At 64.7% G+C, this 53,914-nt stretch carries 56 protein-coding genes, 1 tRNA gene and 1 other RNA gene (1 of these 58 only partly in view); 25 read left to right on the top strand and 33 right to left on the bottom strand.

Annotation, left to right across the window (positions count from 1 at the left end; genetic code table 11):
• Positions 1-186: 186 nt before the first annotated feature.
• Both GPJ75_RS11495 and GPJ75_RS11490 read left to right on the top strand, forming a co-directional pair.
• Entirely contained in the window at positions 187-1,044 is an 858-nt protein-coding gene (locus GPJ75_RS11495; RefSeq protein WP_163268204.1) for a TrmH family RNA methyltransferase, read from the top strand.
• 54 nt (positions 1,045-1,098) lie between these two features.
• Positions 1,099-1,174 (top strand) — tRNA-Thr (locus GPJ75_RS11490).
• A 129-nt stretch (positions 1,175-1,303) separates the two neighbouring features.
• On the opposite strand, the gene GPJ75_RS11485 is transcribed toward GPJ75_RS11490, so the two are convergent.
• Both GPJ75_RS11485 and GPJ75_RS11480 read right to left on the bottom strand, forming a co-directional pair.
• The gene (locus tag GPJ75_RS11485) at positions 1,304-1,459 is read right to left on the bottom strand and encodes a hypothetical protein (protein WP_163268202.1); all 156 of its coding nucleotides are present in this window, start codon (positions 1,457-1,459) and stop codon (positions 1,304-1,306) included.
• A 184-nt stretch (positions 1,460-1,643) separates the two neighbouring features.
• Positions 1,644-1,880 (bottom strand): hypothetical protein, encoded by a 237-nt coding sequence (locus GPJ75_RS11480; protein WP_163268200.1) that lies wholly within the window; start codon positions 1,878-1,880, stop codon positions 1,644-1,646.
• Between the two features lie 123 nt (positions 1,881-2,003).
• On the opposite strand from GPJ75_RS11480, the gene GPJ75_RS11475 reads away from it, so the two are divergent.
• Complete coding sequence (locus tag GPJ75_RS11475; protein WP_163268198.1) at positions 2,004-2,255, top strand: GlsB/YeaQ/YmgE family stress response membrane protein; 252 nt, start codon at positions 2,004-2,006, stop codon at positions 2,253-2,255.
• A gap of 27 nt (positions 2,256-2,282) precedes the next feature.
• On the top strand, positions 2,283-2,777 hold the full coding sequence (locus tag GPJ75_RS11470; protein WP_163268196.1) for a YidB family protein: 495 nt from the start codon (positions 2,283-2,285) through the stop codon (positions 2,775-2,777).
• 109 nt (positions 2,778-2,886) lie between these two features.
• Here the strand turns inward: GPJ75_RS11470 and GPJ75_RS11465 are convergent, their stop codons facing one another.
• A complete protein-coding gene (locus GPJ75_RS11465; RefSeq protein WP_163268194.1) occupies positions 2,887-3,495 on the bottom strand; it encodes a L,D-transpeptidase in 609 nt (202 codons plus the stop codon).
• A gap of 367 nt (positions 3,496-3,862) precedes the next feature.
• On the opposite strand from GPJ75_RS11465, the gene GPJ75_RS11460 reads away from it, so the two are divergent.
• Both GPJ75_RS11460 and GPJ75_RS11455 read left to right on the top strand, forming a co-directional pair.
• Positions 3,863-4,636 carry an NAD kinase gene (locus tag GPJ75_RS11460; protein WP_163268192.1) on the top strand — a complete coding sequence of 258 codons (774 nt, stop codon included), beginning with the start codon at positions 3,863-3,865 and terminating at the stop codon, positions 4,634-4,636.
• Positions 4,637-4,866: 230 nt separating this feature from the next.
• Positions 4,867-6,324 carry a DEAD/DEAH box helicase gene (locus tag GPJ75_RS11455; RefSeq protein WP_425483142.1) on the top strand — a complete coding sequence of 486 codons (1,458 nt, stop codon included), beginning with the start codon at positions 4,867-4,869 and terminating at the stop codon, positions 6,322-6,324.
• A 22-nt stretch (positions 6,325-6,346) separates the two neighbouring features.
• Here the strand turns inward: GPJ75_RS11455 and GPJ75_RS11450 are convergent, their stop codons facing one another.
• The gene (locus GPJ75_RS11450; RefSeq protein WP_163268187.1) at positions 6,347-6,670 is read right to left on the bottom strand and encodes a TfoX/Sxy family protein; all 324 of its coding nucleotides are present in this window, start codon (positions 6,668-6,670) and stop codon (positions 6,347-6,349) included.
• A 112-nt stretch (positions 6,671-6,782) separates the two neighbouring features.
• Between GPJ75_RS11450 and GPJ75_RS11445 the strand changes: the two genes are divergently transcribed.
• On the top strand, positions 6,783-7,280 hold the full coding sequence (locus GPJ75_RS11445) for a GFA family protein (RefSeq protein WP_163268185.1): 498 nt from the start codon (positions 6,783-6,785) through the stop codon (positions 7,278-7,280).
• A 2-nt stretch (positions 7,281-7,282) separates the two neighbouring features.
• Here the strand turns inward: GPJ75_RS11445 and sufA are convergent, their stop codons facing one another.
• The 7 genes from sufA to GPJ75_RS11410 all read right to left on the bottom strand — a co-directional run bounded on the left by sufA (position 7,283) and on the right by GPJ75_RS11410 (position 14,363).
• A complete protein-coding gene (gene sufA / locus GPJ75_RS11440) occupies positions 7,283-7,669 on the bottom strand; it encodes a Fe-S cluster assembly scaffold SufA (RefSeq protein ID WP_163268183.1) in 387 nt (128 codons plus the stop codon).
• Positions 7,670-7,767: 98 nt separating this feature from the next.
• Positions 7,768-8,163 (bottom strand): SUF system Fe-S cluster assembly protein, encoded by a 396-nt coding sequence (locus GPJ75_RS11435; RefSeq protein WP_163268181.1) that lies wholly within the window; start codon positions 8,161-8,163, stop codon positions 7,768-7,770.
• 5 nt (positions 8,164-8,168) lie between these two features.
• Positions 8,169-9,410, bottom strand: a complete 1,242-nt coding sequence (locus GPJ75_RS11430) for a cysteine desulfurase (protein ID WP_163268179.1) — start codon at positions 9,408-9,410, stop codon at positions 8,169-8,171.
• A gap of 33 nt (positions 9,411-9,443) precedes the next feature.
• Positions 9,444-10,709 carry a Fe-S cluster assembly protein SufD gene (sufD, locus tag GPJ75_RS11425; RefSeq protein WP_163268177.1) on the bottom strand — a complete coding sequence of 422 codons (1,266 nt, stop codon included), beginning with the start codon at positions 10,707-10,709 and terminating at the stop codon, positions 9,444-9,446.
• Positions 10,710-10,718: 9 nt separating this feature from the next.
• Positions 10,719-11,474 carry a Fe-S cluster assembly ATPase SufC gene (gene sufC, locus GPJ75_RS11420; protein WP_163268175.1) on the bottom strand — a complete coding sequence of 252 codons (756 nt, stop codon included), beginning with the start codon at positions 11,472-11,474 and terminating at the stop codon, positions 10,719-10,721.
• A 30-nt stretch (positions 11,475-11,504) separates the two neighbouring features.
• Positions 11,505-13,037, bottom strand: a complete 1,533-nt coding sequence (gene sufB, locus GPJ75_RS11415) for a Fe-S cluster assembly protein SufB (RefSeq protein WP_163268174.1) — start codon at positions 13,035-13,037, stop codon at positions 11,505-11,507.
• A 165-nt stretch (positions 13,038-13,202) separates the two neighbouring features.
• Positions 13,203-14,363: a cysteine desulfurase family protein gene (locus GPJ75_RS11410; RefSeq protein WP_163268291.1), complete on the bottom strand. Its 1,161-nt coding sequence runs from the start codon at positions 14,361-14,363 to the stop codon at positions 13,203-13,205.
• 221 nt (positions 14,364-14,584) lie between these two features.
• Between GPJ75_RS11410 and GPJ75_RS11405 the strand changes: the two genes are divergently transcribed.
• Complete coding sequence (locus tag GPJ75_RS11405) at positions 14,585-15,259, top strand: alpha/beta hydrolase (RefSeq protein ID WP_163268172.1); 675 nt, start codon at positions 14,585-14,587, stop codon at positions 15,257-15,259.
• A 224-nt stretch (positions 15,260-15,483) separates the two neighbouring features.
• Positions 15,484-16,737, top strand: a complete 1,254-nt coding sequence (gene tyrS / locus GPJ75_RS11400) for a tyrosine--tRNA ligase (RefSeq protein ID WP_163268170.1) — start codon at positions 15,484-15,486, stop codon at positions 16,735-16,737.
• Between the two features lie 87 nt (positions 16,738-16,824).
• Here the strand turns inward: tyrS and GPJ75_RS11395 are convergent, their stop codons facing one another.
• Complete coding sequence (locus GPJ75_RS11395; RefSeq protein WP_163268168.1) at positions 16,825-17,616, bottom strand: GGDEF domain-containing protein; 792 nt, start codon at positions 17,614-17,616, stop codon at positions 16,825-16,827.
• 122 nt (positions 17,617-17,738) lie between these two features.
• Positions 17,739-18,650, bottom strand: a complete 912-nt coding sequence (gene miaA / locus GPJ75_RS11390; protein WP_163268166.1) for a tRNA (adenosine(37)-N6)-dimethylallyltransferase MiaA — start codon at positions 18,648-18,650, stop codon at positions 17,739-17,741.
• Here miaA and serB point away from each other — a divergent pair.
• Positions 18,649-19,536 (top strand): phosphoserine phosphatase SerB, encoded by an 888-nt coding sequence (gene serB, locus GPJ75_RS11385; protein WP_163268164.1) that lies wholly within the window; start codon positions 18,649-18,651, stop codon positions 19,534-19,536. The genes miaA and serB overlap by 2 nt on opposite strands.
• Positions 19,533-20,090, top strand: a complete 558-nt coding sequence (locus tag GPJ75_RS11380; RefSeq protein WP_163268162.1) for a GNAT family N-acetyltransferase — start codon at positions 19,533-19,535, stop codon at positions 20,088-20,090. Before serB ends, GPJ75_RS11380 begins: the two co-directional genes overlap by 4 nt.
• A gap of 25 nt (positions 20,091-20,115) precedes the next feature.
• Here GPJ75_RS11380 and GPJ75_RS11375 read toward each other — a convergent pair whose 3' ends face one another.
• The 8 genes from GPJ75_RS11375 to GPJ75_RS11340 all read right to left on the bottom strand — a co-directional run bounded on the left by GPJ75_RS11375 (position 20,116) and on the right by GPJ75_RS11340 (position 26,396).
• On the bottom strand, positions 20,116-21,633 hold the full coding sequence (locus GPJ75_RS11375) for a DegQ family serine endoprotease (protein WP_163268160.1): 1,518 nt from the start codon (positions 21,631-21,633) through the stop codon (positions 20,116-20,118).
• A gap of 131 nt (positions 21,634-21,764) precedes the next feature.
• Complete coding sequence (locus tag GPJ75_RS11370) at positions 21,765-21,950, bottom strand: DUF2065 domain-containing protein (protein ID WP_163268158.1); 186 nt, start codon at positions 21,948-21,950, stop codon at positions 21,765-21,767.
• A gap of 57 nt (positions 21,951-22,007) precedes the next feature.
• Positions 22,008-22,985 carry a protease modulator HflC gene (gene hflC, locus GPJ75_RS11365; RefSeq protein WP_163268156.1) on the bottom strand — a complete coding sequence of 326 codons (978 nt, stop codon included), beginning with the start codon at positions 22,983-22,985 and terminating at the stop codon, positions 22,008-22,010.
• Positions 22,985-24,112, bottom strand: coding sequence for an FtsH protease activity modulator HflK (hflK, locus tag GPJ75_RS11360; RefSeq protein ID WP_163268154.1), 1,128 nt, complete (start codon positions 24,110-24,112; stop codon positions 22,985-22,987). Before hflK ends, hflC begins: the two co-directional genes overlap by 1 nt.
• Positions 24,113-24,300: 188 nt before the next feature.
• Complete coding sequence (locus GPJ75_RS11355; RefSeq protein WP_163268152.1) at positions 24,301-24,801, bottom strand: dihydrofolate reductase; 501 nt, start codon at positions 24,799-24,801, stop codon at positions 24,301-24,303.
• Between the two features lie 35 nt (positions 24,802-24,836).
• Positions 24,837-25,172 carry a DUF6572 domain-containing protein gene (locus tag GPJ75_RS11350; protein ID WP_163268150.1) on the bottom strand — a complete coding sequence of 112 codons (336 nt, stop codon included), beginning with the start codon at positions 25,170-25,172 and terminating at the stop codon, positions 24,837-24,839.
• Positions 25,173-25,189: 17 nt separating this feature from the next.
• Complete coding sequence (locus GPJ75_RS11345; RefSeq protein ID WP_163268148.1) at positions 25,190-25,984, bottom strand: thymidylate synthase; 795 nt, start codon at positions 25,982-25,984, stop codon at positions 25,190-25,192.
• A gap of 100 nt (positions 25,985-26,084) precedes the next feature.
• Positions 26,085-26,396 (bottom strand): DUF2853 family protein, encoded by a 312-nt coding sequence (locus GPJ75_RS11340; RefSeq protein ID WP_163268146.1) that lies wholly within the window; start codon positions 26,394-26,396, stop codon positions 26,085-26,087.
• A gap of 121 nt (positions 26,397-26,517) precedes the next feature.
• On the opposite strand from GPJ75_RS11340, the gene ssrA reads away from it, so the two are divergent.
• Positions 26,518-26,886, top strand: a transfer-messenger RNA (tmRNA) gene (gene ssrA, locus GPJ75_RS11335).
• A 107-nt stretch (positions 26,887-26,993) separates the two neighbouring features.
• Entirely contained in the window at positions 26,994-27,557 is a 564-nt protein-coding gene (locus GPJ75_RS11330) for an AAA family ATPase (RefSeq protein WP_163268144.1), read from the top strand.
• Positions 27,558-27,590: 33 nt separating this feature from the next.
• On the opposite strand, the gene GPJ75_RS11325 is transcribed toward GPJ75_RS11330, so the two are convergent.
• Positions 27,591-28,796, bottom strand: a complete 1,206-nt coding sequence (locus GPJ75_RS11325; protein ID WP_163268142.1) for a multidrug effflux MFS transporter — start codon at positions 28,794-28,796, stop codon at positions 27,591-27,593.
• A 163-nt stretch (positions 28,797-28,959) separates the two neighbouring features.
• Between GPJ75_RS11325 and GPJ75_RS11320 the strand changes: the two genes are divergently transcribed.
• The 3 genes from GPJ75_RS11320 (at position 28,960) to GPJ75_RS11310 (ending at position 30,539) form a co-directional block, all read left to right on the top strand.
• Complete coding sequence (locus GPJ75_RS11320) at positions 28,960-29,646, top strand: TetR/AcrR family transcriptional regulator (protein WP_163268140.1); 687 nt, start codon at positions 28,960-28,962, stop codon at positions 29,644-29,646.
• 113 nt (positions 29,647-29,759) lie between these two features.
• Positions 29,760-30,308 carry an SspB family protein gene (locus GPJ75_RS11315; RefSeq protein WP_163268138.1) on the top strand — a complete coding sequence of 183 codons (549 nt, stop codon included), beginning with the start codon at positions 29,760-29,762 and terminating at the stop codon, positions 30,306-30,308.
• 3 nt (positions 30,309-30,311) lie between these two features.
• Positions 30,312-30,539, top strand: coding sequence for a ribbon-helix-helix domain-containing protein (locus tag GPJ75_RS11310; RefSeq protein WP_163268136.1), 228 nt, complete (start codon positions 30,312-30,314; stop codon positions 30,537-30,539).
• Between the two features lie 15 nt (positions 30,540-30,554).
• On the opposite strand, the gene GPJ75_RS11305 is transcribed toward GPJ75_RS11310, so the two are convergent.
• Together GPJ75_RS11305 and GPJ75_RS11300 are read right to left on the bottom strand one after the other, a co-directional pair.
• On the bottom strand, positions 30,555-34,427 hold the full coding sequence (locus GPJ75_RS11305; RefSeq protein ID WP_163268289.1) for an AsmA family protein: 3,873 nt from the start codon (positions 34,425-34,427) through the stop codon (positions 30,555-30,557).
• A gap of 154 nt (positions 34,428-34,581) precedes the next feature.
• Positions 34,582-36,003 (bottom strand): FAD-binding oxidoreductase, encoded by a 1,422-nt coding sequence (locus GPJ75_RS11300; protein ID WP_163268134.1) that lies wholly within the window; start codon positions 36,001-36,003, stop codon positions 34,582-34,584.
• Positions 36,004-36,131: 128 nt separating this feature from the next.
• On the opposite strand from GPJ75_RS11300, the gene GPJ75_RS11295 reads away from it, so the two are divergent.
• The 3 genes from GPJ75_RS11295 (at position 36,132) to GPJ75_RS11285 (ending at position 38,651) form a co-directional block, all read left to right on the top strand.
• On the top strand, positions 36,132-36,608 hold the full coding sequence (locus tag GPJ75_RS11295; RefSeq protein WP_281354771.1) for a thioesterase family protein: 477 nt from the start codon (positions 36,132-36,134) through the stop codon (positions 36,606-36,608).
• Between the two features lie 7 nt (positions 36,609-36,615).
• A complete protein-coding gene (locus tag GPJ75_RS11290) occupies positions 36,616-38,250 on the top strand; it encodes a chloride channel protein (protein WP_163268132.1) in 1,635 nt (544 codons plus the stop codon).
• A gap of 203 nt (positions 38,251-38,453) precedes the next feature.
• Positions 38,454-38,651 carry a hypothetical protein gene (locus GPJ75_RS11285; protein ID WP_159592014.1) on the top strand — a complete coding sequence of 66 codons (198 nt, stop codon included), beginning with the start codon at positions 38,454-38,456 and terminating at the stop codon, positions 38,649-38,651.
• A 17-nt stretch (positions 38,652-38,668) separates the two neighbouring features.
• Here the strand turns inward: GPJ75_RS11285 and GPJ75_RS11280 are convergent, their stop codons facing one another.
• Complete coding sequence (locus tag GPJ75_RS11280; RefSeq protein ID WP_163268130.1) at positions 38,669-39,544, bottom strand: dienelactone hydrolase family protein; 876 nt, start codon at positions 39,542-39,544, stop codon at positions 38,669-38,671.
• A gap of 231 nt (positions 39,545-39,775) precedes the next feature.
• Between GPJ75_RS11280 and GPJ75_RS11275 the strand changes: the two genes are divergently transcribed.
• Positions 39,776-42,397 carry an ATP-dependent helicase gene (locus GPJ75_RS11275; RefSeq protein WP_163268129.1) on the top strand — a complete coding sequence of 874 codons (2,622 nt, stop codon included), beginning with the start codon at positions 39,776-39,778 and terminating at the stop codon, positions 42,395-42,397.
• A 54-nt stretch (positions 42,398-42,451) separates the two neighbouring features.
• On the opposite strand, the gene GPJ75_RS11270 is transcribed toward GPJ75_RS11275, so the two are convergent.
• Positions 42,452-42,904, bottom strand: coding sequence for a hypothetical protein (locus tag GPJ75_RS11270; protein WP_163268127.1), 453 nt, complete (start codon positions 42,902-42,904; stop codon positions 42,452-42,454).
• Positions 42,905-43,350: 446 nt separating this feature from the next.
• Here GPJ75_RS11270 and GPJ75_RS11265 point away from each other — a divergent pair, with 446 nt between their 5' ends.
• The 3 genes from GPJ75_RS11265 (at position 43,351) to GPJ75_RS11255 (ending at position 45,153) form a co-directional block, all read left to right on the top strand.
• The gene (locus tag GPJ75_RS11265) at positions 43,351-43,509 is read left to right on the top strand and encodes a hypothetical protein (protein WP_163268125.1); all 159 of its coding nucleotides are present in this window, start codon (positions 43,351-43,353) and stop codon (positions 43,507-43,509) included.
• Positions 43,510-43,530: 21 nt separating this feature from the next.
• Positions 43,531-44,109 (top strand): SCO family protein, encoded by a 579-nt coding sequence (locus GPJ75_RS11260; RefSeq protein ID WP_163268123.1) that lies wholly within the window; start codon positions 43,531-43,533, stop codon positions 44,107-44,109.
• Positions 44,110-44,280: 171 nt separating this feature from the next.
• The gene (locus GPJ75_RS11255; protein WP_163268121.1) at positions 44,281-45,153 is read left to right on the top strand and encodes a 50S ribosomal protein L11 methyltransferase; all 873 of its coding nucleotides are present in this window, start codon (positions 44,281-44,283) and stop codon (positions 45,151-45,153) included.
• A gap of 161 nt (positions 45,154-45,314) precedes the next feature.
• On the opposite strand, the gene GPJ75_RS11250 is transcribed toward GPJ75_RS11255, so the two are convergent.
• Entirely contained in the window at positions 45,315-45,497 is a 183-nt protein-coding gene (locus tag GPJ75_RS11250) for a hypothetical protein (protein ID WP_163268119.1), read from the bottom strand.
• A 282-nt stretch (positions 45,498-45,779) separates the two neighbouring features.
• On the opposite strand from GPJ75_RS11250, the gene GPJ75_RS11245 reads away from it, so the two are divergent.
• The gene (locus GPJ75_RS11245; protein ID WP_163268118.1) at positions 45,780-47,606 is read left to right on the top strand and encodes an aminopeptidase P family protein; all 1,827 of its coding nucleotides are present in this window, start codon (positions 45,780-45,782) and stop codon (positions 47,604-47,606) included.
• Positions 47,607-47,614: 8 nt separating this feature from the next.
• Here the strand turns inward: GPJ75_RS11245 and GPJ75_RS11240 are convergent, their stop codons facing one another.
• The 4 genes from GPJ75_RS11240 to ligA form a co-directional block, all read right to left on the bottom strand.
• The gene (locus GPJ75_RS11240; RefSeq protein WP_163268116.1) at positions 47,615-47,914 is read right to left on the bottom strand and encodes an AzlD family protein; all 300 of its coding nucleotides are present in this window, start codon (positions 47,912-47,914) and stop codon (positions 47,615-47,617) included.
• Positions 47,911-48,639 (bottom strand): AzlC family ABC transporter permease, encoded by a 729-nt coding sequence (locus GPJ75_RS11235; RefSeq protein WP_163268114.1) that lies wholly within the window; start codon positions 48,637-48,639, stop codon positions 47,911-47,913. Before GPJ75_RS11235 ends, GPJ75_RS11240 begins: the two co-directional genes overlap by 4 nt.
• A gap of 160 nt (positions 48,640-48,799) precedes the next feature.
• On the bottom strand, positions 48,800-49,225 hold the full coding sequence (locus GPJ75_RS11230) for a BA14K family protein (RefSeq protein WP_163268112.1): 426 nt from the start codon (positions 49,223-49,225) through the stop codon (positions 48,800-48,802).
• Between the two features lie 51 nt (positions 49,226-49,276).
• Complete coding sequence (ligA, locus tag GPJ75_RS11225; RefSeq protein ID WP_163268110.1) at positions 49,277-51,385, bottom strand: NAD-dependent DNA ligase LigA; 2,109 nt, start codon at positions 51,383-51,385, stop codon at positions 49,277-49,279.
• Here ligA and GPJ75_RS11220 point away from each other — a divergent pair.
• Positions 51,372-51,611 carry a hypothetical protein gene (locus GPJ75_RS11220; RefSeq protein WP_163268108.1) on the top strand — a complete coding sequence of 80 codons (240 nt, stop codon included), beginning with the start codon at positions 51,372-51,374 and terminating at the stop codon, positions 51,609-51,611. The genes ligA and GPJ75_RS11220 overlap by 14 nt on opposite strands.
• Before the next feature lie 92 nt (positions 51,612-51,703).
• On the opposite strand, the gene GPJ75_RS11215 is transcribed toward GPJ75_RS11220, so the two are convergent.
• Both GPJ75_RS11215 and recN read right to left on the bottom strand, forming a co-directional pair.
• Entirely contained in the window at positions 51,704-52,519 is an 816-nt protein-coding gene (locus GPJ75_RS11215; protein WP_163268106.1) for a hypothetical protein, read from the bottom strand.
• A gap of 260 nt (positions 52,520-52,779) precedes the next feature.
• Positions 52,780-53,914, bottom strand: the 3' portion of a protein-coding gene (gene recN / locus GPJ75_RS11210; RefSeq protein WP_163268104.1) for a DNA repair protein RecN. Its footprint extends 539 nt past the window's final position; the window shows 1,135 of its 1,674 coding nt (coding positions 540-1,674); its start codon lies off the right edge, out of view; its stop codon occupies positions 52,780-52,782.

The raw sequence follows: 53,914 nt of genomic DNA, 5'->3' as shown, positions 1-53,914 counted from the left end.
CCGGAATCGTACAGCGAGTTATTTGGGAAAGCCGGCGCAACCATTCAATGGCGTGCCCGTTTTCCGCGACGCCTTATGGCGATGACGTCGAGCACTGTCAACAGCGTGATAGGCTTTCGACGGGAAATTCGCGCGCCTCCTCTTTCTCCGATAGGCGTACGCCCGCGGCTCGGCTATAGGAGCCCGATGAGCGACGACAAGCCCGGAACACCCAAGGACAGTCACTATGCCCGCCTGCGCCGGGCTCACCGCCAGCGTGCGGGTGCGCCCCAAGTGCAGCGCACGCGCGGTGCGCTGCCTGCCGCAGCCGTCCCCGAGGGCCTCGTGCGCCTTTACGGGTTGCATACGGTACGCGCCGCCCTCGACAACCCCGCCCGCACGGTCCATCGCATGCTGGTGACGCGCAACGCCGCGCAGCGACTGGGGCTTGGCGATCTTTCCGCCCTGCCCTTTCCCGTGGAACAGGTGGAGCCGAAGGCGATCGACGCGCTGACAGGCACCGAGGCCGTGCACCAGGGCGTCCTGATCGAGGCGGAGGCGCGCGCGCCCAAGCCGCTCTCCACGCTTGGAGACGCGTCGCTCGTCCTCGTGCTCGACCAAGTGACCGACCCGCACAATGTCGGCGCCATCATGCGCTCGGCAGTCGCCTTCGGTGTCGACGCGCTGGTGACCACCGCCCGCCACAGCCCGGCCGAATCGGGCGTGCTCGCCAAGGCGGCCTCCGGTGCCCTGGAGCATATCGATCACATCACGGTGCGCAATCTGGCCACCGCGATCGAGGATCTGCACGCGGCGGGGTTTTACACCATTGGCCTCGACTCGGACGGGCCGCGAGCGCTGGAAGAGACGGTAAAAGGTGGCAAACTCGCCCTCGTGCTGGGGGCGGAAGGCAAGGGATTGCGGCAAAAGACACGCGAGACCGTCAACGCGCTCGCCCGCCTCGACATGCCCGGCCCCATCCGCTCGCTCAACGTATCGAATGCCGCCGCTGTCTCGCTCTACGTCGCCCGGCGGCGGCCGGACAGGCAGGAGATCCGCGCATAGCTGATAACGAGAATCGTTTTACTCCATCGTCGATTGTGCTATGCGCACGTCCATGCCCTTGTAGCTCAGTTGGTAGAGCACCTGATTTGTAATCAGGGGGTCGCGGGTTCGAGTCCTGCCGGGGGCACCAATTCCCCTTTCACTGATTGGCCGGTGTCAATCCCCTTTTCTCGCCCTAGACCTCAGCCGATACCCCATTCCATCCTTGAGTGCGTGGCTATCGAGGCCCATGGACCGGCCCACCTTCGTGCTGTTCGGTTCAGCGGCCGGCCAAGCTGGGGCTTGTCGAAGACCGGGTTGCGTTCGAAAGCGGGTCGAAACTCTGTCTGTCGAAAGCTATGCAGCCGCCATACTTGACGACTTCCCGGGCAATGACCTGTTCCAGTTCGTCATCCGACAGGTTGATGTCCGGCATGGCGATCCTCGTGCGGCGGATCATGTCGGCAATTGAAACTAGCCGATCGCTCTGCCGATGCTCCAAATAGCTCTTAAGGGCGGCACGCAGTCTCCGAGGGGCGCCCCGTGACGTTCCCTGTTCCATCCTGCTACCTCCTTCCGAAGAGATGGCAGCATGAACCAGCTTGCGGTGGCGAATCAAATCACTTTCTGAGCACCAATGCCGCTTGCAATTGAACTTGGTCGAAAGCGCCGCCCGAAACGCAAAGCCCCTGCAGGCCGAAGCCAGCGGGGCTCCCTGAGCTCACCTCCGAGCAGGGCCGCCACCAGGTGAGCGCCTGTAGTCTTGAGCCGTGCTGCCCGCACCAGCGCTTGTCGCGGTAGAGGTGGCGATAGGACCCGGCGTCCGGAAAGCGGCGCTGCTTGTCGGTAAGCGCCATGTGTGATTTCCTGATACGGGGTTTGAGCGGTTCTCAACGGGAGAGGAGCGTCGGGCCAGCCCGATGCAACCCATGGCAGCTTCTGCGTTCTGCCGCTGACTACGCAAGTGAGGGACCTCAAAAATGGGTATAATCTGGACCATCATCATTGGCTTCGTCGCCGGTGTCGTGGCGAAGTTCATCGTGCCGGGCGAAAATGAGCCGAAAGGCTTCGTCCTGACGACAATCTTGGGCATCGCGGGGGCATTCGTCGCCTCCTACCTCGGGCAGGCATTGGGGTGGTACAGCGCCAACCAGGGTGCTGGGCTTATCGGCGCCATTGTTGGTGCCGTGATCGTCTTGTTCGTTTGGGGCGCCGTCTCCCGGCGCGCCTAGGACACACCAAACAGAAAGGAACCAACAATGGCTTCGTCTCGTAACACCATGCCGTCGCTCGCTGCACTTTTGGGGCTGCTCGCGGTCGCTGGTTACCAGAACCGCGACAAGCTGGGACAGCTCTTTCAGGGAGCCAAGACAGACGCCCAAAACAGCGGCGGCATTCTCGGCGAAATTGGCAATATGTTCGGTGGCGCTGAGGGAGGCTCGCTCAGCAAGGGCCTGGGAGAACTCGTCGATACATTCAAGAACGGCGGACACCACGAAGCTGCTGATTCCTGGGTAAGTCCCAACGCGCCGTCTCAAGGCATTTCTCCCGAGCAGGTTGAATCCGTAATCGGGACGGATACCCTTCAAGAATTGGCAGCAAAGACCGGCCTCGACTACAACGATCTGCTGAAGCGCCTTTCGTCTTCGATCCCGGAAACGGTGGACAAGATGACGCCGAATGGCCAGTTGCCGCAGAACGATGATCAAATCCATCAGCTGCTAGGCGGTTCCACCGGCCCTGCTTCCGCATAGCCAGGATAGAGCCGCGGAGGCGGCCTGGCGCCTCCCGCTTCCGCGCCTCACGTTCCAGGGTGGGTCCACTGCCACTGAAGCCCCAACATGGCTACCTCACATGCGGGAATCAGGCTTGGATGACCACCACCCGAGCGCCGACTGAAACACGCTTGTAGAGGTCGATCACGTCATGATTGACCATTCGGATACAGCCGCTCGAAACAGCTCCGCCAATGGTTTCAGGTTGGTTTGTGCCGTGGATCCGAAACATTGTGTCGCGCCCGTTCCGGTATAGGTACAACGCTCGGGCACCCAAGGGGTTTCTTGGACCGCCAGGAACACCTCCGGCGAACCTTCGGTAGCGCGCGTCCCGCCGCATCATGTTTCCAGTGGGAGTCCAACTCGGCCATTCGGCCTTCCGCCCCACAATGGCATTTCCGCGGAGCACCAACCCTTCGCGTCCGACGCCGATGCCATATCTGATGGCGCGACCGCCGCCCAAGACGAAATACAGCCGTCGCTCCGGAGTGTTCACCACAACGGTGCCCGCCGGATGGTCTCCTTCGAAGGCCACTTCCCGGCGCCGAAGGTCAGGGTCGATCTGCGAAAGCGGTATTGCGCTTACCGGGAAAGGTTCATCCTCCAGAGCGGTGTAGCTTGCAAAGTCTGTATTCGTCGCACAGCCGGCCGCGTACAGCGGAAGCGCGATAGTAAAGACCCGACGCGAGATTGGCATAGTGCCCCCAAAGACTGACGGTTTCAGGAAGACCTATGCTGGTATGGTTAATGAATTGTGTCGAGGTGCCATCACGCCATCGCGCTAGGCTATCCACTCCTAAGCAGCAACACAGGCAGTCTCTTTCGCCTGACCATTGGGATGGTGACAAACGCAGCTCATCGCTCGATCAGTACGCGCCGCTGTTCGAGAACGTCCGCGCCCAGGGTGGGCATGCTCTGCCGGGGCGGGGCCATCCTCGTTTCGCAGCACTGATGTGGCGGCCTCTCCACCCGCGACAGACATCGCTCAGAGCAGCTTTGCAGATGCGCAAAGCGCATGCTACCCGTTGTCTCCCCTCGGCCAGCAACGGAACCACGCGCCGCACATGACCCAGCCGCAGCTTGCCATCGCCTTTGTTTCGGCGAATACGGACGATGCTCGGGAAGCCGCCACCAGGCTTTCCGTGCTTTACGGCCAGGAACGGCCGGAGAATGCCGATATCATCGTCGCGCTCGGCGGCGACGGCTTCATGCTGCACACCCTGCGCGAGACAATGGGCTCAGGCAAGAAGATCTATGGCATGAACCGGGGCACAATCGGCTTCCTCATGAACGAGTATCGCGAGGAGGGCCTGCGCGAGCGCATCATGGAAGCCGTCGCCGAGACCGTGCGCCCGCTGGAGATGACGGTCACCGACATGGACGGCAAGGTATCGAAGGCGCTCGCCATCAACGAGGTATCGCTGCTGCGCCAATCCTACCAGGCGGCCAAGATCCGCATCGCCATCGACGGCAAGGTACGGCTCGACGAATTGATCTGCGACGGCGTCATGGTGGCCACGCCCGCCGGCTCCACTGCCTATAATCTGTCCGCGCACGGGCCGATCCTGCCGCTTGACGCGCCGCTTCTGGCGCTTACCCCGGTGAGCCCCTTCCGGCCGCGGCGATGGCGCGGGGCGCTCCTGCCCAACCAGGCGACCGTCGACCTGACGGTGCTGGAGCCGGAAAAGCGGCCGGTCAACGCGGTCGCCGACCACACAGAGATAAAATCGGTGGTGAAGGTGCGCGTACATGAATCCCACGACATGACCGCCACCATCCTCTTCGACGCCAGCCATTCGTGGAACGAGCGCATCCTGGCGGAACAGTTCCGCTACTAGAAGCGCAGCGCGTCCAGATGAACGCGCAACGCACGCGCTAAATCTTGGTATCCACGCATCCTGCTTTCCGAAAATCGGTTCCGATTCTCGGGCCGATGCCGTAGCGGGCAACGCACGCTGTTGACATTATGCGCACCACGCCTTAGGCCCCTCTTGAGGTCGTGGGCATGTGCCCGGCCGGAGCGCGAGGCATCCGCCGCAACGCATAGAGCAGCAAAGACAATCGATACGTGTCAATAGACCAAGAAACCGCACAGGACGCTGTGACGTTCGCAGACCTCGGCCTGTCGCCGAAGGTTCTTTCCGCCGTCAACGACGCCGGCTATACGGAACCGACGCCCATCCAGGCCGGCGCCATCCCGCATGCGCTCGAAGGCAAGGATGTGCTGGGCATCGCCCAGACCGGCACCGGAAAGACCGCTTCCTTCGTGCTACCCATGCTCACCAGGCTGGAGCGGGGGCGAGCGCGGGCGCGCATGCCGCGCACCCTTATCCTGGAGCCGACGCGTGAACTCGCCGCCCAGGTGGAAGAAAACTTCATTAAGTACGGCAAAAATCACCGGCTCAACATCGCACTTCTGATCGGCGGCGTCTCCTTCGACGACCAGGAGCGCAAGCTGGAGCGCGGGGCGGATGTGCTGATCGCCACGCCGGGCCGTTTGCTCGACCACCATGAGCGCGGCAAGCTGCTTTTGACCGGCGTGGAAATCCTCGTCATCGACGAGGCGGACCGCATGCTGGACATGGGCTTCATCCCGGATATCGAGCGCATCTGCAAGCTCATCCCCTTCACACGGCAGACGCTGTTCTTCTCCGCCACCATGCCGCCGGAGATCACAAAGCTCACGCAGCAGTTCCTACAGGCACCGGTGCGCGTCGAGGTATCCCGGCCGGCGACGGCGGCCGTCAACATCACCCAGCGCCTGGTCAAGGCCGGCTCCAAGCCGTGGGCAAAGCGCGAGCGCCTGCGGGAACTCATCCGCACCGAAGGCGACGAGGTGAAGAACGCCATCATCTTCTGCAACCGCAAGACCGAAGTGGCAACGCTCTTCCGCTCGTTGGCGCGCCATGAGTTCGATGCCGGCGCGCTGCATGGCGATATGGACCAGCGCGCGCGCATGATGATGCTGGAGAATTTCCGCAAGGGGAAACTCAAGCTGCTCGTTGCGTCGGACGTGGCCGCGCGCGGGCTCGACATTCCCGACGTCAGCCATGTCTTCAATTTCGACGTGCCGACGCACGCTGAAGATTATGTGCACCGCATCGGCCGCACGGGCCGCGCGGGCCGCTCCGGCAAGGCCTTCACAATCGTCACTCGCGCCGACCAGAAATATGTGGCGGGCATCGAGAAGCTGATTGGCCAGGAGATCGAGTGGTTCGACGGTAACCTTTCCACTCTGACGGCGGAAGACGAGGCCGAGGAGCGGCCTCGGCGGAGCCGTTCAGGCCGCGACGAACGAACGCGTGGCGGTCGCAGACCCGCGGCGGAAAGGGCCACGCCCAAGCCCGCAGGTGAAGCTGCACCGGCGGCTCAGGACGACCGGCGTCGGCGCAAGGACGCGATCAAATCCTCCAACGAGGCCGAGCAGAGAAGGCCCGTCCGGCAGCGCGAACGGGAAGAAGCGAACGCCCCGATAGGCTTCGGCGACGACGTTCCGGACTTCATGAAAGTCCACGGGAAGGTCTGAGGAGACCTTCTCCCTGTCCGCACTATTTTTTCGAGCGCAGCCCCGCCTCATAGGCGCGCCGCGCCCACACGGCGATCTCATCGCGATCATCGACGGCGCGGTCGGGTATGGACCAGTAAGGCATGGCCGTCGGCTTGCGGCCGGGATGACCCGCATAGACCCATTGCCGGCTACCCGCGGCCGCAAACTCGGGGGCGCTCACCGCATCCGCCTTCAGCAGAACTTCGCCATCCACCTCGAGGGCGACGATCAGCCCCTCGTAATAGATGCCCTTGCCGCCAAACATACGCTTGATCGTAACCGGCCCGAGGCCAGCGAAGAGGTCGCGGATATCTTGGTCGTTCATCCCATGAAGATGCCAGTATCCGCCTCACCTGTCAGGTGGCTTTGCAACATCTGCTGACAGAGCGCGTTTTCGTCTTTAAGTTTCTGCCGTTCGCTCCTTGAGGAACTCTGCCATGCCCATGATGCTCAAAGGCTCGTGCCGCTGCGGCGCCGTCAGGTTTCAAGTCGAAAGCCACACGCCCGTCCCCTATCAGCGCTGCTACTGCAGCATCTGCCGCAAGCAGCAGGGCGGTGGCGGATACGCGATCAATCTCGGCGCGCAATCGTCGACGCTTGCCGTGGAGGGCGAAGAGCATCTTGGTCTCTACCGCGCCGAGATCGAGGACGACGAACATCCGCGCTGCGAGATCTCCACCGGCGAACGCCGCTTCTGCCGCGAGTGCGGCTCGGCCCTCTGGCTCTACGATCCTACCTGGCCGGATCTCATCCACCCCTTCGCCTCAGCGGTCGATACTGAACTTCCGAAGCCGCCAAGCAGCGTGCACCTCATGTTGAAATACAAGGCGGGCTGGGTCGAGCCGGATATACGCGAGGGCGACGCAACGTTTACGCTCTACCCGAGAGAGTCAATTGCCGAGTGGCACCGGCGCAATGGTGTGTGGGTGAAATAGGCTCACGCCGCGCCCGCGGCGCGCGCCTCGGCCAGGGCCTTCAGATCGGCGGGCTTGAGTTCGACGGATTCACCGCAGCCGCAGGCGGAACTCTGGTTGGGGTTCTTGAAGGTGAAGCCTGTCCTGAGCCGCGTCACCTCGAAATCCATCTCCGTACCGAGAAGGAAAAGAGCAGCTTCCGGCGCCACATAGACATGGGCGCCGTCATGCTCGACATGATCGTCCTTCGGGTCGGGCTCGCTCACCAGATCGACCGTATATTCCATGCCCGCGCAGCCGCCCTTCTTGATGCCTACGCGGACACCATGTGCGCCGTCGCGCGTCTCGACGATCTCGCGCACGCGGGAAGCGGCAGCGTTCGTTACGGTGATGACTTGAAAGCGGCCCATAAATTTCTCCATTCACGGCGAGGTCAAGACTCGCGGAAAGGCTTCCCTATAAAGATGGTCAAGAAAGGCGGGCGTTGCAAGCACCGCCTGTCCGACCCTCAGTACCAGCCGATGGCGACCTGCGCCTCTTCCGACATGCGGTCGGGCGTCCAGGGCGGGTCGAAGACCATGCTAACCTCGACATCGCCGACGCCCTCGACGGCACTGACGGCGTTCTCCACCCAACCAGGCATCTCACCGGCCACGGGGCAGCCGGGCGCCGTCAGCGTCATGTCGATCTTGACCGAGCGGTCGTCCTCGATATCGATCTTGTAGATCAGGCCGAGCTCGTAGATATCGGCCGGGATTTCCGGATCGTAGACTGTCTTCAGCGCACCGATGATGTCGTCGGTCATGCGCGCAAGCTCGTCCTGCGGAATGGCGGAGGCTGTAAAAAGCTTGCCTTCGGCCGCCCCGGCATCGTTCGTCTCTGGCTTCTGGCTCGTATCCGTCATCGTCTTCATCCGAAGAATTTGCGCGCCTCATCGAGCGCATCGGCGAGCGCATCCACTTCGGCCCGCGTATTATACATGGCGAAGGAAGCGCGGCATGTCGAGGTCACGCCAAAACGCTTGAGCAACGGCTGCGCGCAATGGGTGCCGGCGCGCACGGCCACGCCCGCGCGGTCGATCACCATCGAAACGTCGTGGGCATGGATACCGGCAAGCTCGAAGGACAGGATCGAGCCCTTACCGGGTGTTGTGCCGAAAATGCGCAGGGAATTGATCTGGCCCAGCCGCTCATGGGCGTATTTCGAAATATCCGCCTCATGCGCGGCAATGTTCTCGCGGCCGATGCCTTCCACATATTCTAGCGCCGCTCCAAGGCCGATCGCCTGCACGATAGGCGGCGTGCCGGCTTCGAAGCGGTGCGGCGGTTCATTGTAGGTGACGTCGTCCACCGTCACCTCCTCGATCATCTCGCCGCCACCCTGGAAGGGCCGCATCTCCTCGAGCCGCTCACGCTTCCCGTAAAGAACACCGATGCCCGAGGGGCCGTAGAGCTTGTGCCCGGTGCAGACATAGAAGTCGCAGCCGAGCGCCTGCACGTCGACCGGCATATGCACGGCGCCCTGGCTGCCATCGACCAGCACCGGGATACCGCGCGCATGGGCGATGCGCACGATGTCGGCAATGGGCGTCACCGTGCCTAGAACGTTCGACATATGCGTGATGGCGACAAGCCTGGTGCGCTCGGTCAGGCACTTCTCGAAGTCTTCGATGTGGAAGGCGCCGTCGTCGTCCACCGGCACCCAGGCAAGCTTCGCGCCCTGCCGCTCGCGCAGGAAATGCCAGGGCACGATGTTGGAGTGGTGCTCCATGATCGATAGCACGATCTCGTCACCCTCGCCGATCCGTGGCATCGCATAGCCATGGGCGACAGTGTTGATGGCCTCGGTCGCCGACTTGGTGAAGACGATCTCTTCGGCGCTTGGCGCGTTCAGGAATCGGCGCACCGTCTCCCGCGCGTTTTCATAGGCTTCGGTCGCGGCATTCGACAGGAAGTGCAGGCCGCGGTGCACGTTCGCATACTCCTGGGAATAGGCGTACGTGACCGCATCGATGACGGCCTGCGGCTTCTGCGCGGAAGCCGCGTTGTCGAGATAAGTCAGCGGCTTTCCGTAGACCTCGCGCGCAAGGATCGGGAAATCGCGGCGGATCGCCTCGACGTCAAAGGTGCCGTTTTCGACTTTCTGGTCCATATCCACCTTGCGCCTTCCAGCGCGTTTGGGCCTCTATCCGTGCTCGGCGAACCAGGCGTCGAGCTTTGCTTCCAGCGCCTCGATCACCAGTTCATTCTCCAGTTCCTCGATCACCTCGGCCACGAAAGCCTTGACGAGAAGGCCGCGCGCCGTCTTCTCGTCGATGCCACGCGCCATCAGATAGAACAGGTGATCGGCCTCGATCTCCGTCACCGTCGCGCCGTGGCCGCAAGCCACGTCGTCGGCGAAGATTTCCAGCTCCGGCTTGGACGAGAAGCCGCCCTCGTCCGACAGGAGAAGGGTGTTGCAGGCCATCTTGGCGTCGGTCTTCTGCGCCTGGCGCGCCACGCGGATCTGTCCCTGGAAAGCTCCCTCTGCCTTGTCCGTCACGACATTGCGGATGGTCTCCGTCGACACGGTCGCGGGTCCCACATGGTCGAGCACCATGGTGACGTCGCAATGGGTCTCGCCGGAGAGCAGGTTGACGCCCCGCAGGCGGAATTCGGAGCCCTCGCCCTCCGCCACCAGCCGCAGTTCCTGGCGCACCAGCTTGCCGCCGGCGTTCATCACGAACAGGGTGAGCTTGGCATCCTTGCCGATCCTCACGTTGATCTGGCCGAGGTGGCTCGCCCCTTCCGGCTGTTCCTGAATGATGAGGTAGAGGATTTCCGCCCCGTCGCCCACATCCAGATGACTGACAGAGGAAACCAGCGCATCGCCCTCGCCCGTCTGCCGTTCGACGATGGTCGCCTTGGCACCCTCGCCCGCACGCACAGCAAAGCGTGTATGCACCTGCCCGCCGGCCTGCACATTCTGCAGTTCGATGGGACGTTCGAGGACGGCGCCGGCGGGGATATCGATGGCGAAACCGTCGGCAGCGAAGGCCGAATTAATGGCCGAAACCGTATCATCCGCGTCCACAGGCGCTAGCAGCGAGGCAAGGCTGCCGTCGGTCAGCTTGCCCGCCATGCTGGCGACCGAGACGCCCTCCGGCACCTCTGCCTCGCCGACCACCCCGTTCAGCACCGGAAGCACCGCCGAGCCCGCCAGGAGCGGCTCTCGAGGCACCGCATGCGCGGTAAGGTCGAACGCCGGCACGGAGGAAAGGAGCCGACGCAGGTCCGTGTAGTGCCAGGCCTCGACCTTGCGGTTAGGCAGACCGCGCTTCAAAAGCTCCACCGCGGCACTGCGCCTTTCCGCGACCTCGGTGTCGCCCGGCAGGTATTCGGAGCGGTCCGCGAAAGCCTGAAGAAGAGCATCCTCGGCGGCGGTGCGCCTGATTTGCGTCTGAATGTTCATCGCCGCCCCCTATGCCGCCTCGCCGACGAGCCCGGCATAGCCGTTCTTCTCCAGCTCCTGTGCCAGTTCCTTCTCGCCCGACCTCACGACGCGGCCCTTGTAGAGCACGTGCACCGAATCCGGCACGATGTAGTCGAGCAGGCGCTGGTAGTGGGTAATCACCACGATCGCCCTGTCCGGCGATCTGAGCGCGTTAACGCCGTCGGCGACGATCTTCAGCGCATCGATGTCGAGGCCCGAATCGGTCTCGTCGAGCACGCAAAGCGCCGGCTCCAGGAGCTTCATCTGCAGGATTTCCGCGCGCTTCTTCTCTCCACCGGAAAAGCCGACATTGAGCGGCCGCTTGAGCATGCCCATGTCCATGTCAAGCGCCTCGGCCGCCCCGCGCACGCGCTTCATCAGCTCCGGGATCTTCAGTTCCTCCTGCCCGCGCGCCTTGCGCTGCGCGTTCATGGCCACCTTGAGAAATTCCATGGTGGCCACACCCGGTATCTCCATCGGATACTGGAAAGCGAGGAAGAGACCGGCGGCGGCGCGCTCGGCCGGGTCCATCTCGAGGATCGATTCCCCGTTGAAAAGAATGTCGCCCTCGGTCACCTCATAGTCTTCGCGGCCGGCGAGCACATAGGAAAGCGTCGACTTGCCGGAGCCGTTCGGCCCCATGATGGCGGCAACCTCGCCGGCCTTCACGGTGAGGTCCACGCCGCGCAGGATTTCCGTGCCGTCCTCGGCGATGCGGGCGTGCAGGTTCTTGATTTCAAGCATATTTGTTCTTCCCAAACTTCTCATGCCGGCTCAGCCGACCGAACCTTCAAGCGAAATTCCGATCAGCTTCTGCGCCTCGACGGCGAACTCCATCGGCAGTTCCTGGATGACGTCCTTGACGAAGCCGTTGACGATCAGCGCGATCGCCTCTTCCTCCGGGATGCCGCGCTGCATCACGTAGAACAGCTGGTCCTCGGAGATCTTCGATGTCGTCGCCTCGTGCTCGAACTGCGCGGTAGCGTTCTTCGCCTCGATGTAGGGCACCGTGTGCGCGCCGCAGTCGTTGCCGATCAGGAGCGAATCGCACTGGGTGAAGTTGCGCGCGTTCGCGGCTTTCCGGTGCGCGGAGACCTGACCGCGATAGGTGTTGTTCGACTTGCCGGCCGAAATACCCTTCGAGATGATGCGGCTCGACGTGTTCTTGCCGAGGTGGATCATCTTGGTGCCGGAATCGATCTGCTGGTGCCCGTTGGAGACCGCAATCGAATAGAACTCGCCGCGGGAATTGTCGCCGCGCAGCAGGCAGGACGGATACTTCCAGGTGATCGCCGAGCCGGTCTCGACCTGCGTCCAGGAGATCTTGGAGTTCTTGCCGCGGCAGTCGCCCCGCTTGGTGACGAAGTTGTAGATGCCGCCCTTGCCGTCCTGGTCGCCCGGAAACCAGTTCTGAACCGTCGAGTACTTGATCTCGGCATCATCGAGCGCGATCAGCTCGACCACGGCCGCGTGAAGCTGGTTCTCGTCACGCTGCGGCGCCGTGCAGCCTTCCAGATAGGACACATACGCGCCCTCCTCGGCGATGATCAGCGTGCGCTCGAACTGGCCGGTGTTCTTCTCGTTGATGCGGAAATAGGTGGACAGCTCCATCGGGCAGCGAACGCCCTTCGGCACATAGACGAAGGAGCCGTCGGTGAAGACCGCCGAATTGAGCGTGGCGTAGAAATTATCCGTCGGCGGCACGACTGAGCCCAGATACTTGCGCACCAGTTCGGGATGCTCGCGGATGGCCTCCGAGATCGAGCAGAAGATGACGCCGGCCTTGGCCAGCTCCTTCTTGAAGGTGGTCACCACCGAGACGGAATCGAACACCGCGTCGACGGCCACCCGGCCGGACTGATAGACGTTGTCGCCCGGCTCATCGGTCTCGCCGTCCACAGGGCTCGGCTCGCCCTGCTTGCGCACACCGGCCAGAATCTCCTGCTCCTTCAGCGGAATGCCGAGCTTCTCGTAGGTGCGCAGGAGCTCCGGATCGACCTCGTCGAGCGAGCTCGGCCCGGCCTGGCTCTTCGGCGCGGAATAATAATGGATGTCCTGGAAATCGATCTTGGGGTAGCTCACGCGCGCCCAGCTCGGCTCCTGCATGGTGAGCCAGCGCTCATAGGCGTGCAGGCGCCACTCGGTCATCCACTCCGGCTCGCCCTTCTTGGCCGAGATAAAGCGGATAATGTCCTCGTTGAGTCCCTTGGGCGCCTTGTCGCTCTCGATGAGCGTCTCGAACCCGTACTTATACTGGTCCACATCGATCATGCGGACCTGATCGATCGTCTCCTGCACAGCAGGCATCAGCGTTCTCCATCCTCGCCGGAGTCAAGGTCCGGCAGTTTTCCAACTCTGGCCGGCTTTGCGCTCTATTTAGTGTGCGCGTGCACCGGATTCATCGTTCAGTCGCAAAAATATGTGTCTTTTACTCCATTTTTCTCGCACTGGCGAAACCGCCGAATGGCAGCCTCATGCGGCAGCGCTCGTCGTTCTTCGTCTTAGGATTATTTTCTCCAACGCAGCACCAAAAGCGACGATTTCCTCTTCAACCGTTCCGGGGCTTATCGAGACGCGCAGCGCGCCCGCCTCACTGCCGAAACCCATTGCCTGAAGCACGTGGCTTGGCCCCACCTTGCCGGACGAACAGGCCGAGCCGGCCGACAGCGCTATTCCCGCCAGATCGAAGGCGATCTGCGCCGTTTCCGCCTTCATGCCGGGTATCGAGAAGAACAGTGTATTGGGGAGGCGCGGGGCCTTCTCGGCGTAGATCACCGCATCGGGCGCGAGATCGCGGACGATCGCCTCCAGCCGGTCCCGCTTGGCACGCACGGCGTCCATATGTGCAAGGCCGGCCGCTGCTTCCCGCGACGCCGCACCGAAGCCGGCGATGGCAGCCACGTTCTCGGTTCCGGCGCGATGACCCTTCTCCTGGCCCCCACCTCTCACCAGTGCCGTCGGCATCATCAGGTCGCTCGTGCCGACCAGAGCGCCAGCACCCTTGGGGCCGCCGATCTTGTGAGAGGAGAGAATGAAGAAATCCGCATATCCCGCCGAGATATCGAGCGGAATGCGCCCCGCGGCCTGCACGGCATCGAAGATCGCCACTCCGCCGGCCTTCTTCGCCAAACGGCCGATCGTCTCCATCGGCTGAACGACGCCTGTCTCGTTATTGGCCGCATGCACGGCGACGAGTGGCAGCCCTTGCGTTTTGTCATGCCCTTCAAGCGCGCGCTCCAGCGCAATTAGATCGATGAGGCCGTCGGAATCGACGCCGATCCTCTCCACCGCCTCCACCGGAAAGCGCCCGCCGGCAAGCAGGCACGGATGGTCGGCCGCACAGACGTAGAGACGGCTGAAGCGAAGCGGCGCCTGGCCGATGGTCCACTCGGGCGACAAGAGCATGGCGGCGGCTTCGGTGGCGCCGGAGGTGAAGACCACGTGGTCGGCCTGCCCGCCGACAAGGGCGGCGACATCACGCCGCGCGGCCTCAACGATCTGCCGCGATGCGCGCCCCTCGGCATGGACCGAGGACGGATTCGCCGCCTCCAGCGCGTCCAGCATCGCCTGCCGCGCCGCCGGCAAAAGGGGCGCCGTGGCGTTGTGGTCGAGGTAGATGCGCTTTGCCGCCATATCCATCCATGATGCCATTTGCCACAATTGCGGCAGAGATGGCGTTATTTCCTTGAATTCGCAAGGCCAGCCGTCCTATCTACCCGGCTTGCCAAGGGCGGCAGCGCCGCCCAGTTTTGAACAGTTCTAAACTAGCTTCTATGGAGGCGTAGGCGCCGCGTCAAGACCTGCCCGCGATTCGATTTTACCGAACCGGGAGGCTGCGCCAAGGTGGAGTGAAAATGCCCGAGGTTATCTTTACCGGCCCAGCCGGCCGTCTCGAAGGCCGATACCAGCCATCGAAGGAGAAAAACGCGCCGATCGCGCTGATCCTGCACCCGCATCCGCAGTTCGGCGGCACGATGAACAACAAGATCGTCTACGATCTGTTCTACATGTTCCAGAGCCGGGGCTTCACCGCTCTGCGCTTCAATTTCCGCGGCATCGGCCGCAGCCAGGGCGCCTTCGACCATGGCACGGGCGAGCTTTCCGATGCCGCAGCCGCGCTGGACTGGGTGCAATCGCTGCATCCCGATTCCAAGAGCTGCTGGGTGGTCGGCTACTCCTTCGGCGCCTGGATCGGCATGCAACTCCTGATGCGCCGGCCGGAGATCGAGGGTTTCATCTCGATCTCTCCCCAGCCCAACATCTACGACTTCGCCTTTCTTGCCCCCTGCCCCTCATCCGGCCTCATCATCCACGGCGGCGCTGACCGCGTCGCCCCGCCGGCGGACGTGCAGACGCTGGTCGACAAGCTGCAGTCGCAAAAGGGCATCACCATCACGCAGAAGACGCTCCCCGAGGCCAACCACTTCTATACGAACGTGGCCGACGTGCTGATCGAGGAATGCGCCGACTATCTCGACCGGCGCCTGAAGGGCGAGCTTGCCGAGCCGAGGCCGAAGCGCATTCGCTGACCGCGCTCTTCTGGACCAGTTCATCGTTTCATGGAATCGGTGAACTGGTCTAACTCCTTGTTTTATCGCAGATCCGGACGGAAAGCCGGTTTCCATTTTTCCTGGAATTGCTCTAAGCGAGCACGCTTTCACCCCGGCCCGCCGCTTGTGCGGGCCGCGAAAGTGGTGCTAAACGCCGCTTTCACTCTCCAGCCCCTGTTCCCCATCGACGGGATTTTGAGACAATGCCCGAGTTCAAGTCCGACTTCCTGCGCGTGCTCGACGAGCGCGGCCTCATCCACCAGGTCTCCGACCCGCAAGGGCTCGACGAGGCGGCGGCGAAGGGCACGATCACGGGCTATGTCGGCTACGACGCGACGGCGACGAGCCTGCACATCGGCAATCTCATCTCCGCCACCATGCTCTACTGGCTGCAGGAGACGGGGCATCGCCCGATCGCGCTGATGGGCGGCGGCACGTCCATGATCGGAGATCCCTCCTTCCGCGACGAGCAGCGCCGGCTCTTGCCGCCCGAGACGATCGCCGAGAACATCAACGGCATCAAGCGCATCTTCGACCGCATCCTGCGCTTCGGCGATGGGCCGACCGACGCCGTCATGGTCAACAACGCCGACTGGCTGCTCGGCCTCAACTATGTCGAGTTCCTGCGCGACGTCGGCCGCCATTTCTCGGTCAACCGGATGCTCACTTTCGATTCGGTGAGGCTGCGGCTGGAGCGCGAGCAGTCGCTCTCCTTCCTCGAATTCAACTACATGATCCTGCAGGCCTACGACTACGTCGAGCTGAACAGGCGCTACGGCTGCATCCTGCAGATGGGCGGCTCCGACCAGTGGGGCAACATCGTCAACGGCATCGATCTCGGCCACCGCATGGGCACGCCGCAACTCTACGCCGTCACCACGCCGCTTCTGACCACCTCGTCGGGCGCCAAGATGGGCAAGACCGCCGGCGGCGCAGTCTGGCTCAACGAAGAGGTCTTCTCGCCTTACGACTTCTGGCAATACTGGCGCAACGTGGAGGACGCCGACGTCGAGCGCTTCCTGAAGATCTTCACGCGCCTGCCGCTCGACGAGATCGCCCGGCTCGGCGCTCTCGGCGGTTCCGAGCTCAACGAGGCCAAGAAAGTGCTGGCCACGGAAGCAACGGCCATCGTGCACGGCCGCGCGGCGGCAGAACAAGCCGCCGAGACCGCGCGCAAGACCTTCGAGGAAGGCGCCCTCGCCGAAAGCCTGCCCACAGCGGCGGTCGACCGCGCCGAACTGGACAAGGGCATCGGCCTTCTTTCGCTCTTCGTGACCGCTGGCCTGGCAGGCTCGAACGGCGAGGCGCGGCGCCATGTGCAGGGTGGCGCGGTACGCGTCAACGACGAGCCGGTCGCCGACGACCGCCGCGTTGTCTCAACGGACGACCTGACGGCTGAGGGCGTCGTGAAGCTCTCGCTGGGCAGAAAGAAGCACGTTCTCGTCCGCCCGCGGTAAAGAGCGCCCCTCGGAGTCCGTCCGCCTGGTCGCAATTCCGGGCGGAAAACCGGTTCCCACTTTTCCTGGAATTACTCTTAAGTGCCGCTACGCGCACACGCGGTTCCGCCCCAACCGCTTGGCCTGGTACAGCATCTTGTCGGCGCGGCGATAGAACTCGTCGACCGTCTCCTTGCCGTCCCAGACGGCCAGCCCCACGCTGGTGGTGATCTTGAGGCGCATTGTGCCAGCATCCACGGTCAGCGCTGAAATCGCTTTGCGGATGCGCTCGGCAAGCTTCACCAGCGCGTCCTGGTTCATGTTCGGCGCCACGATGGCGAACTCCTCGCCGCCCAACCGCGCCACCACGTCGTGATAGCGGGTCAGATCCTTGAGGCAGCCGGACACGCGGCGCAGCACCTCGTCGCCGACATCGTGGCCGTGCGTATCGTTCACCTGCTTGAAGTGGTCGAGATCGAGCACCATCAGCCCCACCGGCTTCTCTATACGGCCGAACTCCTGCAGGTACTCGCGCAGTGCATCGTCGAAGAAGCGGCGGTTCTGGGTCCCGGTCAGGCTATCGGTGAGCGCCGCATGTTGCAGGGACTCCGAGCGCGCGCTGAGCGATTCCGTCATCGCCCGGAGCTTGCCCTCCTCGCGCACCTGCGTGCGGATAAGCGGATAGATGAAGAACAGGCCGAAGATGATGGCCGTTGTCAAAAGCACGCCGGTGGTGAACAGAAGCCGCGCGAAATCGCTGAGATCGGTCGCTCCGCCGACGGTCGCCAGCTTGAGTGCATTGGTGCGCATGATGTCATAGGCGAAAAACAACAGCACACCGGCACTGAAGACCAAGGCGATGAAGACGAAAAATGCCGACTCCGCTTTGTGAAAACGCATACCCGACCCGCTCGCGCACTTTTACCACTTCTCTCATGTGGCACCTTACGGGAGGTTAACCGGCAGGTACGGATTCGCAGGAAATATCAAAATTCGCAGGTGGTGCGGCGAAGACGCGGATATCACACCGCCACACGTTGCCAGTCCGGCCCGAGTTGATGGCGGAACCACGTCATTTGCCGCTTGGCGTATTGCCGCGTCGCCGCCTTGGCCCGCGTAACGGCCTCCTCAAGGGGCATCTGGCCACTAAGCGCGGCGCCAAGCTCGCGCACACCGATCGCCTTCATCGCCGGCATGGAGCCAGGAAGATCGAGACTCAACAGCGCCCTCACCTCCTCCAGCACGCCGGCCTCCATCATCCGGTCGAAACGCTCGTCGATGCGGCTGGTGAGCGTTTCGCGATCCGGCTCCAGCACCAGCTTGCGCGCCGTGGCGTTGTCCACCAGCGGCGGGGAACGCTCCGCTTGCCACGCACCGAGCGGCTTGCCCGAAGCCTCCAGTACCTCCAGCGCCCGCACGATGCGCTGCCCGTCTGAAGGGCGGATGCGTGCCGCCGCTTGCTCGTCTGATCGGCCAAGCACTTCATGCAACGCCGCCGCTCCCTCTTCCGCTAGGCGCTGCCGCCAGCGCCGGCGGACGACGGATGGAATGTCTGGCATGGGCGAAAGCCCTTCCGTCAGGGCACGGAAATAAAGCCCCGTACCGCCGACGAAGATCGCCGGCCGCCCATCAAGCTCTTCACTGTCGCACAAGGCTTCCACGTCGCGCAGCCACTGTCCGGTGGAATACGGCGTGCCTGGGTGCACATGGCCGTAGAGGCGATGCGGCGTGACGGCAAGGTCTTCGGCACTCGGCCGCGCCGTCAGCAGCGACAGGACGGAATAGACCTGCATGGAATCGGCGTTGACGATCACCCGGCCCGAACGTCTTGCGATATCGAGCGCTTGCGCCGACTTGCCGCTCGCCGTGGGGCCGGCTATCAGGGTCGCACCTTTCAGCACGATTTTCCGGCCGGCCGCAGCGGACCCTCCCATGACCCTTGTCGCAACGCTTATCTCCAATCCCAAGGCTCGCTCGCTGAGCCCGTCCACGGCGAATAGGATAACCCGAGCCCTCCGCGCAAGCCGCTTCGACTGGCTCGACACGGACGTCGCCTGCGATATAGCCCTGCCCGAGGGTCTCGATGCGCATGCAGCCGAGCGCATCGCGCGCGCCGCGCTCGAGAGCCTGCCCGTGGACGTGGCCGTACAGCCTTCCGAGGGAAGAAAAAAGAAGATGCTGATCGCCGACATGGACTCCACCATGATCGACCAAGAATGCATCGACGAACTGGCCGATGAGATCGGCATCAAGGAAGACGTCGCCACCATCACCAGCCGCGCCATGAACGGCGAGATTGCCTTCGAGCCGGCTCTGCGTGAGCGCGTGGCGCTGCTCAAGGGCCTCGAAATGGCGGTCATCGAGCGCGTGATAGAGGCTCGCATCACGCTCGCCGCCGGCGGGCGTGAGCTTTTGGCGACCATGAACGCGGCCGGCGCTTACACGGCGCTGGTCTCCGGCGGCTTCGACATCTTCACCGGCCGCATCGCGTCCATGCTTGGTTTCCGCGAGCACCGCGCTAACCGGCTGATCGAGGAGGACGGCAGGCTCGCCGGCCTCGTCGCCGAGCCCATTCTCGGCCGCCAGGCGAAGGCCGACGCGCTTATTGAAATCGCCGCCAGGTTGAAGCTGCACTTGAGCGAGACGATAGCCGTCGGCGACGGCGCCAACGATCTCGACATGCTGCGCCTTGCCGGCGCCGGCGTGGCGCTGCACGCCAAACCTTCCGTGGCGGCCGAGGCCGGCATCCGCATCGACCATGGCGACCTTACCGCCCTCCTCTATCTGCAAGGATACCGCCGCGAGGAGTTCTCTCAGTGACGCCGATCATCGCGACGAGCCGTCTCATCATCCGCAACTGGGCTGATAGCGACCGCGCGCTCTTCCACCGGATCAACGCGGACGACCGGGTGATGGAATTCTTCCCCTTCCGGCGCGATCGCACAGCCTCCGACGCCTTTCTCGACTGGCTGCGCGAGGATATCGCGGAGCGTGGCTTTGGCTTCTGCGCGACGGAGCTGAAGGAAACCGGCGAGTGCATCGGCTTTGTCGGCTTGCATCAGACCACCGGCATCTCTTCGCTGCCGTCCGGTACAGTGGAGATCGGCTGGCGGCTGGCTCCGGAATTCTGGGGCAGGGGTTACGTGACGGAAGCCGCCAAGGCCTGGCTCGACTTCGGCTTCAAGACGCTTGGGCTCGAGGAGATCGTCTCCTTCGCCGTCTGGAGCAATATGCGCTCCATTGCCGTGATGAAGCGCATCGGCATGCGCGCGCTGCCGGAACGTGACTTCGACCACCCCTCGGTGCCTGACACCCACCCCCATCTGAAGCGCCACGTCTTCTATCGCATCACGCGGGATGAGTGGTCGGGCTAGCACACTCCTCGCGAGGGAAAGGCCCTTAGTCCATCCGCAACGTCACGAAGCGCAGCTCACCCGAGGGCGAGGCCAACATGAGCAGGGCATTCTTGCGGCCCTGCTCCTTCAGGCTGTCGATCTGGTCCAGAACGTCCTGGGGTGCGGATACCGATTGCAAGGCGATCTCGACGATCACATCCCCTGCCTGCACGCCTTGATCGGCGGCCACCGATCCATCCTCTACCTCCGACACCAGCACGCCGTTGATATCCTCGGCAAGCCCGAACTCGCTGCGGCCCTCTTCGTCGAGCTCGGCGATGGACATGCCGAGGACCTTGGCGGTGGCAACAGGAGCTGATTCCTCGCTCTCCTCCTCCGTGGCGGACGCGACGTCCTCGCCCTCCTCCAGGCGGCCCAGTTCCACCTGCACAGTCTGCTCCTCGCCCTTGCGCAGGATCTCGACATCGACCTTCTTGCCCACAGGGCTTTCTGCGACAATGCGGCGCAACTCGCGCACATCCATTATTTTCCTGCCGTCGAAGCCGACGATGATGTCGCCTGCCTGCAGCACGCCATTGTCGGCGGGTCCGCCCTTTTCGATGCCGCTGATCAGCACGCCGCTGGCCTCGTCGAGGCCGAGGCTTTCGGCAATCTCCTCCGTCACGGGCTGGATGCGCACGCCGAGCCAGCCGCGCCTGGTCTCGCCGAACTCGCGCAGCTGACCAGCCACGTTCACCGCGAGGTTCGACGGGATTGCAAAGCCGATACCGATGGAGCCGCCGGTAGGCGAGATGATAGCGGTGTTGATGCCGATGACCTCGCCATCCATGTTGAAAAGCGGGCCGCCGGAATTGCCGCGATTGATGGCCGCGTCAGTCTGGATGTAGTCGTCGTAGGGGCCCGAGCCGATCTGCCGGTTTTGTGCCGAGACGATGCCGACGGTCACAGATCCGCCGAAACCGAAGGGATTGCCGATGGCCATTACCCAGTCACCGATGCGCATGGCCTCCGAATCGCCGAACTGCACCTCCTGAAGAGCCTTTCCCTGCGGATCGATTTTGAGCACGGCGATATCGGTCTTCGTGTCAACGCCGATCAGTTCCGCCGTCCTCGTCTCGCCGTCGGCGAAATTGACAATGATTTCGTCGGCCCCGGTAATCACGTGGTTGTTCGTGACGATGATGCCTTCCTCGGCGTCGACGATGAAGCCGGAGCCAAGCGACGAGCCGGGATTGGGCATCTGCGGCTGTTGATCCTGGTCACCGAAGAACTCGCCGAAATATTCCTCGAAAGGCGACCCCTCCGGCAGCTGTGGCATCGGCACGCGGCCGGGACCGCGCCGCGATACGTTTTGAGTGGTGGAAATATTGACCACCGCATCGAGCAACCGTTCGGCCATGTCGGCGACGGAGGCTGGCCCACGTATCTGCGGAGCAGGCATGGACATTCGCCCCTCCGGCGCTGGCGTCTGCGCGATGGCCGGCACCACAAGGACGACGGCAGCAAGGGCGCCCGCCGTCAGCAGCCGGCACGTGGCACGAAGCGATTTCGGCAAAGGCATCTGGCAGTCTCCCGCTGGTCCGATCAGGGCCGTACGATCCGGTGCGAATGAGGCGTGTTTGCGACGAGATATAACCTTAAACGGGCGCTCTGCCAGCCTCCGAAGCCTCACATGCCGTGCAAAATACCGTATCAGCCGCGCACCAGCCAGACGATGAGAACGCCGGCGGCCATCACCGCCAGGCCGATGCCCCGCATCGCGCCCTCCGGCAGGTCGATCACGTCGGCCGCCAGGCGCTTCGCCAATCGCGGCAGTCCACCGTAAAGCAGCCCTTCGAAAACGAGGACGAGGCCAAGGGCGGCGAGGAAATCGCTCAACGCCCCTGCCCACATCGTCTCGCCACTGTCGTGCTTGGCCCCATGGGCAGGCTCCGGCTACTGCGCGGCTTCGCGCCGTGGGCCTTCCGACGCCGGCGTCTCCACCGCGCCCGTCAGCGGTCCTGCGTCCTCATCCCTCGGCGCCTGGTCTCCGCCCAGACCCTGGGCATTACCGAAGAAGCGGAAGAACTCCGTGTTTGGGCTCAAGAGCATGGTTGTGCCGGACGGGTCGAGCGCCTGACGATAGGCCGCCATCGAGCGGTAGAAATCGAAGAACTCCTCGTCGCGCTGGAAGGCGTCGGCGAAGATCGCGTTGCGCTCGGCCTCGCCTTCGCCTCGCAGGATTTCGGACTCGCGCTGCGCCGCGGCGAGAATCTCCACCACCTCGCGGTCGGCGCGCGCGCGGATGCGCGCCGCCGCTTCGCGGCCACGGGCGCGCAGGCGCTCAGCCTCGGCCAGGCGTTCGGCCTTCATGCGGTCGTAGGTCTGCTGCGAGACTTCCGCCGTAAGATCCGTGCGGCGGATGCGCACGTCCTCGATCTGCAGGCCGAGCGAAGCCGCGGCAGGACGCAAGCCCTCCGCCACCTCGCGCATCATCGAACCGCGCTCCTCGGAAAGGGCGGCCTCGAAGCCACGCAGACCGTAGACGCGCCTGAGTGCGGCATCGAGGCGGGTTCTCAGCCGTTGCTCGGCCTGCGTCAGGTTGCCGGAGACCGCCTGACGGAAACGCTGCGGATCTTCGATCGAATAGGCGACGAAGGCGTCGACCTCATAAAACTTGCCGCCCGACACCTGGACGCGGATATCGTCGAGATCGAAGCGCAGCACCCGGTCCTCGATGATCTGCACATTGTCGGCGCCGGCGAAGGCGAACGGCAGCTTGAAGTAGAGGCCGGGCTCGCGCTCGACCTTCACGATCTCGCCGAAGCGCAACACGATGGCCTGCTCGCGCTCGTTGACCACGAAGATCGAGGAAAAGCCCAGGAACAGGACTATGACGGCGAGAACGATAATGAAGGGAAGACGGTTCAACATCAGTTATTTCCCCCTTGTGCCTGGCCGCCGATTTGCGCCGGGTTGTTCTGGACCGAGGGTTGCGACCCCCCGCGCAACTCCGGCAGCGGCAGGTAGGGGATCACGCCCTGCCCGCTTCCCTGCTCGACAATGACCTTGTTGGATCCGCGCAGCACATTCTCCATCGTCTCCAGGAACAGACGCTTGCGCGTCACGTCCGGTGCCTTGGCATACTCGTCGTAGACGGAGACGAAGCGCTGCGCCTCACCTTCCGCCTCCTGCACGACGCGGTTCTTGTAGGCGGCGGCCGCCTCGCGGATTCCCGCCGCTTCGCCGCGCGCCTGGCCAAGCTGCTGGTTGGAATACTGATTTGACTCTTCGACGAAACGGTCCTCGTCCTGTTCGGCGCGCTGCACCTCGTCGAACGCGTCGGCCACCTCGCGCGGCGGGGCCGCATCCTCGATCGACAACGCGTTGACCGCCAGGCCCGCATTATATTCGTCGAGCGCCGCCTGGACGATGCTGCGCACGTCCTCGGCGATGCCTTGGCGGTCGTCGCGGAAGATGTCCTGCGCCGGGCGCCGGCCCACCACCTCGCGCATGGCGCTTTCGGCGACCTGTCGCAGCATGCCGTTCGGATCATCCACGTTGAACAGATAGGCGGCCGGATCGGCCACTTGGTAGGCGACGGAGAACTTGACGTCGACGATGTTCTGATCGCCGGAAAGCATGAGGCCCGAGGAACTGCCGCCGCGGATTTCGCCGATGTCCACCAGCCGCTCGGCGATGGACGCCTTCTCGACCGTCTCGATCGGCCACCAATGGAAATGCAGGCCGGGTTCCGAAAGCTCGGCCTTGGGCTTGCCGAAACGCAGTTCAACCGCCAGCTCGTCCGGCTGCACCGTGTAGACGGCCTTGAAAAGCCACAATCCCAGCAGCGCCAGGACGATCAGGCCGAACATCGCCGGGCTTGGCCCGCCGCCGCCGGGCAGCGCGCGCCTCAGCCGGTCCTGACCGCGCCGGATAATCTCCTCAAGATCGGGAGGCGAACCTTGCGGCCCACCCGGCCCGCGTGGCCCCTGATCCCACGGTCCACCGCCATTCCCGCCGCCCCACGGGCCGCCGCCACTCTGATTGTTCCAGGGCATTATTGTTCCTTTTCCTTGGGGCACCGGCCACGCGCCGACGTTCCCCTGCGATCTGTTATAGGGAGCACGACGCTCCCTTTCAACGCGAGGGAGCATCCATCCGAGCGTCGCATCGCGCCGCCATGCGCCGTTCTCAGCGGGCTGGGCCGTTCTCCTCCGCCCAAAGAGCCGAAATTCAAGGCTCCTCGCTACTGACGCCGTTGGTAGACGACATAGCGCGTCGGGTAAATGTCCTTTTCGCCCTCTGGAACGGCTTCGCTTGAGATAACCTGCCACAGATCGGGCTCGATCTCGTCGAAGGTGGCATCCCCCTCGACCTCGGCTTCCACATGGGTGACGTGGAGTATATCGGCGCGGGCCAGTGCCTGGCGGTAGATTTCGCCGCCGCCGATGACGCAGATTTCCTCTGCATCGCCCGCTCGCGCCCGTGCTTCTTCCAGCGCCTTGTCGAGCGAACCCGCCGTCACTGCCCCTTCCGCCGAATAGGCGGGATCGCGCGAGATGACGATGTTGAGGCGCCCCGGCAGCGGGCGGCCGATACTCTCCCAGGTCTTGCGCCCCATGACGACCGGCTTGCCCATAGTGAGCGCCTTGAAGCGTTTCAGATCCGTGGAAAGCCGCCACGGCAGCCCGCCAGCCCGGCCGATGACACCGTTCTTGGCGATAGCGACGATGAGAGAGAGCTTCATTTCAGACTCCGGCACACGTAGATCACTCCCGATCCTCAATCTTTCAATATGAATTCAAACCTATACCCAGCACCGGCCAACGCCTGCTGCAGCCGCGCGTAGAATGAGTGAGCTTGCTGCGAGCGATCGAACTTTCCATAAACTTGGATGTCTACATCGAGCCCCTTCGCATTTGGAAAATCATCCAACAGCTGTTCGCCTTCGATATATGAAAGATACAGATTTATCTTCTCCTGAAGGAGATACATGTGCTCCTTTTCATCGCCCTCCTCGCAACCCCATGGAAGGTGATCGGCGATGATCAGATGCACTATCCCTTCACCACGGTTGATCTTGACGATATCGACCTTGTCCTGATCCGAAATGGTCATCGATCGGGCATTCCGCCTCACACCGCGATCGGTGCGCGGATCGTCGGATCGGCCACATAACCCTCCAGCCGGAAATCCTCGTACCGGAAGGCGAAAAGATCGTCGACCTCAGGGTTGATCCACATGTGCGGCAGCGGCTTGGGCGTGCGCTTCAACTGCTCGTGAGCCTGCTCGAAATGGTTCTGGTACAGATGCGCGTCGCCCAGCGTGTGGACGAAGTCGCCAGCCTCAAGCCCCGTCACTTGGGCGACCATCATCGTCAGAAGGGCGTAGGAAGCGATGTTGAAGGGCACGCCGAGGAAGATATCGGCCGAGCGCTGGTAAAGCTGACAGGAAAGCCGCCCCTCGGCCACATGGAACTGGAACAGGCAATGGCAGGGCGGCAACGCCATCTCGTCCACCAGCGCCGGGTTCCACGCCGTCACCACGTGACGGCGCGAGTGAGGATTTTCCCGCAAGGATTTGAGAAGATTCGCGATCTGGTCGACGTGCCCTCCGTCGGGCGCAGGCCAGGAGCGCCATTGCGCACCGTAGACCGGACCGAGATCGCCGTTCTTGTCCGCCCACTCGTCCCAGATGGTGACCCCGTGCTCGTTGAGGTAGCGGATGTTGGTGTCGCCCTTCAGGAACCACAGAAGCTCGTGGATGATGGATTTCAGATGCAGCTTCTTGGTGGTGGTGACCGGAAAGCCCGCTTGCAGGTCGAAGCGCATCTGATAGCCGAAGACGCTACGCGTGCCGGTGCCGGTACGGTCGTCCCGGTCGACACCGTTCTTCAGGACATAGGCAAGCAGATCGAGATATTGGCGCATTGGGAAGCGGAGCCGAATCGGGTTGTTTCACGAGCCCATGTTAGGACGAACCGGCCCGCCGCGAAACGCCTGCACGATGCCGGCCCCGCGATAAAGCCGTCTAAAGTGCGGTAAGCTTTCCCAAATGCTTGGCAACGAGATAGTAAAAGGTGACACGGCTCTTGGAATTGTCCCCAGCCATGGTCTCGCAAACCATCTCGATGATGGAATCGCACCGGGCGCTGTCGGTCTCGCCGAATTTCTTCTTGCACCATTTCTCGCGCACGCGGGCGAGTTCATCCGGATCGCTGCAGGACACCAGCGAGGAGTCCCGACTGCGCAGCGCGATGCCAAGATGCTTGACGATCTTGTCGACCGTTTCGGCATTGGCGGTCGCGTCATATTTCTGAACGTCGGCGAGATAATCAGCCATGGTATGCACCCTCCTGAAGCTTGACGATGCCCCTCCCCCTCGCACCATGGCGGCCCCCGCAGGGAACCTTCTGGAATACACTGGCCAAGTCAACGAAAAACAACCGGGTTTTCGCCTCCCCGCCCTTCCAATGCCGCATTCGCACGCCTATATTGGGCGCGTCAGCCTCGTGCTGGCTATGGCGATAAACGGCCGATGAAATAAGCCATTCGGACCCGGGGGCGGTACCCGGCGCCTCCACCAGAAACCGCCGGCCCAAGTGATGTGAAGGGCGGCTTCTGATGGGGGCGAAACAGGATCGACGAGGGTGTAAAGATCGGACTTTCGCTCGGCATGGTACCACCGTTATCGGGCTAAACTTATAGTTGCCAACGACAACTATGCGGAAGCACGTCTCGCCGCGTAAGCGGTGCGATAGCTTCAATTCAAGCCTCAGGCCGTCGCAGGTCTGAGCGGGGTTCGGAGGCACCTGGCAACAGAAGCCTCCACTTCCCTCCCTTCAAAATCTTCCCATTCCGCAATCGACCGAGCGCCCCTGCGTGGCCGATGCTCGCCGCATGGCCCGCCGGCGCACGCCATTTTCAATAGAGAACCGTGATGCTGCCATGCCGTACGCATAACCTCTTCGTCGTCACCGGAGGCCCCGGCGCCGGCAAGACGACGCTTCTTGAAGCCTTGCAGCGCACCGGCCTTGCGGTTGCGCCGGAGGCCGGTCGCGCCATTATCCGTGCCCAGCGCGCCATCGACGGCCCGGCCGGACATGACCGCAATCAGGCGCTCTATGCGGAACTGATGCTCTCCTGGGAACTGCGCTCCTACGAGGCGGCCCGTGCGGCCGGCGACATCCACCTCTTCGATCGCGGCATTCCCGATCTGATCGGCTATTTCCGGCTGATCGGCCTGCCCCTGCCGCTCCATATGCGCAAGGCAGCGGACATGTTCCGCTATAACAAGACCGTCTTCATCCTCCCGCCCTGGCCGGAGATCTACGTTCAGGACGATGAGCGGAAGCAGACGTTCGGGGAGGCCGAGCGGACCTACGAATCTATGCGCGCGGCCTACGAGGAAGCGGACTACACGCCGGTGCACGTTCCGCCGGCGCCGGTCGAGGAGCGCCGGGATTTCGTGCTCGCCGCCATCGAGGCAGCATGCCCGCCGTGAAGAAAGGGCGCGGCCGTCCGCGCCCTTTCTTCGCTATTCGGCGGCTGCCGGGGCCGCTTCGCGGGCGCGCCCGAGCGTAATTTGCGTCATCGCCAGGGCGATCACCGCACAGGCGGCGATGCCGGTGACCATCGGCAGCGGCGTCCCGTCGAAGAACTGCCCGGCGATCGCCATGGCGACCGCCCCCGTGGCGAAGTGCAGGGTGCCCATCAGCGCCGAGGCCGTGCCGGCGATCTCGCCATGGTCGTCCATCGCCAGCACCGACGTGGAGGGGATGACGAGACCGAGGAAGCCGTAGCCGACGAACAGCAGCGCCGCCATGACCCACAGCGGCTGGAAGCCCGACGCCATGACCGCCAGAAGGGTGACCATGGCGGTGGCGAAACCGGCGACAGCAACGCGCACCACGCGCCTGAGGCCAAATCGCTCCGTCAGCGTGCCCGTCAACTGCGACATGGTGAAGAAGGCCACCGCATTGATGGAAAAGAACACGCTGTAGAGCGACGGCGACAGGCCGTAATGGTCGATCAGCACAAAGGAGGACGAGGCCAGATAGACGAAGAAGCTGGCGATACCGAAGCCGCCGATCAAGGAAAGCCCCAGGAACTTGGCATTCCCCATCAGAAAGCGGTAGCCGGCAAGCGCGCTGCCGAACGAACTGCCGACGCGTAGTTCCCGCGGCCTGGTCTCCTTCAGCGCCGTCGAAAGCAGCACGGTCGCGAGCACGGCGGCAATCGTCACCGCCCAGAAGACGGCGCGCCAGCCGAACGCCTCGATGATCACGCTGCCAGTGAGCGGCGCCAGGATCGGCGAGATCGAGAACACCAGCATCAAAAGCGACATCAGCCTCGCCGCTTCCACGCCGGTGTGCAGATCGCGCACCACCGCGCGCGGCACCACCATGCCGGCGGAAGCACCCAGACCCTGAACGAAGCGGAAGCCGATCAGCCATTCGATATCGGCTGCAAGCGCCGAGCCGACGCTTCCGATGACGAACAGCACCAGGCCGAGATAAAGCGGCGCCTTGCGGCCGATCATGTCGGAAATCGGGCCGACGACGATCTGCGCGAAGCCCATGGCGAGAAAGAACACCAGAAGGCTCATCTGCACAGCCGCCGTGCCGGCATTGAGATCGGCGCCGATGGACGGCAAGGCGGGAAGATACATGTCGATGGCGAACGGACCGACGGCGGTCAAAAGTCCAAGCACGATGGCAATACGGAGGAATGCAACGGTCATGGCTTCATCTTTCCAAAAAATAAGGCGTCCGCCATCGGGGCGTTCACCTTAAGGACGCTGCGCATGCGGAGAATCCGACTTCCTCCCGAGCCGGCCTCTCCATAAGATGCCTAACTTTTTAGACAGTCTTGTCTAATTCGTCAATCAGCCTTATATAGTTCGCATGAAGTTCCGTACGTCTCCTGACATACTCCCGCCACGCGGGCATCCGGCCAAACGGCAGTCGATCATCGATGCAGCGGCGGCCGTGTTTTGCCGCGAGGGATTCGCGGGAGCCAACATAGATCTGGTGGCCGCCGAAGCCGGCGTCTCGCGCCAGACGGTCTACAATCATCATGGCGACAAGGAGAAGCTGTTCGCCGCCGTCGTGGCCGACATCACGGAGCGCTGCAATGCGCGCGCCTTCTCCGTGCTCAGCACTTTTCCGGACAATCCCGAAGATCTGGAAGCCGATCTTACCGTCTTCGCCATGCGGCTTAACAAGAGCTGCATATGGGGTCGCGACGGCAGGTTCCTGGCGAAGCTGATCCATGCCGAGGGCGAGCGCCATCCCGAACTCTTCGAGACCTGGCGCAGGGAAGGCCCCGGCAGGGTCTGGTCGGCACTTGCCGCCCGATTCGCCCGGCTGGCCTTTGCCGGGCACCTCGACATCGACGATCCCGACCTCGCCGCACGGCAGTTCCTCGCGCTGGTCAACGTCGACCTCCACATACCCTGGCTCTTCGGCGAGACGCTGAGCGAAGAGGAACAGGCGGCGAGCGCGGCCCGCGCGGTACGCACCTTTCTGCGCGCTTATGGCCGCAAGTGCGAAGTCGCCGCCAATGCGCTCGAAGAGGTGCATGAGGCCTGAGCCTCTCCTTTCCTTCTTGAAACGATGCCCTTTATCCGGTTTACGACCGCGCGAAGCTTGATTAGAGCTAAGCGGTAAGACTGCCGCATGATTTGAGGACATCTGCCAAGCCCATGCCTGACGACCGCATCCGCTACGACATTCTTGTCCAGGAGGCCGCGCGCGGCGTCATGCGCAAGGTGCTGCAGGAGACCGCGCGCGCCGGCCTTCCCGGCAACCACCATTTCTTCATCACCTTCATGACAGGCGCACCGGGCGTACGCATCTCCAGCCGCCTGAAGGAGCGCTACCCCGAGCAGATGACCATTGTCATCCAGTACCAGTACTGGGACCTGAAGGTGAGCGAGAAAGGCTTCGAGGTGGTGCTGTCCTTCGCCGACACGCCGGAGAAGCTGGAAGTCCCGTTCTCCGCCGTGCGCGGATTCTACGACCCCTCGGCGAATTTCGAGATGGAGTTCGACGACATGAAACCGGACGCCGAGCCTGAGGCCGAACCCGAGGAAGCAGCCTCGGACGGCAAGGCCCAGCCGCGCTCCGTCGTCAAAAGTAAGTCTCCCGCCAAGAGCACTGCCTCCAAGAGCAAGGAGAAGCCTGAAAAGGCGGAGAAGGATGAAGCCAAGGGCGCCGACGTCGTATCGCTCGACGCTTTCCGCAAGAAATAGCCGGTGGCACCCCCACAAAAGCGCTCGGTGACCATCCGCGGCCACCGGACAAGCTTTTCGCTCGAAGACGCCTTCTACAGGGAACTCGAACGTCTCGCCCGCAAGCGCGGCCTCTCCGTCGCCGCCCTGATCGCCGGGATCGACGCTGCCCGGACAGGCGATACCAACCTCTCCTCGGCGCTGAGGCTCTACGTGCTTGACGAAGTGAAGCGGGAGGCGGGTGGAGTATAGCCGGAGGTGTGTCCGCTACCGCGGCCCGAGCAGCTCCAACAGCCTTTCCACCGTCAAATCCTCCGTGCGGAACACCGGCTCCGCGCGTGGCTCACTGCCGGCGTTCGAGTGATTCTCCTCCGGCTGTTGCACTGGCGGGGGAAGCGGTGTGCGCTCGATTGCGGAGCCTGAGCCGCCATGCGTTGGCGCCGCCGCCTCGCGTCGGCGACGCTCCTCCTCCGCCGCCCGCCGCTCGGCCTCTTCCCGGCGTCTGTCTTCCTCCTCCTCCACCAGCCGCCGAGCCTCTTCCGCACGCCGGTGTGCCTCCTCTTCCTCACGCCTGCGCGCTTCCTCTGCCTGCCGTTGCCGCTCGCGCTCCTCCGCGGCCTTTCGCTGCCGCTCCGCCTCACGCTCCAGGCGGACCCGCTCGGCTTCCTCCGCTGCACGTTCGGCCTCCAACGCCGCGAAATAGCGCATCTCCCGGCGCAGGCGCTGGCCTTCGAGCAGCAGCGCCTGCATGTGCTCGACCCGGGCCTGCTCACGCTCCAGCGCCCGCTGGGTGAGAAACTGCGCCAACGGCTCGATGTCGAGCTGGAACTCCGCCGCTCCCGGCGGCCCCTGGGCGGCAAAGCGCACCATCGGGTCGGACCCGGCCACTGCCTCGCGCCCCGCCTCGTAGGTGAGGCTGCCGGAGGCCGAGACCGTCCAGTCGCGGAAGTCGGCGGCAGCTTCCGCGCTCATCAGCGCCCCCTCGGTTGACAGTTGCACTGGCGGCGTGCGCGCCACGCCGTTGGCGACCGAGAAGGCAAGCTCGGCAGCGCCCGCCTGAAATGGTCCCCCGCGCACGAGCTCCGGCGCGAAATCCGCGACCTGTGAAGCATCGATCTCGGCGCCAAGCGTATCGGCGCGCGCCAGGATTTTCGGTAGAGCCTGCGGATCGAGCTTGTTGATCGCCAGGCCCTTCAGCGCCGCCGAACCGGAGCCGGTAAGCGAGGCGGCCATCCCGTTCACCGATTTGCCGTTGGCCGTCAGGCTGGCGCTGAGGTCGGCCTTTCCAGTAATCCCCGCCCCCGGCAAGAGCGTCTGCAGCGCAGCATCGCTAAGGGCAAGCTGGGCGCTAAAGAGGCCGGTGCCTTGGTTGTTGGAGAGTTCGGCAAGTCCTTCAACCGTGCCGCCTAGAAGCTTCACAGAAAGATCCGAGACGGAAAGCCCGTCCGCATCGAGCCTCAACCGTAGCGAAGCCTCCTCCGCCGTCGCCGCATTGCCGAGCCACAGCGTCTCGGCGGCAAGCTCCACATCGGCGGAGAACGGCGCGCTCACGCCCTGCTGGAAAGGCGTCTTGGGCCAGGCATCGCCGTCGCCGCCGAAAGCCGCGCTGCCCACCACCATCTCCGCCGCCAAGCCGAGGTCGAGCGCCCCCAGACGCAGCGCGCCCGCAAGATGCGGTTTGCCATCCCTGAGCGTGCCGTTGAGGTCGCCGCTGACGACACTTTCGGCGACGCTGCCGGCAACGCCGCTGATGACGGCAAGGCCCTCGCCATAGTCGATATCGGCCGCAATCTTCGCCGGCAGCCCGTAGCCGAAGCCGGGCAGCGAGATGCCGGCGGCGGCAAGCCACGGCTCAAGGTCGTCGGCCTCGATCTGCGCCTTCCCGAGGACGGAGACGTCCTCGTCCTGCTGCGTGACATCGCCTTTAAAGCGCGCGGAAAGTCCTTCGCCGGAAAACTGGAAGGCGGTTTCCAGCCCCCCTGCGAGGGTGCCGGTAGCCGAAAGCTCCGCTTCCGCCGCACCCGCAAGGCCCAGCGGCAGGGCCGGCAGGCCGAAGAGCGCGTAGAGCGACGCCGCTTCCTCGTTGCGTCCGTTGAAATTGGTGGTGAACCGTGCCTCGGCGGCCTCGGACAACGCGCCCTCGCCCGAGACGGAGAGGCTGAAGACGGTGCCGCCCGCCTCCCCCTTTGCGCTCACCGCAAGTCCCGCGGATTCGCCGCCATTGTCGGTCGCGCTGGCGACGATATCCAATTCCGCATCTTCCAGAAGGCCGGGATAGAAGGCGGCGCGCCGGTTGAGCGCGGCCAACAGCCGGTTGCCGGGAAAGCGCTCGGCCAAAAGGCTCACCAGCGGCGCCAGGTCGACCGCCACCACCGCCGCGTCCAGCCTGCCCGTAGGCTCTTCACCGATGCCGCTGATCTGGCCCGTGGCGCTGATATTGGCCTCTGCCAGGCCGCCGATTGTCAGCCGGTCGATCTCCAGTTCGCCGGCCCTCAGGCGGAGTGCGGTATCCAGCCGTTCCGCCGTCAGCCCCTCGGCCGAGACAGGCCCCGCTGCGACCTCCAGATCGACGTCATGGTCGGCAAGCCGGTTGCGGCCGGCCTCGTCGACGAAGAGCGAGGCGAAAGCCCGCATTCCGTCGACATCCAGCCGGTCGCCGGTAAGCGACAACGCTAGGGAGGGCCGCGCGTCGGCAGGGCTTTGCCGGTCAACGGCGCCGCGAAAGCGGGCGTCGCCCAGGATAAGCTCCAGATCGTCGAAGCGCTGCCGCTCCGCCGTCAGCGCCACATCGGCGCTGAAGCCGGCCGCCGGCAGCCGCCGGATCGCCTCGTCCACGTCCTTGGCGAGCCAGGCGGCAAAACCCGATGGCTGCCCCACCGCCAGCACCACGTTGCCGGTAAAGGCAAGGTCGTCGGCGGTGGCAAGGAGACCCTCCCCCTCGAAGCGCGTACGGCCGGGCAGCGTGGCGGCCAGCGAATCGATCTTCCACCCCCTTTCCTCCGGCTCGGCGCGAACGCGGATATCGCGGATGGTCGTGTCGCCGGCGACGATGGCGGGCAGATTGACGGCGATCACACCGGGAATGGTTGGCTTGGGAAGGTCGGTGATAAACCCGGTGAGCGCGGCGAAGCGCTCGTCGGCCGAAAGGCCCGACATCGCGCCACCCTCCTCCGCCGGTCCGCCGAAGCGGATCTGGGCGCCGTCGGCGGTGATGGAGAAGGAGGGCTCGGCTCCCAGTTCCACCACCGCCTCGCCTTCGGCCGTATAGGGATCGATCTCCGGCCCCGTCTCGAAACGGAACTCCTCCACCGTAAGCCGCTCATGGTTGAGCGCGAAGAGACCGGTGACCCGATTGCCCGGATTGTCGGCCTGCGCCGGTGCATCGGCCGCATCTCCTGTTTCGGGCCGCACCGTACGCAGGCGAAAGGTGCCGGCGTAGCGCCCCTCGCCTTCCACGAACTGCGCCTGTCCGTCCGTTTCCAGAGACAGCGGATAGTCCCGCGGTTCGGCGGAAATCCGCACGCGCATGCCCCCCTCATCGCCCACCGTTCCAGTGGAGGCGGAAAGCGCCACGGGCATGCCATCGACGGCGAGCGCCCCGTTCACCCGCCAGGGGCCCGCCAGCGAGCGTGCCGAAAGCTCGGCGTCGATGTCGCTGAGCTGGATGGTGCGCCCGCTGGCCTGCTGGTGGATGGCGACGGTGCCACCGCTGATTGTTACCTTCTCCAGCGTCACCTGATGCGGATCGAAGGGCGAGGACGGACGCATAGCCCAGTCGATGCTCCCAGACGGGCCAATCTCAAGGCTGGCGTTCGGCCGCACCAGCCGCATATCGAAGATCAGAAGCTCACCGGAGAGGAAAGGCGCCAGTTCCGCGTCCATGGAGAATTCGTCGACTGTCATGGCCGCCTCGCCCGGCTGTCCCCCGGCAACCACGACATTGGTGAAGGTGACGGAGGGAAAAGGCAGAAGTCGCGCCCGCGCCGCGCCTTCCACCCGCACCTCGCGGCCGAGAATGCGGCCCGCCTCGCGCTCGAAATCGTCGCGGTAGTTCGTCCAGTCGATGAAATAGGGCGCCACCAGCGCCGCTGTCAGCGCCAGCACCACAAGACCGCCAATGATGACGAAGAGTCGCGCCAGCTTTCACCTCCGTTTCCGCGTGGGGGCTTCCATTGCCGTCTCGCGCCCTACGCAGCCCTTTTTCCGGCCCGCCGGCTGGATGGGACGCAACGGGGCGAAAGCATTTTCCGCCAGGTTATTCGACCTCGATGCCCATAAAGTGGCCACCACCCGATTACTCGCCCACGATCCCGATGATCTTTCCCGGATTCATGATGTTGAGCGGATCGAGCGCTTTTTTGATGGCGCGCATCACGTCCACGCCCTCCACCCCGTGCTCCTCCTCAAGATAGCGCATCTTGCCCTGGCCGATGCCGTGCTCGCCCGTGCACGTGCCTTCCATGGCAAGCGCCCGCCTGTTGAGACGCGAAACGAAGCCTTCCGCGCGGGCGATCTCTTCCCCGTCCTCCATATCCATCAGCACGGTGACATGGAAATTACCGTCCCCCACGTGGCCGACAATGGGCGCGATCAGCCCGGTCTCCGCGATGTCGGCCTCCGTCTCGACGATGCATTCGGCAAGCCGTGAGATGGGCACACACACGTCCGTCGCCAGTGCCTTCGTGCCGGGCCGCAGCGTGAAGCCCGCCCAATAGAAGTCGTGCCGGGCCTTCCACAGCTTCTGGCGCTCCTCCGCCTCGCGTGCCCAGTTGAAGGGGCCGCCCGAGAACTCGCCCGCGATCTCGCCGAACATCTCCGCCTGCTCGGCGACACCGGCATCCGTGCCGTGGAATTCGAGGAACAGGCACGGTGTCTCCGGATAATCGAGCTTGGAATAGCGGTTGATCGCCTGCATGCCGAGCGCGTTGACGAGCTCCATGCGAGCAACGGGGATGCCCATCTGGATGGTGGTGATGACCGCCTGACAGGCGGCCTCCACGCTCGGAAACGGGCACACGCCGCCGGAGATCGCCTGAGGGATGCCGTAGAGCTTGAGCGTCAGCGCGCAGATGACGCCGAGCGTGCCTTCCGAGCCGACGAGGAGCCGCGTCAGGTCGTAGCCGGCCGAAGACTTGCGCGCCCTCCGCGCCGTCGTCACCACCCTGCCGTCCGCCATCACCGCCGTTACCGAGAGCACGTTCTCCCGCATCGTGCCGTAGCGCACGGCGTTGGTGCCGGACGCCCGTGTCGCCGCCATCCCGCCGAGGCTGGCATTGGCGCCGGGATCGATGGGGAAGAAGAGGCCCGTGTCGCGCAGATAGTGGTTCAATTCCTCGCGCGTGATGCCGGGCTCCACCGTGCAGTCGAGATCCTCCTGGTTGACGGCGAGCACCCGGTTCATGCGCGTCATGTCTAGGCTTATGCCGCCCGCCGGTGCGTTGACGTGCCCTTCCAGCGACGAACCGACCCCAAAGGGTATCACCGGCACGCGGTGCTCCGCGCAGACCCGCACCGCCTCCTGCACCTCTTCGACGCTTTCGGGGAAGAGCACGCCATCCGGCGCCTGATTGGGGATATAGGTGGTGGTATGACCGTGCTGCTCGCGCAGGGACGGCCCGGTCTGCAGCCGCTCACCGAAGCGCGCGCCGAGCTGTTCCAGCACCCGCGAAATTCCGCTTTCGTTGCGCTCGATCTTCGCCACCGCCGCCACGGCCATGTTTTTTCTCCTAAAATCCACCTCCCGCCCTTGTGGAGCAAAAGGCTTTCCGTTTCTATCCCGAGTCTCCAGCAAATCGTCGCATTGTCCAGTGGCGATCGGTATTGCAAGGGAAAGGAACGAGACGGGTGGGCGGACCGCATATCTCCAGTGTCTTCGAGGTCGAGGAAGGCTGGATCGACTACAACGGCCATATGAACATGGCCTATTACGCGGTGCTGTTCGACCGTGCGTTCGATGAGGTCTCCATTGCCCTCGGCATGGGGCCGGACTACGCGAAGGCGCGCCGGCTGACCACATACTCGGCCGAAGTCCACATCTGCTATGTACGCGAATTGCATCGGGGCGACCGCGTCACCGTTTCCTGGCAGCTTCTCGACCATGACGAGAAGCGGCTACGCTCCTTTCAGGAGGTCCGCCACGCGGACGGCTGGCTCGCCGCCACATGCGAATGCCTTACACTGCATGTGGACATGAGCGGCCCGAAAGTAGCCCCGTTCCCTCCGGACGTGATGGAGAAGGTGGAGCAGCTTGCCGCGGCCCATGCCGGCCTGCCCGCGCCCGAGCGGGCCGGCCGCGCCATCGCCATCCGCTGGCGGGCCTGACGGACCGATGGCGCCTCGGCTTGTCTCCCGCCTTCCACGCACCGTCGTCTCCTGGGTCGAGCCGAACCTGCGCGCCTTCATGGAGACGCGCCAGCCCTTCGTCTGGCTGATCGCACTGGCGATCGGCATCGGCGTGGCCATCGCCGCTATCGTCTTCCGCGAATTGATCGGCATCTTCCAGCTCCCCTGGCTCGGCTCCCGTTCCGAACGTGTCTATTCGAACGCCGTCACGCTTTCCTGGTACTGGATCATGGCCGGCCCCGTCGTCGGCGGGCTTCTCGTCGGACTGCTTCTCATCGGGCTCAAGGCGCGGCGCACGGGTGCCGTGGCCGATGTCATCGAAGCGCGGGCGCTCGCCGGCCGCAAGCTTTCGCTGCGCGACGGGCTGCTTTCCGCGTTCATTACCGCGCTCTCCTTGGGATCCGGTGCCAGCGCCGGGCGCGAGGGGCCGGTAGTGCATCTGGGCGCGGTGCTGGCCACCGCCGTCGCCTGGCGCGCCGAACTCCCCGAATGGTGCCGCCGCACGCTGCTGGGTGCCGGCGTGGCGAGCGCCATCGCCGCCTCCTTCAACGCGCCGATCGCCGGCGTTCTGTTCGCCCACGAGGTGATCCTTGGCCACTACGCCATGCGCTCCTTCGTGCCCATCGTCATAGCCTCAACGGCGGGCGGCGTGGCCTCCCGGCTTTGGTTCGGCAATGCGGCGGCCTTCCTCGTGCCCCACTATGCGATCACATCCTTTTGGGAGTTCCCCGCCTTCGTTCTGCTCGGCGTGACAGCGGCGGTGGTCGCCATCCTGTTCCAGTTGGCACTGTTCATCGCCGAGTTCGTGGCGCGCGGCACACGCATCCCGCTATGGCTGCAGCCGATGGCCGGCGGCATCCTGGTCGGCGCCATCGCACTCGTCTTCCCGCAGGTGCTGGGCGTCGGCTACGAGGTAACGGACATGGCGCTGTGGCAGCGGCTGCCTCTCATCACGATGCTGATGCTGATCGTCGTGAAGACGGTCGCCACGGCGATCACGCTCGGCGCCCGCTTCGGCGGCGGCATCTTCTCGCCGGCCCTCTATCTCGGCGCGCTCACCGGCGGCTCCTTCGGCGTCATCGCGGCCTCCGTCTTCCCCGACATGGCCTCGAGCGGCGGCCTCTATGCCATCCTCGGCATGGGCGCGGTCGCCGGCGCCGTCCTCGGCGCGCCCATCTCGACCACGCTCATCGTCTTCGAGCTGACAGGCGGCTACACGCTCTCCATCGCCCTCCTGCTCACCGTCGCCGTCGCCCACGGCATCACGCAGGCGATCCACGGCCACTCCTGGTTCCACTGGCAGCTGGAAATGCGCGGCCTGTTCATCCAGGAAGGCCCGCATCGCGCGCTCGGCCAGGTCACCCGCGTGATGGACTTCATGGAGCCGCTGGCCGACGACGCCGAACCGGAGCGCCACGATCCACAGGAAGATACGCCCGCGCTCAAGCCCACCGACACACTGGAAGCGGCCCTGCGCGCCTTCGACCAGAGCGGCCACACCCGACTACCCGTGGTCGACCCCAAGGACGAGACCCGCATCATCGCCTTCGCCACCCATATCCGCGCGCTGCGCTCCTTCAACAAGGCGCTGGTGCAGCTCAGCGAGGAAGAGCATCGCTGAGGTCCGAGAGCAATTTCAGGAGGCGTGGAAACCGGTTTTCCGTCCGGAATTGCGGCAAACCAATGTTAACCGGCGCTTAACCATACCCCCCTTTGCACAGCTTACAGCTCCGCCCTTCCTTGAAGCGCCCGATAGGCGTTTCAGAATTCTCCCAACGCTCAAATTGATTCGCCCACCGCTCCGGCGGCACCAGGGAGACAGCCTTGAAGGTCGATGTGAAACGGATGTCCGAGCGGCTTGCCCGTGACGCGAGCGTAAGCGACTACGAGGTCTGGCGCGCCCTGAAAGCGCTGGACGAGGAGCTTTACCAGATCGAGACGCAGCGCGACCCCATCCCCATCGACCTCGTCTTCGCACGTGCGATCCTGCGCCGGGCGCAGGAAGCGCGGGGCTGCCCATAGGCAGCCCCCCGTACGGCTTAAGCGAGCTTCTCGTTGAAGAACTCCACCGTCCGCTGCCACGCCAGGTCTGCCGCCTCCTTGTCATAGCGGGCCTCGGAGGTATCGTTGTTGAAGGCGTGGTTCACCCCTTCGTACATGTGGATGGTGTGTTCGGCGCCGGCCGCCTCGAGCGCCTCGCGATATTCCTCGATGCCGGCGTTGATGCGCTCGTCGAGGCCGGCGTAGTGGAGGAGCAGCGGTGCGCTGATATTCTCCACGTCCTCCGGGTCGGGCTGCGCCCCGTAATAGGCGACCGCCGCGTCGAGAGAAGGCGCGTTGACGGCGAGGCTGTTCACCGTGCCGCCGCCCCAGCAGAAGCCGACGGCACCCACGTTGCCGTTCGTCTCCTCGTGCCCTTCCAGGAATTCGATGGTGGCAACGCCGTTGGCGACCGTCTGCTCCGGATCAAGCTGGCCGAACATCGACCGCGCCTCGTCCTCGTCTTCCGGCGTGCCGCCGAGGGGCGACAGGAAGTCCGGCGCCAGCGCCACGAACCCCTCCAACGCCATGCGCCGCGCCACATCCTTGATATGTGCGTTAAGTCCGCGGTTCTCGTGGATGACGACGACCGCCGGCAGCGGCCCTTCCTGCTCGGCCGGGCGCACGAGATAGCCCCGCATCTCGCCCGTGCCACCCGGATAGGTGATCTCCTCGATCGTCAGCCGCTCGTCGTCTTCTGCGATCATGGCGGCGCGGGCGGAGTTGGCTGCCAGCAGCGGCACAATCGCCGCCGCGGCCGCGCTCGAGCCGGCAAGCTTCGTCAGCTTTTCCATGAAGCCGCGGCGGTCTAGGCTAAGGTGGGTGTACTCGTCGTAGGCGTTGATCATCGCCTGGGTGATCTTCGGTGTGGACATAGCTACGCTCTCTCCTGGGATAATTGCGTTCCCCCTCGGGCCGTCACGCCCTGAGCGAGCATAGGAATGGGTTTCCAGCCGGTCCATTCAAGGCTGCGTGAAGTACCGGGGCTGCGTGAAGTGCCGGGGGCTGCGTGAAGTGCCGGCACAGACCTTGGCCTTGCCGTGACGAACCGGTACAAAAGGAAAACGTTTGGCCTCCCAGGCCCGAATCACCATATGCGGTGCTCAATGTCAGGTTCTCCGGACGATCTGCCGTTCTTCGGCGATGATGAAGCCCCACGCTCCCCGCCCACCGCCCCGCGCGCGGGCGGCATTGCCGCGCGCGCCATGGCCGCCCGCCAGGGCGCGGCCACACCCTATCTCGAAGGGCTGAACCCGGAGCAGCGCCTGGCCGTCGAGACCACCGAAGGTCCGGTGCTCGTCTTGGCGGGCGCCGGTACCGGCAAGACGCGGGTGCTGACGACGCGCATCGCCCACATCCTGGCGACCGGCCGTGCCTATCCCTCGCAGATCCTCGCAGTCACCTTCACCAACAAGGCGGCGCGCGAGATGAAGGCGCGTATCGGCGTGTTGGTCGGGCAGGCTATCGAGGGCATGCCGTGGCTCGGCACGTTCCACTCGATCGGCGTCAAGCTCTTACGCCGCCATGCCGAGCTCGCCGGCCTCAAATCCTCCTTCACCATCCTCGACACCGACGACCAGATCAGGCTCCTGAAGCAGCTCATCCAGGCCGAGGGTCTGGACGACAAGCGCTGGCCGGCGCGCCAGTTCGCGCAGATGATCGACGGCTGGAAGAACAAGGGGCTGGTCCCGCAGGACATTCCCGAGGGCGACGCCCGCGCTTTCGCGAACGGCAAGGGCCGCGAACTCTATGCCGCATATCAGGAGCGGCTGAAGACGCTGAATGCGGTGGATTTCGGCGACCTCCTCCTGCACCCGATCCGCCTCTTCCGCGAAAACCCGGACGTTCTCAGGGAATACCACGCCAAGTTCAAATACATCCTGGTGGACGAGTATCAGGACACGAACACGGCGCAGTACATGTGGCTGAGGCTCCTCGCGCAGCGGCCAGGCAAGCATCCGGCCGAAGGCCGAGCGCCCGACCGGGCGCCGGGCGACGTTTCGCCCGCCCCCGCGGAGGGCCAGCCGCCGCAGGCGGCGGTGCGGCCCGTGAGCGAAAACAAACCCACACAACAAATCAACATTTGTTGTGTGGGCGACGACGATCAATCCATCTACGGCTGGCGCGGCGCCGAGGTGGACAACATCCTGCGCTTCGAGAAGGATTTTCCCGGCGCCACCGTCATCCGGCTTGAGCGCAACTACCGCTCCACCGCCCATATCCTGGGCGCCGCCTCCCATCTCATCGCCCACAACGAAGGCCGGCTCGGCAAGACGCTTTTCACCGACGCGGCCGATCCGGACGACCCCAAGGTCAAGGTCCACGCCGCCTGGGATTCGGAAGAAGAGGCGCGCGCCCTCGGCGAGGAGATCGAGGCTCTCCAGGCCAAGGACCACGCTCTCAACGACATGGCCATCCTCGTGCGCGCTTCCTTCCAGATGCGCGAGTTCGAGGATCGTTTCGTCACCCTCGGCCTCAACTACCGTGTCATCGGCGGCCCGCGCTTCTACGAGCGGATGGAGATCCGCGACGCGCTCGCCTATTTCCGTGTCGTCGCCCAAGGCGCCGACGACCTCGCCTTCGAGCGCATCGTCAACGTGCCGAAGCGAGGCTTGGGCGAAGCCGCCGTACGCCAGATCCATGATGTCGCACGCATGCGCGGCGCGCCGCTCCTGCAGGCCGCGCGCGACCTTGTCGGCACCGAGGAGATGAAGCCCAAGCCGCGTGCCGCCCTGCGCAACCTCGTGGAAAGCTTCGAGCGCTGGCAGGGCATGCTGGAGCGCACGCCGCATACGGAGTTGGCCGAGCTGATCCTGGAGGAGTCGGGCTACACCGACATGTGGAAGAACGACCGTTCCGCCGAAGCGCCTGGGCGGCTGGAGAACTTGAAGGAGCTCATCCGCTCCATGGAGGAATACGAGAGCCTGCGCGGCTTTCTGGAGCATGTGGCGCTGGTCATGGACGCCGAGCGCGACGAGGAGCTCGACGCAGTCAGCCTTATGACGCTGCATTCGGCCAAGGGGCTGGAGTTCGACACCGTGTTCCTGCCCGGCTGGGAAGAAGGCCTCTTCCCCCATCAGCGCGCGCTCGACGAGGGCGGGCGTTCCGGCCTTGAGGAGGAGCGGCGGCTTGCCTATGTCGGCCTGACGCGCGCCAAGAAGAACCTGCACGTCTGGTTCACCTCCAACCGCCGCATCCACGGCCTGTGGCAATCCACCATCCCCTCGCGCTTCCTCGATGAATTGCCCGAGGCGCATGTCGAGGTGGCAGAGGACGGCGGCGCCTATGGCGGTTATGGGCGCCCCCAGGGCGGCAGGCAGCCGGGCCGGCCCAATCCCTACGGCCCCTCGCGCTTCGACGAGGCGGCGGAGGTCTTCTCCAATTCCTACGCCACCCCCGGCTGGCAGCGCGCCCAGAAAAACCGCACGGACGCCACGGCGCGCAACTGGGGCACGCGCTCCGGCCATCAGGTAGAGCGCATCGGCTACGGCGAGACGGATTCGGGCTATGGCGCTGGGCGCGGCTCGGTCAAGGGCCGCACCATCGAGGGCGAGCTGGTGGCCAAGTCGGTCGCCGATGGCCCTTCGGCCTTCAAGGTGGGCGACCGCGTCTTCCACCTGAAGTTCGGCAACGGCAATGTCGCGGCAATAGATGGCAACAAGCTTACCATCGATTTCGACAAGGCGGGCCAGAAACGCGTTCTGGACGGCTTCGTCGAACGGGCGTGAACGGTTTCGGGCCGAAGCTTCAGCCCACACCGGCCGTTTATGACGATCGCATACCTATTTGAAATATACGTACTTGCCGTCGGCGTTCTTCTCGCGTTTCAGCACACCGCTATTGGCGTAGCGCGACAGCGGCCCGGAAAAGGCGTTGGATTTATAGCGGGTGCCGACTTCTTCTTCGCATTTTTTCACGATATCGCCGATCGTGCGTTTTTGATTGAAGAAGTCGCTGGAAATCAATCGCGCCAGCGCCGCGACGGCACCGCTGGCGCTAGGGGCGGTTGTGCGTGCCCGCGAACCGGCACCAGAGGGGCCCGCCGCTTCGCGCCTGCCGGCCCGGCCGGGCCCGGCGGCGTAGGAACTACCAGGTGCCTCCAAGAATCTCTGGCCGCCGGCTTGGTTGAATAAAAGTTCCACGATGCGGAGCTGGACAGCTTCCGACTCGAATTTGTTGATGGTTTCTGAAAGTTCAGCAAGCTGACGTTTCAGTTCGTGGAAGTTCTTATTCATTTAATTGCCCCTGCTCGATACCGCGCCACCAGGGCGCAGAAAAGCCCTTGGCATTTGGCTATATAAGTAGGATGAAAGTCAATACACGCACCACGCGAGTATATTTCTATATTGGGTTGCACGTAAGCTTCACCGGCTCGTGCGAATCAAATCCTGCAGCAATGGTCTAGTGGTGCGATCCTGACAGATGGCCCCATCTGTCCGGACAAATCGCCCCAACAGGTTAACAACTCGTGCGCTAGCTCTTCCAAAGGGATGGGTACCATCTGTTGGGTCGGACCACTGGGACAAGGTAAAGGCCGTATCGGCAAACATAACATGTGCGTATATGACGACACGGTGTGCAGCGGGGTGATATCTTTAGCGGCTCCTTCTCCCCGTGAGCGGTCGCCGCTTGCGACAGTTTGCATCTTCCTTCCCCTCGGCATCGGGACTATCCTTCATCCATGAAGACGGCACCCGCCAATCTTCCGGCCTTCCTCAAGCTTGGTGCCCTTGCCATGCTCCTAGCGGCGCTAGCTGGTCTCGGGCTTGCCATGTGGATGGAGAACGGCGCGGCGATTTTTATTTCCCTGGCTGAGGCCGGCCTTGCCTGGTGTCTCTGATTTCCTTCAACGGTGATTTCCATGATGCGCTACATTCTTGTCGGCATTCTCGCCCTTATGGTCCTTGCAGTCGGCTTGCTCACGTTCCAGTGGTACCGCGACAGGAGTGCGGCGGTCGCCTTTGGCGCGCCGTTCCAGCTTGTCGACCAGAATGGCGAACCGATCAGCGAAAAGGCATTCGAGGGCAGTCCGACGGCGATCTTCTTCGGCTTCACCCATTGCCCCGACATCTGCCCCACCACACTGTTCGAGATGGAAGGCTGGCTCGAGCAACTGGGCGAGGACGGCGAGGAATTGGGGGCTTATTTCGTCACCGTCGACCCCGAGCGCGATACGCCGGAGATCATGAAGAATTATCTGGAAAACTTCTCCAGCCGCATCACCGGCATCACCGGCGAGCCCGAGAAAGTGATGGAGATGGTCAGATCCTACCGCATCTATGCCAACAAGGTGGAGTTGGAGGGCGGCGACTACACCATGGACCACACGGCCTCGGTCATGTTGCTTGGCCGCGACGGCGACTTTTTCGGCACCATTTCCTACCAGGAGAACCCGGACACAGCTATCGCCAAGCTGCGCCGGCTGGTAAAGGAGGGCTGACTTGGGGTGTGTTGAGATTCAAGGTCAGGGCGAGGCGAAAATGGTGATTTTCGAGAACCGGAGCGCAGTGTACGTACGGGTACATGAGCACCGGAAGCGCGGAAAATCGCCATTTGCAGCCCGCCATGGCCTGAATCTCAACACACCCTAGCCCCACCTTCTTTAAAGCCGATGTCCCAGACCCGTCTCTACCTCCAGGCGCCGCAGGCGCTTGCCACCCGCATCTATGATCTTTTCGACCGCGCATTCGAGGATGACGGACTGGCGCTCGCCATCACGGAGATCGACGAGGCGCAAGGCCTGCACGAGGTCTCCGTCTATGCCATGGAGGATGCCGACGGCGTGAAGACGCGCATGGGCGCGGCCCTCGGCGCCCTGCCCGTCTTTCCGGAGATATCCGTGGAGGAGCTACCGGAGACCGACTGGGTCGCCCACGCGCTGGAGGGTCTGCGCGCCGTGCGGGCCGGCCGCTTCTTCATCCACGGCGCCCACGAGCGCGGCGGCGCGCGGCCGGGCGAGATCGCCATCGAGATCGAGGCAGGCCTTGCCTTCGGTACCGGCCACCACGGCACGACGGCGGGCTGTCTGGAGATGATCGGCCGCGTCATGAACCGCGAGCACCCCAGGAACGCGCTGGACCTCGGCACGGGCAGCGCCGTCCTGGCCATCGCCATCGCCAAGCTCAGGCGCATTCCGGTGCTGGCCACCGACATCGACCCCACGGCCACGCGTGTGGCGCGTTCCAATGTGCGGCTGAACGAAGCCGCCGCCTGGGTCCACCCCGTCACAGCGCCCGGCTTCCATCACCGCCTGTTTGCCGAAAGACGACCGTTCGACCTGATCGTCGCCAACGTCCTCGCCCGCCCGCTGATGCGGCTGGCGCCCGATATGGCGCATCATCTTGCACCGGGCGGCTCGCTCATCCTGTCGGGCATTCTGGACCGCCAGCGCCGTGCCGTCATCGCCGCCTATGTCGGCCAGGGCTTCCGCCACGTCGCCACGATCCACCGCGAAGGCTGGGCCACGCTCCACATGAAGCGCTAGAGCAATTCCAGGAAAAGTGGAACCGGGTTTCCGTCCGGAATTGCGACAAAACAAAAAGTTAGACCAGTTCATCGATTCCGTGAAACGATGAACTGGTCTAAAAAGAAAAAAGGCGGCCGCAGTGGCTGCGGCCGCCTTTTTCCAAGCCCCGAGTGAAAATCTCAGTACATATAGCCCGTGCCCTTGCGGCGCAGCTCTTCACGGCTGTAGCCGTGCGCCTTCAACGTCTCGTCGTCGAGCATCAGGAGCGCGCCGTTGACATAGCGGCTCACCTGCCGTTCGCGGGCGGCAACCAACGCATCCACGGCGTTACGAAAAAATCCACGCTTTGCACCATGTGCCATGTGAAGTTTCCTTCTCACTATAGAAAGTTCGTCCTCCACGCTTCGAAAGGTAAGCATTGCTGACCCGATCAACCAGCGCTCATTGCGCATGCCAGCCATTCGATTTTTGCATGTGCGAAGGACGTGCTGCGCCGCAACATCAATAAGATTGAAATCCCTCTCCGCCGCATTGCCCGCGCCCTCACCCGCGGTTAGGGTCGCGGCCTCTAGAAAAATTTGAGGAAAGGCGGGAACCGGTTTCCGCCCGGAATTGCGACAAGACAGCGCCCTGTGGAGTGCCCCATGTTCCAGTCTTTCGACAGCACCGCCGATCCCTCTCAGGCAGGTCCGCGCCTGGAGCGCTTGCGCGCGTTGATGGCAGAGGCCGGCCTCGACGGCCTGTTGGTGCCGCACAGCGACGAACATCAGGGAGAATACCTGCCGCCGGGCGCGGAGCGGCTTGCATGGCTGACCGGCTTCACCGGCTCGGCGGGCGCGGCGCTCATCCTGCGCGAGAAGGCGGTCCTCTTCGTCGACGGCCGCTACACGCTGCAGGCCGGCGAGCAGACGGATCCCGCGCTCTTCGATATCGAGAGCCTTGTCGACAACCCGCCGCGCGACTGGGTGAAGGCGAACCTGTCGAAGGGCGCACGCGTCGGCTTCGACCCCTGGCTGCACACCATCGGCGACACGCTTGGCCTGCGCAAAGCCCTGGAGAAGCCGGGCGCGGAGGCCGTACCGCTCGAACGCAATCTCGTTGACGCCATATGGGAAGACCAGCCCGCCCCGCCCGCCGAGCCGGTGCGCATCCACCCGCTCAACTATGCCGGGGAAGCAGCCGCCGACAAGCTCTCCCGCCTGGCCGGCAAGCTGGCCGAGGACGGCGTCGACCACACGGTGCTCACCGACCCATCCTCGCTCGCCTGGGCGTTCAACATCCGTGGCAGCGACGTTCCGCACACGCCGCTGGCGCTCGGTTTTGCCATTCTCTCGGCCAAAGACCGACCGCGCCTCTTCATGGACCCGAAGAAGCTCTCGAACGAAACGGAGACCTATCTGCGCCAACTGGCGGAGCTCCATGTGCCCTCGGAGCTGGAGACCGTGCTCGCGGAGCTAGCGCGAGATGGCGCGAAGATCGGCCTCGACAATGCCCGCGCGGCCGAGAAGCTGCGCCTCCTGGTGGAGGAGAGCGGCGGCGCAACCGTCTCCTTCGCCGATCCCACTGCCCTTCCCCGCGCCATGAAGAACGAGGCGGAGCTGAAGGGCGCGCGGGCAGCCCACTTGCGCGACGGCGCGGCCCTTGCCCGCTTCCTCGCCTGGCTCGACGCGCAGGAACCGGAGAGCCTCGACGAGATCGCCGTCGTCAAGCATCTGGAGGAATGCCGGCGCCGCGCCGGCGACGAAGCGCAGATGCCGCTGCGCGACATCTCCTTCGACACCATCTCCGGCGCCGGCCCCAACGGCGCCATCATCCACTACCGCGTGACGAGGAAGACCAACCGGAAGCTTGCGGCGGGCGAGCTTCTGCTGGTCGATTCCGGCGGCCAGTACGAGGATGGCACGACGGATGTCACGCGCACCGTCGCCCTCGGCCAGCCGACGGACGAGATGCGGAACCGCTTCACCCTGGTGCTGAAGGGCGTGATCGCCCTCTCCATGCTGCGCTTTCCCGCCGGCACCCGCGGCGTGGACATCGACGCCTTCGCCCGGCTTGCTCTCTGGAATGCCGGCCTCGACTATGGCCATGGAACGGGCCATGGCGTCGGCTCCTACCTTTCCGTGCACGAGGGCCCGCAGCGCATCGCCAAGACCGGCACGGAAAAGCTGCGCACCGGCATGATCCTGTCCAACGAGCCCGGCTACTACCGCGCCGGGCACTACGGCATCCGCATCGAGAACCTCATCGTCGTCACCCCTCCCGAGCCTGTCGAAGGGGGCGAGGTGGACATGCACGGCTTCGAGACGCTGACGCTGGCACCCGTCGACCGCCGGCTCATCGATCCGTCGCTTCTGACGGGAGAGGAGCGGGAGTGGCTCGACGCCTATCATGGACGGGTCTTGGCGGAGGTCGGGCCGCTGGTCGACGGCGAGACGGCCGCCTGGCTGCGTTTAGCGACGGCGCCGCTGTAAGGACTGCTCTACCCCAGCAAATGCCGCAGGAGAATGAGCACCGCCATGGCCGTCAGGAACATCGGCATCATCCCGCCGCCCGCCAGCGAGATCAGCGCCGCTACCACAAGAGCCGCGATCTCGGCCGGCCCACCCTCCATCGCGGCGGGCGCCACCAGTGTCGTCAGCACCGCGGCGGGCACGGCGTTGAGCCCCGCTTCCACGCGTGGATGGATGCGCTCGAAGCGGGAGAGCACCAGGTGCCCGCCGGCGCGCGTCAGGTAGGTCAGCACCGCACCGGCGACGATGATCCAGAAAATCGTGCTCATTGCGCCTCCTCCCGCACGGATTTGCCCGGCGGCAGCAATGCCCCAAGAAAGACACCGGCCAGCGCGCCGATCGACACATGCCAGGGAGAGCCCACGGTCTTATAGGCGATGACGGACGCCACGGCGCTCACGCCCACGACGGGCAGCCACATCGCCCGTTTGCGGAAGCCCATGACGAGGCCGAGAAAGTAGATCGGTAAAAGGAAATCGATCCCCAGCGCATGCGGATCGGGGATGAGGCGGCCGAAAAGGGCTCCCACCCACGCCTCGACGACCCACAGGGTATAGATCGGCAGGGCGATCCCCATGTACCAGGCAAAGCCGATCCGCCGGCCGCTCTCCACCCGCTGCTCGGCTTCGGCGAACTGCGGGTCGACCAGGAAGAAGAAGCCGACAGCGCGCTGCAGCGGTGTCCAGTGGGAGAGCTGGCGGCCGATGGTGGCGGAATAGAGCACGTGGCGGAAATTGACGGCGAAGATGGACAGGACCACCAGCCACGGCGCGACCTTTGCACCGAAGAGGTCAAGGCCCACCATCTGGCTGGCGCCGGCATAGATGGTGGCGCTCATGAAGATCGCCTCGAAGGTGGAAAAACCGTTCTCCAGCGCAAGGGTGCCGAACAAAAGGCCGAAGGGAGCGGCGGCCACGACGACGGGCAGGCTCCGGCGCGCGCCAAGCATGAATTCGCTCCACCGGCGCGGCGCGACGTAACTGTCAGCGGTCATGGGAACCTCCAGGCCGACGAGCATAGGTCAGGAATGCTGACCAGTCATATCAATTTCATTGAGCCAACGATGAAGGTGGGTGATGGGTCGGGGCCGGTCTTGAACCTGGACACCGGCAGGCCGCGTGGGCGGCCTGCCGGCGCCATCCTATGGCCTCGGCTCACCGATAGGGCGAGTTACAATACCTGCGCGGGCCGTGATAGGGCTGGAAGGTGTCCGTGCGCACATCGTAGGAGCGGTAACGCCGCAGGCACCATTCCACATGCGGGTCGCTGCCGTAGCGGTAGACGGGCGCCCTTCGCGACTGGCTGAGCAGCCCGCCGAGGATCGCGCCCGCCGCAAGCCCACCGAGCAATGCGCCCACGTCGTTGTCCCGATCGCGCCGGTGGCGGCGGTATTTCCTGTAGCGACGATAGTCGCGCGAATAGTACCTGCCGCGGTGGTTCACCTCCTCGTAGCGCTTGCCGTTATCGGGCGCAGCCAACGGCGCCGGATAGATCGGCGCGGATATGGACGGCGCGGTGGGGACGCCTGCAACGGAAAACGCCATGACCGCCGCGCACAGCGTTGCGACATGCTTTTTCATCTCGACCTCCTCGGTCGTTTCGACCGCTTTTCCTGCCCTTCATATAAGATTCTAATCCTGTCCGCCCACTCGCGCAAACCAGGCGTCCTCGTCGATCACCTCGACGCCGAGTTCCGCCGCCTTCTTCAGCTTCGATCCCGCGCCCGGTCCGGCCACCACCAGGTCCGTCTTCTTCGATACCGAGCCGGCCACCTTGGCGCCCAGGCGCTCGGCCATGTCCTTGGCCTCGTCGCGCGACATGCGCTCCAGCGCCCCGGTGAACACGATGGTCTTGCCGGCGACGGGTGAATCCATCACCGGCCGCTCCGCGTCCTCGACGTCCACCTGCGCGGCCAGCGCCTCCACCACCGCCCGGTTGTGCTCCTCGGCGAAATAGTTGGACACGGCATCGATCACCGCATCGCCGATATCCTCCAGCGCGTCCATCTCCTCGCGCGCGGCGGTATCCCCCGCCGCCACCGCAAGGGCGGCATCGTGAAAATCCTGCCAGGAGCCGTAGGCGCGCGCCAGCGTTACCGCCGTGCGCTCGCCCACATGGCGGATGCCCAGCCCGTAGATCATGCGGTCGAGCGGGATGGTGCGCCGCGCCTCGATTGCCGCCAAGAGATTGGCCGCCGAGACCTCGCCCCACCCCTCCTTGTCCTTGAGCTTCTCCAGGTTTTCCCCGGCCAACGCGAAGATGTCGGCCGGGCTTTTGACGGACAGGTCCGGGTCGTTGAAGAAGAACTCGATCTGCCGCTCGCCCAGCCCCTCGATATCGAAGGCGCGGCGCGAGACGAAGTGGCGCAGGTGCTCGATGCGCTGGAACGGACAGGCGAACTCGCCCGAGCAGCGCCGCACCACGCCCTCCCCGCCGCCGGCCGTGCCCTCGCGCACCACCGGCGTCTTCAACTCGCACGGGCAGACGGTCGGGAAGACGAACTCCTGCGCATCCTTCGGCCGCCGCTCCGGCACGTAGCCGAGGATCTGCGGGATGACGTCGCCCGCCCGCTGCACGGTCACCGTATCGCCGATCTTGATGCCCAGCCGCTCGATCTCCTCGGCATTGTGCAAGGTGGCGTTTGTCACCACCACGCCGCCCACCGTCACCGGCTCGAGCCGCGCCACCGGCGTCAGCGCGCCGGTGCGGCCGACCTGAATGTCGATGCCGCGCAGGATGGTCGACGCCTTCTCGGCCGGGAACTTGTGGGCGATAGCCCAGCGGGGGCTGCGCGAGACGAAGCCCAGCCGCTGCTGCAGCGCAAGGTCGTCCACCTTGTAGACCACGCCGTCGATGTCGTAGCTCAAGGTGGCGCGCTGCTCTTCGATGGCCTTGTAGTGCGCCAGAAGCCCCGTGGCGGTCTCGCAATGGCGCATCAATTCGTTGGTGCGGAAGCCGTAGCTTTTCAGCGCTTCCACCATCCCCATCTGCGTCGGCGCCGGCATCTCGCTCACCTCGCCCCAGGCATAGGCGAAGAATTTCAAGGGCCGCGCGGCGGTCATCGCGGGGTCGAGCTGGCGCAGCGAGCCGGCGGCCGTATTACGCGGGTTCACGTAGGTCTGCTTGCCCTCCGCCTCCTGGCGCGCGTTGAGCGCCAGGAAGTCGCGGTGCGTCATGTAGACCTCGCCGCGCACCTCGATCACGTCCGGGTGGTCGCCGGCAAGAACGTTGGGGATATCGGCGACCGCGCGCGCATTGGCCGTCACGTTCTCGCCCACCTGCCCGTCGCCGCGCGTGGCGGCCGAGACGAGCCGCCCTTTCTCGTAGCGCAGCGACAGGGACAGCCCGTCGATCTTCGGCTCCGCCGTCATGTCGATGGGCGTGTGCGGTTCGAGCTTCAGATAGCGACGGATACGCGCCACGAACTCCACCACGTCCTCGTCGGAAAAGGCGTTGTCGAGGGAAAGCATCGGCACTTTGTGCCGCACCTTCTCGAACTTCTCCGACACGGGCGCGCCAACCCGGCGCGAGGGCGAATCCTCGCGGACGAGATGCGGGAAAAACTGCTCGATGGCGAGGTTGCGCCGGCGCAGCGCGTCGTACTCGGCATCCGAGATCGCCGGCTGGTCCTCACCGTGATAGCGCCGGTCGTGCTCGGCGATCTCGCGTGCAAGGCGGGCGAGTTCTTCCTTGGCTTGGTCCTCCGTCATGTCTTCAACGGGGATCGTGGCTGTGGTCATGGGCGATGGTCCGGATTCGGTCGGGCCGCCAACATATGGCTTTTCGGGCGTCTGTCTCAAGTCGCTCGATGCCGGCACCTGCCTCATCCTAACGGTCATCCTGTTCACTCCCGCGCATCATCCTTGCCTTGCCTTCACTCCCATCCTGAGCCTGTCGCCCTCCGCTATGGCTCCGGGCATTCGTCGTTGGAAAAGCGTTCGCAAGCTCACCATTGGCTTTTCCTGACCTTCGGCCAGCACTCCTCACTACCACGCCCGGATCTTGCCCCGTCTGGCTCGTTGGAATGCTCGACTTTCCGAATGCGTCCGCGCCGCGCGTCATGAGGTATCGGGGCTCTCCAGCGCGTAGAGGGCCAGCGAATGGGCGTACGCCAGGATCTCGTCGACCTCGCGGATATTGCGGGGGCGGTAGGCGTCGGACGGGTCGAAGCGGGACAGCCGGCCGCCGGGCGGGCGGCCGCCGCGCAGCGGTGCGGTGCGGCGCACAAGCCCCAGATCGCGGCGCGCCTTCCAGCGGGCAAAGCGCATGGCCTGTCCCGGCAGGTCGTCAAGGGCGGCGGCGAGTGCCGCGAGGCGCTGGCCAAGACGCGCGGCGCTGACGGGATCGTCGCGGGAGGGCGGCTGCGGGAGGGGAGACGGCTCGGTGACGCCGGGAAACAGGATGCGCGGGACGGCGTGCGCCGGCCCATGGCGGCGGTCCTGCGTCGGGGTATGCGGCAGCGGGTCGAAGAGCGGCAGGCTCACGCTTCGCGGACGGGCGGGCACGGCGGCGCGCCTGGCTTCCGCCCTCGCTCTGCGCGCTGCGGCGGCCAGGTCGGCGGGCGAGGCCATCACGGCGATGCCGAGGCTGCGCAGGAGCGGCACCGGGCTTGCGGGCCTCTGTTTGCGCGGGGGCGGCAGACAGACGGTGAGACCGCGCGCGGCGGCGATGATCAGCCGCCGCGCGGCGGCCTCAGTCGGGCGCAACAGGCGGAGGATGGCGCGCCAGAGATGGCGGGGCAGGGTCTTTCGCGGCTCGCCTTCGGCCCGCGCCTCAGGATGAGGGCCCACGGCCGGCCCGGCCATGGCCACGAGGGAAGCCACGATGCGCTTCAGCGCCACGCGATCCCGCTCGATTGCCGCAGTTCCGTCCATGGCTGCCTCCTCCATTCTTCAGGCGGGATTATCGCACGGGTCGGGAGGGGCGTGAATGGGTATAGGAAAACATTCCTGACAGGTGCTGACAGGCATGCAGCGGCCGCTGCCGCCGCTGGCGGCGGAGTTGAAGCGGCTGGGCTGGGCGTTCGACCGGGTGGAGATGAGCGAGAGCGGGAATGTGCACCGGTTGGTGCTGGGGGGATGGCGGGGCCCCCTGCATGTTCAGGCCGGCTCGCCTGAATGCGGCCTTCCCCACTTCACTCCGCCGCCGCGTTCTCCCGCAACAGCCGTTCGGCCGCCGCGCGGGCCTCGTCGGTGACGGTGGCGCCGGCGAGCATGCGGGCGATCTCCTCCTGGCGGGAGGCGGCGTCCATGACGGCGACGCCGGTGGTCACGCGGTCGAGGCCGCCGGACTTGGCGATCAGGTAGTGGGTGTGGGCGCGGGCGGCGACCTGTGGGGCGTGGGTGACGGAGAGGACCTGGATGCGGCTTGCGAGGCGGGCGAGGCGCTGGCCGATGGCGTCGGCCACCGCGCCGCCGACGCCGGTGTCGATCTCGTCGAAGACGAGGGTGGGTGCGGAGCCCCGGTCGGCGAGCGCCACCTTGAGGGCGAGCAGGAAGCGCGACAGTTCGCCGCCGGACGCCACCTTCATGATCGGGCCGGGCCGCGTGCCGGGATTGGTCTCGACCCAGAACTCCACCCGGTCGATGCCCTCCTCCATGCGGTCGTCGGGCTCGCTGTCGATGTTGACGATGAAGCGCGCCCGCTCGAGCTTCAGCGCCGGCAGTTCGGCCATCACCGCCTCGACCAGGGCCTCGGCCGTATGGCGACGCTCCTGCGAAAGCAGCTTCGCCTCGCCGTCATAGGCCTCGCGGCGCGCCCGCGCTTCCTTTTCCAGGAGCCCCAGCCGCTCCTCGCCGGCGTCGAGGTCGGCAAGGTCGGCGTCCATGCGGTCGCGCAGGGCGGCGAGGTCGTCGACCGTGACGTTGTGCTTGCGTGCCGCGGCACGCAGGGCGAAGAGCCGCTCCTCCGCCTGCTCGAGGCGCTGGGGGTCGAACTCGGCGGCGCGCATGGCCTCGTCGACGGCGCCCTGCGCGGCGTCGAGCGACAGGAGCGCCTCGTCGAGCGAGGTGATGATCTCTTCGAGAAGCCCCGGCGCCTCCTGCGCCTTGCGCTGCAGCCGCCGCAGGAGGCTGGCAAGGGTGGGCAGCGGCGAGGCGTTGCCGGAAAGCACCTCCTGTGCATCGGCGATGTCGGAGGCGGTCTTCTCGGCGCGCATCATCTGCGCGCGCTCGTCGGCCAGCGCCGTTTCCTCGTCCGGCTGCGGGTCGAGCTTTGCAAGCTCCTCCACCGACGCGCGCAGGAAATCGGCCTCGCGCGCGGCCGCCTCC

This window comes from Chelativorans alearensis, from assembly GCF_010993735.1.
GTDB classification, from domain to species: Bacteria; Pseudomonadota; Alphaproteobacteria; order Rhizobiales; family Rhizobiaceae; genus Chelativorans; species Chelativorans alearense.
This window is presented reverse-complemented; position numbering and strand designations above follow the sequence as displayed.

Excerpts from the sequence above, each read along its gene's own strand:
- GPJ75_RS11495 (WP_163268204.1), top strand. The coding sequence starts at position 187 with ATGAGCGACGACAAGCCCGGAACACCCAAGGACAGTCACTATGCCCGC.
- GPJ75_RS11485 (WP_163268202.1), bottom strand. The coding sequence starts at position 1,459 with ATGCCGGACATCAACCTGTCGGATGACGAACTGGAACAGGTCATTGCC.
- GPJ75_RS11480 (WP_163268200.1), bottom strand. The coding sequence starts at position 1,880 with ATGGCGCTTACCGACAAGCAGCGCCGCTTTCCGGACGCCGGGTCCTAT.
- GPJ75_RS11475 (WP_163268198.1), top strand. The coding sequence starts at position 2,004 with ATGGGTATAATCTGGACCATCATCATTGGCTTCGTCGCCGGTGTCGTG.
- GPJ75_RS11470 (WP_163268196.1), top strand. The coding sequence starts at position 2,283 with ATGGCTTCGTCTCGTAACACCATGCCGTCGCTCGCTGCACTTTTGGGG.
- GPJ75_RS11465 (WP_163268194.1), bottom strand. The coding sequence starts at position 3,495 with ATGCCAATCTCGCGTCGGGTCTTTACTATCGCGCTTCCGCTGTACGCG.
- GPJ75_RS11460 (WP_163268192.1), top strand. The coding sequence starts at position 3,863 with ATGACCCAGCCGCAGCTTGCCATCGCCTTTGTTTCGGCGAATACGGAC.
- GPJ75_RS11450 (WP_163268187.1), bottom strand. The coding sequence starts at position 6,670 with ATGAACGACCAAGATATCCGCGACCTCTTCGCTGGCCTCGGGCCGGTT.
- GPJ75_RS11445 (WP_163268185.1), top strand. The coding sequence starts at position 6,783 with ATGCCCATGATGCTCAAAGGCTCGTGCCGCTGCGGCGCCGTCAGGTTT.
- sufA (WP_163268183.1), bottom strand. The coding sequence starts at position 7,669 with ATGGGCCGCTTTCAAGTCATCACCGTAACGAACGCTGCCGCTTCCCGC.
- GPJ75_RS11435 (WP_163268181.1), bottom strand. The coding sequence starts at position 8,163 with ATGACGGATACGAGCCAGAAGCCAGAGACGAACGATGCCGGGGCGGCC.
- GPJ75_RS11430 (WP_163268179.1), bottom strand. The coding sequence starts at position 9,410 with ATGGACCAGAAAGTCGAAAACGGCACCTTTGACGTCGAGGCGATCCGC.
- sufD (WP_163268177.1), bottom strand. The coding sequence starts at position 10,709 with ATGAACATTCAGACGCAAATCAGGCGCACCGCCGCCGAGGATGCTCTT.
- sufC (WP_163268175.1), bottom strand. The coding sequence starts at position 11,474 with ATGCTTGAAATCAAGAACCTGCACGCCCGCATCGCCGAGGACGGCACG.
- sufB (WP_163268174.1), bottom strand. The coding sequence starts at position 13,037 with ATGCCTGCTGTGCAGGAGACGATCGATCAGGTCCGCATGATCGATGTG.
- GPJ75_RS11410 (WP_163268291.1), bottom strand. The coding sequence starts at position 14,363 with ATGGCGGCAAAGCGCATCTACCTCGACCACAACGCCACGGCGCCCCTT.
- GPJ75_RS11405 (WP_163268172.1), top strand. The coding sequence starts at position 14,585 with ATGCCCGAGGTTATCTTTACCGGCCCAGCCGGCCGTCTCGAAGGCCGA.
- tyrS (WP_163268170.1), top strand. The coding sequence starts at position 15,484 with ATGCCCGAGTTCAAGTCCGACTTCCTGCGCGTGCTCGACGAGCGCGGC.
- GPJ75_RS11395 (WP_163268168.1), bottom strand. The coding sequence starts at position 17,616 with ATGCGTTTTCACAAAGCGGAGTCGGCATTTTTCGTCTTCATCGCCTTG.
- serB (WP_163268164.1), top strand. The coding sequence starts at position 18,649 with ATGACCCTTGTCGCAACGCTTATCTCCAATCCCAAGGCTCGCTCGCTG.
- miaA (WP_163268166.1), bottom strand. The coding sequence starts at position 18,650 with ATGGGAGGGTCCGCTGCGGCCGGCCGGAAAATCGTGCTGAAAGGTGCG.
- GPJ75_RS11375 (WP_163268160.1), bottom strand. The coding sequence starts at position 21,633 with ATGCCTTTGCCGAAATCGCTTCGTGCCACGTGCCGGCTGCTGACGGCG.
- hflC (WP_163268156.1), bottom strand. The coding sequence starts at position 22,985 with ATGTTGAACCGTCTTCCCTTCATTATCGTTCTCGCCGTCATAGTCCTG.
- hflK (WP_163268154.1), bottom strand. The coding sequence starts at position 24,112 with ATGCCCTGGAACAATCAGAGTGGCGGCGGCCCGTGGGGCGGCGGGAAT.
- GPJ75_RS11355 (WP_163268152.1), bottom strand. The coding sequence starts at position 24,801 with ATGAAGCTCTCTCTCATCGTCGCTATCGCCAAGAACGGTGTCATCGGC.
- GPJ75_RS11350 (WP_163268150.1), bottom strand. The coding sequence starts at position 25,172 with ATGACCATTTCGGATCAGGACAAGGTCGATATCGTCAAGATCAACCGT.
- GPJ75_RS11345 (WP_163268148.1), bottom strand. The coding sequence starts at position 25,984 with ATGCGCCAATATCTCGATCTGCTTGCCTATGTCCTGAAGAACGGTGTC.
- GPJ75_RS11340 (WP_163268146.1), bottom strand. The coding sequence starts at position 26,396 with ATGGCTGATTATCTCGCCGACGTTCAGAAATATGACGCGACCGCCAAT.
- GPJ75_RS11330 (WP_163268144.1), top strand. The coding sequence starts at position 26,994 with ATGCTGCCATGCCGTACGCATAACCTCTTCGTCGTCACCGGAGGCCCC.
- GPJ75_RS11325 (WP_163268142.1), bottom strand. The coding sequence starts at position 28,796 with ATGACCGTTGCATTCCTCCGTATTGCCATCGTGCTTGGACTTTTGACC.
- GPJ75_RS11320 (WP_163268140.1), top strand. The coding sequence starts at position 28,960 with ATGAAGTTCCGTACGTCTCCTGACATACTCCCGCCACGCGGGCATCCG.
- GPJ75_RS11315 (WP_163268138.1), top strand. The coding sequence starts at position 29,760 with ATGCCTGACGACCGCATCCGCTACGACATTCTTGTCCAGGAGGCCGCG.
- GPJ75_RS11300 (WP_163268134.1), bottom strand. The coding sequence starts at position 36,003 with ATGGCCGTGGCGGCGGTGGCGAAGATCGAGCGCAACGAAAGCGGAATT.
- GPJ75_RS11290 (WP_163268132.1), top strand. The coding sequence starts at position 36,616 with ATGGCGCCTCGGCTTGTCTCCCGCCTTCCACGCACCGTCGTCTCCTGG.
- GPJ75_RS11280 (WP_163268130.1), bottom strand. The coding sequence starts at position 39,544 with ATGTCCACACCGAAGATCACCCAGGCGATGATCAACGCCTACGACGAG.
- GPJ75_RS11275 (WP_163268129.1), top strand. The coding sequence starts at position 39,776 with ATGTCAGGTTCTCCGGACGATCTGCCGTTCTTCGGCGATGATGAAGCC.
- GPJ75_RS11270 (WP_163268127.1), bottom strand. The coding sequence starts at position 42,904 with ATGAATAAGAACTTCCACGAACTGAAACGTCAGCTTGCTGAACTTTCA.
- GPJ75_RS11265 (WP_163268125.1), top strand. The coding sequence starts at position 43,351 with ATGAAGACGGCACCCGCCAATCTTCCGGCCTTCCTCAAGCTTGGTGCC.
- GPJ75_RS11260 (WP_163268123.1), top strand. The coding sequence starts at position 43,531 with ATGATGCGCTACATTCTTGTCGGCATTCTCGCCCTTATGGTCCTTGCA.
- GPJ75_RS11255 (WP_163268121.1), top strand. The coding sequence starts at position 44,281 with ATGTCCCAGACCCGTCTCTACCTCCAGGCGCCGCAGGCGCTTGCCACC.
- GPJ75_RS11250 (WP_163268119.1), bottom strand. The coding sequence starts at position 45,497 with ATGGCACATGGTGCAAAGCGTGGATTTTTTCGTAACGCCGTGGATGCG.
- GPJ75_RS11245 (WP_163268118.1), top strand. The coding sequence starts at position 45,780 with ATGTTCCAGTCTTTCGACAGCACCGCCGATCCCTCTCAGGCAGGTCCG.
- GPJ75_RS11240 (WP_163268116.1), bottom strand. The coding sequence starts at position 47,914 with ATGAGCACGATTTTCTGGATCATCGTCGCCGGTGCGGTGCTGACCTAC.
- GPJ75_RS11235 (WP_163268114.1), bottom strand. The coding sequence starts at position 48,639 with ATGACCGCTGACAGTTACGTCGCGCCGCGCCGGTGGAGCGAATTCATG.
- GPJ75_RS11230 (WP_163268112.1), bottom strand. The coding sequence starts at position 49,225 with ATGAAAAAGCATGTCGCAACGCTGTGCGCGGCGGTCATGGCGTTTTCC.
- ligA (WP_163268110.1), bottom strand. The coding sequence starts at position 51,385 with ATGACCACAGCCACGATCCCCGTTGAAGACATGACGGAGGACCAAGCC.
- GPJ75_RS11215 (WP_163268106.1), bottom strand. The coding sequence starts at position 52,519 with ATGGACGGAACTGCGGCAATCGAGCGGGATCGCGTGGCGCTGAAGCGC.